This is a genomic window from Faecalibacterium sp. PGM34 (assembly GCF_054456555.1).
In genome coordinates this window covers 1083289-1139855 of sequence record NZ_CM136898.1, presented here as the reverse complement: position 1 = coordinate 1139855, position 56567 = coordinate 1083289, and the positions used below count along the sequence as shown (strand labels likewise).

Annotated in this window: 55 protein-coding genes, 1 tRNA gene and 1 other annotated feature (2 of these 57 only partly in view); of the genes, 16 read left to right on the top strand and 40 right to left on the bottom strand. The window is 56.3% G+C overall.

What is annotated here, in order from left to right; all coding sequences use genetic code 11:
• The 4 genes from ilvD to ilvB form a co-directional block, all read right to left on the bottom strand.
• Positions 1–1383, bottom strand: the 5' portion of a protein-coding gene (gene ilvD, locus ACXPUX_RS05370) for a dihydroxy-acid dehydratase (RefSeq protein ID WP_458830602.1). Its footprint begins 276 nt before the window's first position; the window shows 1383 of its 1659 coding nt (coding positions 1–1383); it begins with the start codon at positions 1381–1383; its stop codon lies off the left edge, out of view.
• 204 nt (positions 1384–1587) lie between these two features.
• Entirely contained in the window at positions 1588–2607 is a 1020-nt protein-coding gene (ilvC, locus tag ACXPUX_RS05365; protein WP_055186968.1) for a ketol-acid reductoisomerase, read from the bottom strand.
• A gap of 99 nt (positions 2608–2706) precedes the next feature.
• Entirely contained in the window at positions 2707–3270 is a 564-nt protein-coding gene (ilvN, locus tag ACXPUX_RS05360) for an acetolactate synthase small subunit (RefSeq protein WP_458830600.1), read from the bottom strand.
• A gap of 15 nt (positions 3271–3285) precedes the next feature.
• Complete coding sequence (gene ilvB, locus ACXPUX_RS05355; protein ID WP_458830598.1) at positions 3286–4950, bottom strand: biosynthetic-type acetolactate synthase large subunit; 1665 nt, start codon at positions 4948–4950, stop codon at positions 3286–3288.
• Between the two features lie 93 nt (positions 4951–5043).
• Positions 5044–5301, bottom strand: a binding site (T-box leader).
• Between the two features lie 181 nt (positions 5302–5482).
• On the opposite strand from ilvB, the gene ACXPUX_RS05350 reads away from it, so the two are divergent.
• Positions 5483–6700 carry an ATP-binding protein gene (locus ACXPUX_RS05350; protein WP_458830596.1) on the top strand — a complete coding sequence of 406 codons (1218 nt, stop codon included), beginning with the start codon at positions 5483–5485 and terminating at the stop codon, positions 6698–6700.
• Between the two features lie 92 nt (positions 6701–6792).
• Here ACXPUX_RS05350 and ACXPUX_RS05345 read toward each other — a convergent pair whose 3' ends face one another.
• The 13 genes from ACXPUX_RS05345 to ACXPUX_RS05285 all read right to left on the bottom strand — a co-directional run bounded on the left by ACXPUX_RS05345 (position 6793) and on the right by ACXPUX_RS05285 (position 19095).
• Positions 6793–7167 (bottom strand): RidA family protein, encoded by a 375-nt coding sequence (locus ACXPUX_RS05345; protein ID WP_055186970.1) that lies wholly within the window; start codon positions 7165–7167, stop codon positions 6793–6795.
• A 187-nt stretch (positions 7168–7354) separates the two neighbouring features.
• The gene (gene ilvA, locus ACXPUX_RS05340; RefSeq protein WP_458830594.1) at positions 7355–8560 is read right to left on the bottom strand and encodes a threonine ammonia-lyase; all 1206 of its coding nucleotides are present in this window, start codon (positions 8558–8560) and stop codon (positions 7355–7357) included.
• A gap of 144 nt (positions 8561–8704) precedes the next feature.
• Positions 8705–9655 (bottom strand): TPM domain-containing protein, encoded by a 951-nt coding sequence (locus ACXPUX_RS05335; protein ID WP_458830592.1) that lies wholly within the window; start codon positions 9653–9655, stop codon positions 8705–8707.
• The gene (locus tag ACXPUX_RS05330; protein WP_458830590.1) at positions 9652–10413 is read right to left on the bottom strand and encodes a LemA; all 762 of its coding nucleotides are present in this window, start codon (positions 10411–10413) and stop codon (positions 9652–9654) included. Before ACXPUX_RS05330 ends, ACXPUX_RS05335 begins: the two co-directional genes overlap by 4 nt.
• Before the next feature lies 1 nt (position 10414).
• Positions 10415–11566, bottom strand: coding sequence for a toxic anion resistance protein (locus ACXPUX_RS05325; RefSeq protein ID WP_458830588.1), 1152 nt, complete (start codon positions 11564–11566; stop codon positions 10415–10417).
• Positions 11567–11609: 43 nt separating this feature from the next.
• Positions 11610–12239: a 5-bromo-4-chloroindolyl phosphate hydrolysis family protein gene (locus ACXPUX_RS05320; RefSeq protein ID WP_458830586.1), complete on the bottom strand. Its 630-nt coding sequence runs from the start codon at positions 12237–12239 to the stop codon at positions 11610–11612.
• A gap of 103 nt (positions 12240–12342) precedes the next feature.
• Entirely contained in the window at positions 12343–12831 is a 489-nt protein-coding gene (locus tag ACXPUX_RS05315; RefSeq protein WP_249240650.1) for a DNA-deoxyinosine glycosylase, read from the bottom strand.
• Positions 12828–13721: an HAD family hydrolase gene (locus tag ACXPUX_RS05310; protein WP_458830584.1), complete on the bottom strand. Its 894-nt coding sequence runs from the start codon at positions 13719–13721 to the stop codon at positions 12828–12830. Before ACXPUX_RS05310 ends, ACXPUX_RS05315 begins: the two co-directional genes overlap by 4 nt.
• A 138-nt stretch (positions 13722–13859) precedes the next feature.
• Positions 13860–14747 carry a putative manganese transporter gene (locus ACXPUX_RS05305; protein ID WP_458830582.1) on the bottom strand — a complete coding sequence of 296 codons (888 nt, stop codon included), beginning with the start codon at positions 14745–14747 and terminating at the stop codon, positions 13860–13862.
• Positions 14748–14959: 212 nt separating this feature from the next.
• Complete coding sequence (locus ACXPUX_RS05300) at positions 14960–15730, bottom strand: tRNA threonylcarbamoyladenosine dehydratase (RefSeq protein ID WP_458830581.1); 771 nt, start codon at positions 15728–15730, stop codon at positions 14960–14962.
• Positions 15731–15740: 10 nt separating this feature from the next.
• Positions 15741–16844 carry a tRNA 2-thiouridine(34) synthase MnmA gene (mnmA, locus tag ACXPUX_RS05295; RefSeq protein WP_458830579.1) on the bottom strand — a complete coding sequence of 368 codons (1104 nt, stop codon included), beginning with the start codon at positions 16842–16844 and terminating at the stop codon, positions 15741–15743.
• 68 nt (positions 16845–16912) lie between these two features.
• Positions 16913–18160, bottom strand: coding sequence for a CCA tRNA nucleotidyltransferase (locus tag ACXPUX_RS05290; RefSeq protein ID WP_458830577.1), 1248 nt, complete (start codon positions 18158–18160; stop codon positions 16913–16915).
• Positions 18157–19095 (bottom strand): ribonuclease Z, encoded by a 939-nt coding sequence (locus tag ACXPUX_RS05285; protein ID WP_458830576.1) that lies wholly within the window; start codon positions 19093–19095, stop codon positions 18157–18159. The genes ACXPUX_RS05290 and ACXPUX_RS05285 overlap by 4 nt, the downstream gene beginning before the upstream one ends.
• A 113-nt stretch (positions 19096–19208) precedes the next feature.
• On the opposite strand from ACXPUX_RS05285, the gene ACXPUX_RS05280 reads away from it, so the two are divergent.
• Complete coding sequence (locus ACXPUX_RS05280; protein ID WP_005920766.1) at positions 19209–19391, top strand: hypothetical protein; 183 nt, start codon at positions 19209–19211, stop codon at positions 19389–19391.
• A gap of 452 nt (positions 19392–19843) precedes the next feature.
• On the opposite strand, the gene pyrB is transcribed toward ACXPUX_RS05280, so the two are convergent.
• Together pyrB and ACXPUX_RS05270 are read right to left on the bottom strand one after the other, a co-directional pair.
• Positions 19844–20794, bottom strand: coding sequence for an aspartate carbamoyltransferase (pyrB, locus tag ACXPUX_RS05275; RefSeq protein ID WP_458830574.1), 951 nt, complete (start codon positions 20792–20794; stop codon positions 19844–19846).
• Complete coding sequence (locus ACXPUX_RS05270) at positions 20791–22101, bottom strand: adenylosuccinate synthase (protein WP_458830572.1); 1311 nt, start codon at positions 22099–22101, stop codon at positions 20791–20793. The genes pyrB and ACXPUX_RS05270 overlap by 4 nt, the downstream gene beginning before the upstream one ends.
• 237 nt (positions 22102–22338) lie before the next feature.
• On the opposite strand from ACXPUX_RS05270, the gene ACXPUX_RS05265 reads away from it, so the two are divergent.
• A complete protein-coding gene (locus tag ACXPUX_RS05265; RefSeq protein WP_458830570.1) occupies positions 22339–23250 on the top strand; it encodes a LysR family transcriptional regulator in 912 nt (303 codons plus the stop codon).
• Between the two features lie 54 nt (positions 23251–23304).
• On the opposite strand, the gene ACXPUX_RS05260 is transcribed toward ACXPUX_RS05265, so the two are convergent.
• Positions 23305–24096, bottom strand: a complete 792-nt coding sequence (locus tag ACXPUX_RS05260; protein WP_458830568.1) for a YoaK family protein — start codon at positions 24094–24096, stop codon at positions 23305–23307.
• 182 nt (positions 24097–24278) lie between these two features.
• On the opposite strand from ACXPUX_RS05260, the gene ACXPUX_RS05255 reads away from it, so the two are divergent.
• Positions 24279–24689 (top strand): NifB/NifX family molybdenum-iron cluster-binding protein, encoded by a 411-nt coding sequence (locus ACXPUX_RS05255; protein WP_458830566.1) that lies wholly within the window; start codon positions 24279–24281, stop codon positions 24687–24689.
• Between the two features lie 294 nt (positions 24690–24983).
• Here the strand turns inward: ACXPUX_RS05255 and ACXPUX_RS05250 are convergent, their stop codons facing one another.
• The 4 genes from ACXPUX_RS05250 to ACXPUX_RS05235 form a co-directional block, all read right to left on the bottom strand.
• On the bottom strand, positions 24984–25865 hold the full coding sequence (locus tag ACXPUX_RS05250) for an aldose epimerase family protein (RefSeq protein ID WP_458830564.1): 882 nt from the start codon (positions 25863–25865) through the stop codon (positions 24984–24986).
• 43 nt (positions 25866–25908) lie between these two features.
• Entirely contained in the window at positions 25909–26061 is a 153-nt protein-coding gene (locus ACXPUX_RS05245) for a hypothetical protein (RefSeq protein ID WP_458830563.1), read from the bottom strand.
• 75 nt (positions 26062–26136) lie between these two features.
• Positions 26137–27627: a UxaA family hydrolase gene (locus tag ACXPUX_RS05240; RefSeq protein WP_458830561.1), complete on the bottom strand. Its 1491-nt coding sequence runs from the start codon at positions 27625–27627 to the stop codon at positions 26137–26139.
• Between the two features lie 84 nt (positions 27628–27711).
• Positions 27712–29226: a tagaturonate reductase gene (locus ACXPUX_RS05235; RefSeq protein WP_458830559.1), complete on the bottom strand. Its 1515-nt coding sequence runs from the start codon at positions 29224–29226 to the stop codon at positions 27712–27714.
• Positions 29227–29547: 321 nt separating this feature from the next.
• Here ACXPUX_RS05235 and uxaC point away from each other — a divergent pair, with 321 nt between their 5' ends.
• The 4 genes from uxaC (at position 29548) to ACXPUX_RS05215 (ending at position 34372) form a co-directional block, all read left to right on the top strand.
• Positions 29548–30981: a glucuronate isomerase gene (uxaC, locus tag ACXPUX_RS05230; protein ID WP_458830557.1), complete on the top strand. Its 1434-nt coding sequence runs from the start codon at positions 29548–29550 to the stop codon at positions 30979–30981.
• A gap of 246 nt (positions 30982–31227) precedes the next feature.
• Positions 31228–32112: a YitT family protein gene (locus ACXPUX_RS05225; protein WP_458830555.1), complete on the top strand. Its 885-nt coding sequence runs from the start codon at positions 31228–31230 to the stop codon at positions 32110–32112.
• A 184-nt stretch (positions 32113–32296) separates the two neighbouring features.
• A complete protein-coding gene (locus ACXPUX_RS05220) occupies positions 32297–33955 on the top strand; it encodes a glutamine--tRNA ligase/YqeY domain fusion protein (RefSeq protein WP_005920796.1) in 1659 nt (552 codons plus the stop codon).
• Between the two features lie 27 nt (positions 33956–33982).
• On the top strand, positions 33983–34372 hold the full coding sequence (locus ACXPUX_RS05215) for an FMN-binding protein (protein WP_458830553.1): 390 nt from the start codon (positions 33983–33985) through the stop codon (positions 34370–34372).
• Positions 34373–35032: 660 nt separating this feature from the next.
• Here the strand turns inward: ACXPUX_RS05215 and ACXPUX_RS05210 are convergent.
• Both ACXPUX_RS05210 and ACXPUX_RS05205 read right to left on the bottom strand, forming a co-directional pair.
• Positions 35033–36025, bottom strand: a complete 993-nt coding sequence (locus ACXPUX_RS05210) for a D-2-hydroxyacid dehydrogenase (RefSeq protein WP_458830551.1) — start codon at positions 36023–36025, stop codon at positions 35033–35035.
• A 140-nt stretch (positions 36026–36165) separates the two neighbouring features.
• On the bottom strand, positions 36166–36513 hold the full coding sequence (locus ACXPUX_RS05205) for an Hpt domain-containing protein (protein ID WP_458830550.1): 348 nt from the start codon (positions 36511–36513) through the stop codon (positions 36166–36168).
• A gap of 357 nt (positions 36514–36870) precedes the next feature.
• On the opposite strand from ACXPUX_RS05205, the gene ACXPUX_RS05200 reads away from it, so the two are divergent.
• The 3 genes from ACXPUX_RS05200 (at position 36871) to ACXPUX_RS05190 (ending at position 40270) form a co-directional block, all read left to right on the top strand.
• Positions 36871–36943 (top strand) — tRNA-Pro (locus ACXPUX_RS05200).
• Between the two features lie 227 nt (positions 36944–37170).
• Complete coding sequence (locus ACXPUX_RS05195; RefSeq protein WP_458830548.1) at positions 37171–37860, top strand: methionine synthase; 690 nt, start codon at positions 37171–37173, stop codon at positions 37858–37860.
• A complete protein-coding gene (locus ACXPUX_RS05190; RefSeq protein ID WP_458830546.1) occupies positions 37847–40270 on the top strand; it encodes a homocysteine S-methyltransferase family protein in 2424 nt (807 codons plus the stop codon). The genes ACXPUX_RS05195 and ACXPUX_RS05190 overlap by 14 nt, the downstream gene beginning before the upstream one ends.
• 567 nt (positions 40271–40837) lie before the next feature.
• Here the strand turns inward: ACXPUX_RS05190 and ACXPUX_RS05185 are convergent.
• From ACXPUX_RS05185 to ACXPUX_RS05160, 6 genes are all read right to left on the bottom strand, one after another.
• Positions 40838–41200: a helix-turn-helix domain-containing protein gene (locus tag ACXPUX_RS05185; protein ID WP_015537470.1), complete on the bottom strand. Its 363-nt coding sequence runs from the start codon at positions 41198–41200 to the stop codon at positions 40838–40840.
• A 105-nt stretch (positions 41201–41305) separates the two neighbouring features.
• On the bottom strand, positions 41306–41632 hold the full coding sequence (locus ACXPUX_RS05180; protein WP_458830543.1) for a hypothetical protein: 327 nt from the start codon (positions 41630–41632) through the stop codon (positions 41306–41308).
• 398 nt (positions 41633–42030) lie between these two features.
• Positions 42031–42882 (bottom strand): hypothetical protein, encoded by an 852-nt coding sequence (locus ACXPUX_RS05175; RefSeq protein WP_129872670.1) that lies wholly within the window; start codon positions 42880–42882, stop codon positions 42031–42033.
• A 162-nt stretch (positions 42883–43044) separates the two neighbouring features.
• Positions 43045–43731, bottom strand: coding sequence for an RloB family protein (locus tag ACXPUX_RS05170; RefSeq protein WP_458830541.1), 687 nt, complete (start codon positions 43729–43731; stop codon positions 43045–43047).
• Entirely contained in the window at positions 43728–44933 is a 1206-nt protein-coding gene (locus tag ACXPUX_RS05165; RefSeq protein ID WP_458830539.1) for an AAA family ATPase, read from the bottom strand. The genes ACXPUX_RS05170 and ACXPUX_RS05165 overlap by 4 nt, the downstream gene beginning before the upstream one ends.
• Before the next feature lie 195 nt (positions 44934–45128).
• On the bottom strand, positions 45129–45293 hold the full coding sequence (locus tag ACXPUX_RS05160; RefSeq protein ID WP_181968227.1) for a hypothetical protein: 165 nt from the start codon (positions 45291–45293) through the stop codon (positions 45129–45131).
• A 401-nt stretch (positions 45294–45694) separates the two neighbouring features.
• On the opposite strand from ACXPUX_RS05160, the gene ACXPUX_RS05155 reads away from it, so the two are divergent.
• Entirely contained in the window at positions 45695–46804 is a 1110-nt protein-coding gene (locus ACXPUX_RS05155; protein WP_458830537.1) for a hypothetical protein, read from the top strand.
• A 71-nt stretch (positions 46805–46875) separates the two neighbouring features.
• Positions 46876–47052, top strand: a complete 177-nt coding sequence (locus ACXPUX_RS05150) for a helix-turn-helix domain-containing protein (RefSeq protein WP_005920908.1) — start codon at positions 46876–46878, stop codon at positions 47050–47052.
• A 130-nt stretch (positions 47053–47182) separates the two neighbouring features.
• Here the strand turns inward: ACXPUX_RS05150 and ACXPUX_RS05145 are convergent, their stop codons facing one another.
• Positions 47183–48169: a hypothetical protein gene (locus ACXPUX_RS05145; RefSeq protein ID WP_458830535.1), complete on the bottom strand. Its 987-nt coding sequence runs from the start codon at positions 48167–48169 to the stop codon at positions 47183–47185.
• Positions 48170–48269: 100 nt separating this feature from the next.
• On the opposite strand from ACXPUX_RS05145, the gene istA reads away from it, so the two are divergent.
• Genes istA through ACXPUX_RS05130 form a run of 3 tightly spaced genes read left to right on the top strand, consistent with a single transcriptional unit; the run spans position 48270 to position 50648 of the window.
• Positions 48270–49679 carry an IS21 family transposase gene (gene istA / locus ACXPUX_RS05140; protein WP_458830533.1) on the top strand — a complete coding sequence of 470 codons (1410 nt, stop codon included), beginning with the start codon at positions 48270–48272 and terminating at the stop codon, positions 49677–49679.
• A complete protein-coding gene (gene istB, locus ACXPUX_RS05135) occupies positions 49676–50449 on the top strand; it encodes an IS21-like element helper ATPase IstB (protein WP_458827911.1) in 774 nt (257 codons plus the stop codon). The genes istA and istB overlap by 4 nt, the downstream gene beginning before the upstream one ends.
• A complete protein-coding gene (locus ACXPUX_RS05130) occupies positions 50442–50648 on the top strand; it encodes a hypothetical protein (protein ID WP_458827912.1) in 207 nt (68 codons plus the stop codon). Before istB ends, ACXPUX_RS05130 begins: the two co-directional genes overlap by 8 nt.
• A gap of 114 nt (positions 50649–50762) precedes the next feature.
• Here the strand turns inward: ACXPUX_RS05130 and ACXPUX_RS05125 are convergent, their stop codons facing one another.
• The 7 genes from ACXPUX_RS05125 to ACXPUX_RS05095 form a co-directional block, all read right to left on the bottom strand.
• Entirely contained in the window at positions 50763–51467 is a 705-nt protein-coding gene (locus tag ACXPUX_RS05125; protein ID WP_458830531.1) for a hypothetical protein, read from the bottom strand.
• Positions 51468–51733: 266 nt separating this feature from the next.
• Positions 51734–52096, bottom strand: a complete 363-nt coding sequence (locus ACXPUX_RS05120) for a helix-turn-helix domain-containing protein (RefSeq protein ID WP_458830529.1) — start codon at positions 52094–52096, stop codon at positions 51734–51736.
• 105 nt (positions 52097–52201) lie between these two features.
• Positions 52202–53236 (bottom strand): hypothetical protein, encoded by a 1035-nt coding sequence (locus ACXPUX_RS05115; protein WP_458830527.1) that lies wholly within the window; start codon positions 53234–53236, stop codon positions 52202–52204.
• A 20-nt stretch (positions 53237–53256) separates the two neighbouring features.
• On the bottom strand, positions 53257–54609 hold the full coding sequence (locus ACXPUX_RS05110) for an OmpH family outer membrane protein (RefSeq protein WP_458830525.1): 1353 nt from the start codon (positions 54607–54609) through the stop codon (positions 53257–53259).
• A 30-nt stretch (positions 54610–54639) separates the two neighbouring features.
• Complete coding sequence (locus tag ACXPUX_RS05105) at positions 54640–55581, bottom strand: helix-turn-helix transcriptional regulator (RefSeq protein ID WP_458830524.1); 942 nt, start codon at positions 55579–55581, stop codon at positions 54640–54642.
• Between the two features lie 49 nt (positions 55582–55630).
• Positions 55631–55948 (bottom strand): hypothetical protein, encoded by a 318-nt coding sequence (locus tag ACXPUX_RS05100; RefSeq protein WP_458830522.1) that lies wholly within the window; start codon positions 55946–55948, stop codon positions 55631–55633.
• Positions 55941–56567 carry the end of a hypothetical protein gene (locus tag ACXPUX_RS05095; RefSeq protein ID WP_458830521.1) on the bottom strand. It continues 777 nt past the right edge of the window, so 627 of the gene's 1404 nt are visible here — the last part of the coding sequence; its start codon lies beyond the right edge, outside the window; its stop codon occupies positions 55941–55943. Before ACXPUX_RS05095 ends, ACXPUX_RS05100 begins: the two co-directional genes overlap by 8 nt.

Here is a 56567-nt window from a genome sequence, read left to right as displayed (position 1 = left end):
GAGGGCCACCGTCTTATCCAGCTTCATGCCTGCCAGCGCAGAGGTGGGGTTGAGCATCTCCCGCATGCCCGGGCCGCCCTTGGGGCCTTCGTAGCGGATGACCACCACATCGCCCGGGACGATCTTGCCCGCGTAGATGGCGGCAATGGCCTCTTCCTCGCTGTTGAACACCCGCGCCGGGCCGGAATGCTGCTGCATCTCCGGGGCTACCGCACTGCGCTTGACAACGCAGCCGTCCGGGGCAATGTTGCCCCACAGGATCTGCAGACCGCCGGTCTCAGAGTAGGGGTTCTCGATGGGACGGATGGCTTTTTCGTTCAGGATATGGGCACCCTTGATGTTCTCGCCAAGGGTCTTGCCGGTGACGGTGGGCACATCCAGATCCAGCAAGCCCTTCTTGGCCAGCTCTGCCTGTACTGCCGGGATACCGCCCGCTGCGTACAGATCCGGCATGTGGGTGGTGCCAGCCGGTGCCAGATGGCACAGGTTGGGGGTCTTGGCGCTGATCTCGTTGAACAGCTTCAGGTCGATGGGCACACCGGCCTCGTAGGCGATGGCAAGCAGGTGCAGCACCGTGTTGGTGGAGCAGCCCAGCGCCATATCGCAGGTCAGCGCGTTGCGGATGGAGCGCTCGTTGATGATCTGGCGCGCGGTGATGCCCTTGCGCACCATCTCCATCACGGCCATACCGGCGTGCTTTGCCAGCTGCAAACGTTTGGAATACACAGCCGGGATGGTACCGTTGCCGGGCAGGGCGATGCCGATGGCCTCGCACAGGCAGTTCATGCTGTTGGCGGTGTACATACCGGAGCAGCTGCCGCAGCTGGGGCAGCAGTTGCAGGTGCAGTCCTCCAGCTGCTCGTCGGTGATCATACCGGCCTTATAGGCACCCACGGCCTCGAACATCTTGGAAAGGCTCACTTCCTCGCCGCCGTAAGTGCCGGCCAGCATGGGGCCGCCGGAGCAGACCACGGCGGGCACATCCATGCGCACCGCTGCCATCACCATGCCGGGCACGATCTTATCGCAGTTGGGCACCAGCACAAGGCCGTCCAGCTGGTGTGCCATCAGCATGGTCTCCACGCTGTCGCAGATCAGTTCGCGGGAGGCCAGAGAGTATTTCATGCCCACATGACCCATGGCGATGCCGTCGCACACGCCGATGGCGGGGATCAGGATGGGCGTACCACCGGCCATCTGCACACCGGCCTTGACCGCCTCGGCGATCTTATCCAGATTCATGTGGCCGGGCACGATCTCGCTGTGAGCGCTCACCACGCCAATGAGGGGGCGCTCCAGTTCCTCCGGGGTGTAGCCCAGCGCATAAAACAGGCTGCGGTTGGGCGCACGCTCCGAGCCTTTGGTCACGTTGTCACTTCTCATGGTTTGTTCCTCTTTTCCTTATAACAAAAGACCCCCTCCCAAAGGAGGGAGCCTTTCTTAGTTTTAAAAGCAGCTTTTGGCTGAACTCCTTCCGTCATCGCTTGCGCGATGCCACCTCCCTCACGGAGGGAGGCTTCACGCTGCGGTCAGACAAAAGGTTCCCTCTTTGAGGGGGCTGGCGCCGCAGGCGACTGGGGGAGTTCATTACTTCTTCAGCCAGCTCATCATGCTGCGCAGTTCAGCACCCACCTTCTCAATGGGCAGCTCAGCCTCCATGCGGCGCTTGGCAAGGAAGTGCACCTTGCGGCCGCCCTTGGGGCTCATCTCGGTCAGGAACTCGGAAGCAAAGGTGCCGTCCTGGATCTCGGTCAGAACCTTCTTCATCTCCTTGCGGGTCTCCTCGGTGATCAGGCGCTTGCCGGTGCGGTAGTCGCCGTACTCAGCGGTGTTGGAGATGGAGTAGCGCATCTTGGAGAAGCCGCCCTCGTTGATCAGGTCAACGATCAGCTTCATCTCGTGGCAGGTCTCAAAGTAGGCCATCTCGGGCTCGTAACCGGCCTCCACCAGCGTATCGAAACCGGCGTGGATCAGCTCGGAAACACCGCCGCACAGCACGGCCTGCTCGCCGAACAGATCGGTCTCGGTCTCCTCCTTGAAGGTGGTCTGCAGGATGCCTGCGCGGCCTGCGCCGATGCCGGAAGCGTATGCCAGAGCGATATCCTTAGCCTTGCCGGTGTAGTCCTGCTCCACGCAGATCAGAGAGGGGCAGCCCTCACCCTCGGTGTACAGGCGGCGGACAATGTGGCCGGGGCCCTTGGGAGCGATCATGATAACGTCCACATTCTTGGGAGCGGTGATGGTCTTGAAGTGGATGTTGAAGCCGTGTGCAAAGGCCAGTGCCTTGCCCTCGGTCATGTAGGGAGCCACCTGCGTGTTGTAGATATCGGCGCACAGCTCGTCGGGCACCAGCATCATAACAACATCGCCGGCCTTGGCAGCCTCTTCCACTTCCATCACCTTGAAGTTTTCGTGGGTGGCAGCGAACTCAGAAGCCTTTGCCCAGTGGGCAGAGCCCTTGCGCAGGCCGACCACAACGTTGACGCCGCTTTCGGCCAGATTCTCAGAGTGTGCATGACCCTGGCTGCCGAAGCCGATGACAGCGACGGTCTTGCCGTCCAGCACGCCGAGGTTGCAGTCGGAATCGTAGTATTTCTTGATAGCCATAATCGTTAGTCTCCTTTTACTTTTTCTGGTTGGTTTATCTTCCGGTCTTGTATGCTCTGTTCTATCTTTCGCTCACCCTGAGCGGAAAAGCAATGTGATTTATGCCCGTCTTGCGCCCGGCGGGGGCAGCTGGACGGAGCGCACCTCCTGCGGCGGCTTCTGGATATGCTGGTGCATCCCGCCGCGCTCCAGTGCGGTAACGCCGGTGCGGCACAGCTCAAGGATGTTGTAGCCCTCGAACATTTTTAAGAATGCGTCCAGCTTGTCCGGCCGGCCGATGAGTTCAAACACCATGCTGTCCGGGGAAAGATCAATGATCTTTGCTTTGTAGATGCAGGCGATCTCCCGCAGCTCGGTGCGGTTGTGCACGTCCGATTCCACCTTGAGCAGCAATAGCTCCCGCTCCAGCGATTTTTCGCTGTCCAGCACGAACACCTGCCGGGTGACTTCCAGACGCTCGGTCTGCAATACCAGCTGCTGCAAAGCCTTTTCGTCACTGGTAATGGTCACCGTGATGCGGCTGACTGCCGGGTCGTTGGTGGCGGACACCGTAAGGCTGTCGATGTTGAAGCCGCGGCGGCAGAACAGGTTGGACACCCGGGCCAGAACGCCGCTCTGGTTGTCCACCAGCAGGCTGATGACCCTGCGCTGATCAGATTCCATGATGCTGTGTCCTCCTTATTCCATGATGATGTCGTTGATATCGCCGCCGCCGGGGATCATGGGCAGCACCTTTTCGTCCTTGTCGATGATGCACTCGATCCAGGTGGGGCCTTTCTGCTGCAGGGCATCTGCAAAGGCTTCCTGAAACTCCGGCAGGTTGGTGCAGCGGTAGCCCTTCAGGCCAAAGCCGTCTGCCAGCTTGACAAAATCGGTCTTGCGGTGGGGGTCGGTCTGGCTGTAACGCTTGCCGTAGAAGCTGGTCTGCCACTGCCGCACCATGCCCAGCACCGAGTTATTGAAGATGACCGTGATGATGGGCAGCTCGTAGCTGACGGCAGTGCAGGCTTCGTTCAGGTTCATGTGGAAGGAGCCGTCGCCGGTAAACATCACCACACGCTGCTGGCGTCCCAGTGCCATCTGGGCACCAATGGCGGCACCGTAGCCAAAGCCCATGGTTCCAAGGCCGCCGCTGGTGATAAAGCCGCGGCTCTTGGTGTGGCGCAGGTACTGCGCCGCCCACATCTGGTGCTGGCCCACGTCGGTAACGTACACGGCCTCGGGACCGCACTGGTTGCACACCTCGCCGATGACCTGATGGGGCATCAGCCGGGTGGGGTCGGACACAGGGTGGTAGTCCTGTGCCTGCCAGCTCTGGATCATCTTCATCCAGTCCGGGTGCTTGGCGGGCTTGATCTGGGGCAGCATGGCGTTCAGCACATAGGCAGCATCGCCCACGATGGAAAGATCCACGTCCACGTTCTTGCCCAGCTCGCTGGCATCAATGTCGATCTGGATAATGGTAGCGTTTTTGGCAAAGGTCTTGGGGTTCAGCGCCACGCGGTCGGAAAAGCGGGTGCCCACCGCGATGAGCACATCGCACTCTGCCACCGCCCGGTTGGAGGTGTAGCAGCCGTGCATCCCCAGCATGCCCAGATTCATCGGGTCACCATAGGGCACAACGCCTGCGGCCATCAGGGTGTAGGTGGCGGGAATCTCCGCCTTGTGCAGCAGATCCCGCAACGGCTGGCAGCTGGCTGCGCTGCGCACGCCGCCGCCAAAGTACACCAGCGGACGCTGGGCGGCGTTGATGAGGTCTGCCGCCCAGTGCACCTGCTCCTCATTATAGGTAGTCACGGTGCGGATGGGCTCCGGCTGCTTGGGGGTGAACTCGCACACTGCTGCGGTCACGTCCTTGGGGATATCCACCAGCACCGGGCCTTTGCGGCCGCTCTGTGCAATGCGGAAGGCTGCCCGCATGGTATCGGCCAGGTCCTCTACCCGGCGCACCGTGAAATTATGCTTTGTGATGGGCACCGTGATGCCCTCAATGTAAGCTTCCTGAAAGCCGTCCTTGCCAATGCTGCTGGTGGGCACGTTGCCGGTAAAGGCCACCATGGGCACCGAGTCCATATAGGCGGTGGCAATGCCGGTGACCAGATTGGTGGCACCCGGGCCGCTGGTGGCCAGCACCACGCCGGTGCGGCCGGTGGCGCGGGCGTAGCCGTCCGCTGCATGGGCTGCGCCCTGCTCGTGGGCGGTAAGCACATGGGTGATGCGGTCGGCATTTTTATACAGCTCGTCGTAAAGGTTCAGCACAGCGCCGCCGGGGTAGCCAAAAAGAGTGTCCACTCCCTGCTCGCACAGGACCTCTACAAAGATCTGAGAACCATTCAACTGCATGGTGTTGCTCCTATTCCTATTCCTGTTCCACTTCTTATCCATTCCCTCAGGGAGAGCTTTTGAAAAAGAAAAAGCCCTTGTCCCCTGCTTTCTTCAAGAGACAAAGACCTTGTAACATCAAGCTCTCTGCGGTACCACTCTCGTTGGCGTGCTGTGCACACCCTCTCACGGGCTTCCAACAAAGCCCTGCACGGTAACGGCTGCAACCGGCGCTGCTTACAAGGGTTTTGCACCCGTTGGGCAGGCTGCTCCGGGATGATTTTCCGCACGAAACGCTGACTGCCTTGCACCAGACGGCAGCTCTCTGAACAGTGGGGATCGTGTGGTACTTTTTCCCATCTGCGCATTTGTTGATGTAAATTATACTATAAACCGGGCTTTTGTCAATCGACAATTTGTAACCTGAATCACCACAAAGATGAAGCGTTTTTAACACCCCTTGCATCCCCGCCCAAACCGCTGTATACTTTTGATATCCGCGTACCTGCGTTTTGTAGGGTATGTGCCAATGGAGAGGAAAAGGGATCGACCTATGAAATTAAGAGAATGGAATGCCCATCTGCATGGGCTTGTTGTGTTCCGCGCCCTGCTGAACGACCCTGTTGTGGCAAGGCTTTTAGACCTGACCGACCGCATGGAGGCCGGCAGTTCTTCCTACAGTCCGGTGTGCGATGCCGTAGCCGCCTTTGAGGCCGCTTTGTTTGAGTACACCACCAACTGGAGCAGCTACCTGAGCAATGCCGTGCTGGAGACCGAGACCATCTGTGTGCGGCAGGCCGCTGCCGGGCAGCTGGACGCGCTGCTGCAGAGCGCCCTGGACAGCGAGCTGCAATTTTTGCAGCAGCTGTGCGGGCTGACGCTGGACGATCTGTTCCAGACCGCCTACTCTGAACAGGCGCAGCGGCCGGAGCTGGCGTTTCTGCCCCGGTGGCAGACCTGTGAGCTTGATCTTGCCGCCGCCTACGCCCAGCGCATGAGCGAGGTGGGCAAAAAGGGCTACGGTATGTTTGCAAAGCACCATGTATTCACGGTGGAGAACGGCCAGCTTGTACCAGTAAAGTACCCCGACCCGCAGCGCCTTTCCGAACTGCCCGGCTACGAAAAGGAGCGGGAAAAGGTGATCGCCAACACAAAGGCACTGCTGGCCGGGATGCCCGCCAACAATGTGCTGCTGTACGGTGACGCCGGTACCGGCAAATCCAGCGCGGTAAAGGCCATTGCCAACGAGTTTGCGCCCGAGGGACTGCGACTGGTGGAGGTGAAAAAGAATCAGCTGTACCAGATCCCCGACCTGATGGACAAGCTGGCGGCAAACCCGCTCAAGTTCATTTTGTTCATCGACGACCTGAGTTTTACCGCCAACGACGACAACTTTGCCGCCCTGAAGGCCATTCTGGAGGGCAGTGTAGGCGGACGCGCCCAGAACATTGCGGTGTACGCCACCTCCAACCGCCGCCACCTCATCAAGGAGACCCTCTCGGACCGCACCGGCGATGACATCCACGAAGCCGATACCCGGCAGGAGCTGATGAGCCTTTCCGCCCGGTTCGGCCTGACGGTCACCTTCCAGCGGCCGGAAAAGGCCCGGTTCGAGACCATTCTGGAGGAACTGGCAAAACAGCACAACATCCAGATGCCCACCGAGCAGCTGCTGCTCAAGGCCGAGGCCTTCGCCCTGCGCGCCGGTGGCCGCAGCCCCCGGGTGGCCAAGCAGTTCATCGAGCAATGCGAGGCCGGTGTGCAGAAGTAAAAACCGGTTTTCCAAATGTAATGCAAAAAGACGGGACACCAAAGCGTCTTAGGATGCTCCGGTGTCCCGCTTTTGTTCTCTTATTTTTTTGCTCAGTCCCGCACGGCGATGCACTCGATCTCCAGCTTTGCGCCCTTGGGGATGGCTGCCACCTGCACGCAGCTGCGGGCGGGGAACGGCTCGGCAAAGGCCTTGGCGTACTCTGCGTTCACTGCGGCAAAATCGTTGATGTCGGCCAAAAAGATCACCGTCTTGACCACGTTGTTCATGGAAAGCCCCGCCTCGGCCAGAATCGCCTTCAGGTTGGCAAGGCTCTGGGCAGCCTGCTGCTCCACGGTATCAGCCATGGTGCCGGTAGCGGGGTCTACCGGGATCTGCCCGGACACAAACACCATGTTGCCCAGATCCAGTGCCTGACTGTAAGGGCCGATGGCGGCAGGTGCGTTGGTGGTAGAAACGACTTTCATGGTATATTTTCTCCTTTATATTACATCAGGTTTAGAACAAATTTGCTTTTTTCTTCGGATAGAGCCGGATGAGGGAGTAATTTCCCGTAAGCTGCTGCTTGCCTGCGCCCTCATCCGTCTGCTCACCACGTTCGCATCCACCTTCCCCCGTCTGGGGGAAGGCTTTCACTCTTGCAAACGATGAAGTTTACACCCGCTCGCTGACCAGCTGGAAACCGGACTTGGTCAGCTCGGTGCGGATCTGCTCGATCTGGGCGGCATCGCGGGTCTCCAGCGTCAGCTTGAGGAAGCAGCTGGAAATGGGCATATTGGGGTCGGAGCCGTCATGCTGCACCGACACCACATTGCTGCCGCAGCGGGATACCACCTCGGCCACCTTTTTCAGCTGGCCGGGCTTGTCCTCCAGTGCGATGGTCAGGTTGGCCTTGCGGCCGCTCATCACAAGACCGCGGGTGATGACGCGGTTCAGGATGTTCACATCAATGTTGCCGCCGGAGATGACGCAGGCCACCTTTTTGCCCTCTACCGGCAGCTTGTGGAACAGCACCGCCGCCACCGGCACAGCGCCTGCACCCTCGGCCACCAGCTTCTGGTTCTCCATCAGGGAGAGAATGGCCGCTGCGGTCTCGTCCTCGGTCACGGTAACAATATCGTCCACATACTGCTCGCACAGCTGGTAGGTCAGCTCGCCCGGGGTCTTGACCTGAATGCCGTCCGCAAAGGTGGAAGCAGCTTTCAGGGTCTGGTACTTGTGCTCGTGCAGGCTGCGGTACATACTGGGAGCACCCTCGGCCTGTACGCCGTACACCTTGACCTCCGGGCGCAGGGTCTTAATGGCAAAAGCGATGCCGGAGATCAGTCCGCCGCCGCCCACCGGCACCACCACAGCGTCCACATCCGGCAGCTGGTCAAGGATCTCCAAGCCAATGGTTCCCTGCCCGGCGATGACCTGCTCGTCATCGTAGGGGTGGATAAAGGTCATGTCGTACTCCTTTTGCAACTGCACGGCCTTATCGTGGGCTTCATCGTAGGTGCCGGGCACAAGGCAGACCTCTGCGCCCAGATTTTTGGTGTTCTCCACCTTCATCAGGGGCGCGCCGTCCGGCATACAGACGATGCTGCGGATGCCGCGCCGGGTAGCCGCCAGCGCCACGCCCTGCGCATGGTTGCCCGCAGAACAGGCAATGACGCCCTTTGCGCTTTCCTCCTCGGAAAGCTGGCTGATTTTATAGTAAGCGCCCCGCACCTTAAAGCTGCCGGTAGCCTGCAGGTTCTCGGTCTTGAGGTACAGCTGGCAGTCCTTGGACAGCTTGGGGGCTTCGATGAGGTCGGTCTTTCTCGCCACGTCCTTCAGCACAAAGGCGGCGTGGTAGATCTTATCCAGAGTCAGCATGACAGATACTTCCTTTATTTTTCGTAATGCCATCTAGTATAAGTTACAAAAATTGTTTTGTCAAATGAATTTCGTTCACGATAAAAGGCGTAAAAAAGAGAAAGGCAGTGGTAAAGCGCCACCGCCTTTCTCTTTTTATTCTCATTACCGCCCACGGCCACCGCCGCCGCCGTGGAAGCTGCCGCCGCCCATGCCCCCGAAGCCGCCGCCAAAGCTGCCGCCGCCGAAACCGCCGCGCCCGGCACCGCCCCCGAAGGAGCCGCCGCCCATGCCGCCAAAGCCGCCGCCGCGCGGAGGCCGGGGGCCGCGGGAGCCGCCGTAGAAGCCGCCCGGTGGGGGCGGCGGCGGGCCGCGCCGTCCGCGGGGAGGACGGGGTCCGCCGAAGCACCACAGCCAGCCGCAGGGGCTGGCAAAAACATAGGCCACCGACCGGATGATGACGATGAGCAGCACAACGCTGACCACAAGGGTCAGGATGTCGGTCAGGGCGCTGCCGCCGCTGCTCTGGCTGCCCTGATGCCCGGGCTGCACGGTGCTGCCGTTGCCGGCGCTGCCGGAAAGGCTGACCCCGTAAATATCTGCGATGGTGTTTGCCACATTCCGGGCACAGGTGGTCACTGCGCCGTCATAATCCTTTGCGGCAAACTGATCTTCCATGGTCTGGGCAATGGCGCTGGCCTGCTTTTCCAAGGTAGTGTTGCGGAAGCCGTCACCTGTGGCAATATAGTAATCGCCGTCGGCGTACTGCTGGGTCTCCATTACCAACAGGATCAGCACACCATTTTTGCCGGTAGAAGAACCAATGCCCCAGGCATTGGCCGCCTGCACAGCGTAATCCTCTGTGGAATCATTACCCGTATATTCTACTGTCAGTACACCGATGGTGGCTCCTTTGCAGTTGGCCTGCAGCTGGTTGTTCAGGTCGATGATGGTCTGCTCTGTGCTGCTGTTAAGGACGTCGGCCTCATCCACCACACACTGGTCCTTGGGCAGCTCCGGCAGGTCGGCTTTCGCTGCATAGGCCGGGCTGAGGGCAGACAGACACACCACCCACACCAGCACCAGTGCGCTGATGCGTTTTGCAAAGTTTTTCATGCGAAGGGCTCAACCTCCTTCACGCCGGCAACTGCGCCCAGCACACTGGCCGGGAAGCCGCCGACTTCCTTCTGATATTCATATACCGCTGTATTATACTGCAAGGTGCCAATGATGGTGGCTGCGCTGTTGAACTGACCGTACTGCCCCTGCACCGCGCCCATCTTCATGGGGTCGGCGGCCTGCTCCTGCAATTTTGCATACAGCTGGTCGATGGCGGTACCCAATGCCTGATCGGCCTGATACAGCGCGTGCATCGTGCTGCCCTGATAATAGGGCAGCGAGGTCAGCGACTGGCTTTTGCCGCCGTTCTGCACCGCTTGCAGACAAGCGGAGAAATCGTTCAGCGCCGTCTGCGCAGCCAGCACCTCGGCGTTGTCTGCGCCAAGGGTGTTGGAGGCGGTGGTCAGGATATTCGCCGCCGTATTCTCCCTGGTGGTCAGCTCCTCGCTCAGGTTATAGCCGTTGTCGGCGGCGACCCCTGCGGTGAACCACTGGCGGGCGGTGTTGTATTTGCCGCGCAGCTTGGCGCTGCCAAAGCCGAAAAAAGCGGCCAGCATCACCACCACGCTCAAAGCCAGCGCCGCCGCCCGGGTGGAAAGCGCTGCGGGCAGCTTTGCTTCCAGTGCAGCCAACTTCTGCTGGCGGGGCGTCAGCGTTACGGCCTGCTCCGGCTTTGCTTTTTCGCGGTAGCTGCCCGCGTCAAAGCCGCCGGGCGCGGCTTGTTTTTTGTTCTGAGAAAAATCAGCGTTTGCCATTTCAGCTCCGGATCTCCATCATTTTGGTTTTCAGCTCGTCCTCGATGCGGGTCAGCTCCTGCTCGGCGGCGGCACGCTTTGCGCGGCCCTCGCTCTGGATCTTATTCAGCTCGTCCAGCGTCTCGATCAGGCTCTTGTTGGTCTGCTGCAGGGTCTCGATATCCACGATGCCGCGCTGGCTCTCCTTGGCGGTCTCGATGGTGCCCAGCTTCAGCGCCTCGGCGTTCTTCTTCAGCAGGTCGTTGGTCATGTTGGTCACAGCGCGCTCAGCCTGCATGGCCTGCTGGCTGTGTGCCAGACCCAGTGCCAGCACCATCTGGTTCTTCCACAGGGGGATGGTGTTCACGATGGTGGACTGGATCTTTTCCGCCATCATGGTGTTGTTGTTTTGCAGCAGACGGATCTGGGGCCCCATCTGCAAACTGATGTTGCGGGTCAGCTCCAGATCATACAGCTTTTTCTCAAAGCGCTCGCACTGGTCGGCAAGGTCGCGGGCGGCCTGCGCGTCCTCCGGCAGACCGGAGACCTTGGCCTTGTCCATGGCCTGCTGCAATTCGTTGGCGCGTACATCGGCCAGCTTTTTCTTGCCTGCAAGGATATACATGCTCAGCTCCTTGAAGTAGGCCATGTTCAGCTCGTACATCTTATCCAGCATGGCGATATCCTTGAGCAGCTGCACCTGATGGGCTTCCAGCATGGACTGGATCTTTTCCACATTGGTCTCGGTCTTGTCGTACTTGGTCTTGAGGGCATCCAGCTGGCTGGTTTTCTTCTTGAAGAAGCCCATAATGCCCTTCTGCTGCTCCTCGTTGGCGTCAAAGCTCTTCAGCTCGCCAATGAGGTCGGTGATCATATCGCCCACCTCGCCCAGATCCTTGGTGGACACCTTGGAGAGGGCTGCTTCGGAGAAATCGCCGATCTTCTTCTGGCAGGCCGAGCCGTACTGCAGCACCTGCTGGCTGTTGGTGATGTCGATCTTCTGGGCAAACTGATCCACCATGGCCTGTTCCTCGGGGGTCAGCTTCACCTGTGCCTCCGGGGCGGGGGCAGCGGCGGGCTTTTCCTCCTGCGGCACAGCAGCGGGGGTGGGGTCCAGCGTCAGGGTGGGCACTGCGGGGGCATCCAGATCAAAGTTCAGGTTATTGTCAGCCATAAGTGATTCCTTCCTTTCAAAATCCCAAGGGGATATTCCAGTTTTACTTGCTCAGACCCTGCCCTTTCAGCATATTCTGCAAAACGGTCAGGTCTGCGGACAGATCCATGCTCTCTGCCGCGTACAGGGCATCCAGCTGGTTTTCAAAAGCCGTGGCAATGGAGGCGGCGTTGTGCTCCACCTCGGCGCGGATGGCGGCGGCATTCTCACCCCGCACACCCTGCTTTGCAAGCTTTGCGTACTGCTGCAAAACGTTTACGGCGTCCGGCAGATAGTAGTTGGCAAACCGGCGCACCTGCTTTGCCTTGGCGGGGTTTGTCTCCACCGCCTCCACGATAGAGCGCCCTGCCTTTTCCATGCGGGTCATGGCGGCGGACAGCTGCGGGTCGGGCAACGCTTCATTCAGCGCATGCAAGGTGTCCAGTTTCTGCTGGATGTCGGTCAGCATCTGGTCCACATCCTCCACACCGGTGTGGAAAGGTACCTCGTGCTCCACCACCCGGGGCGGGCAGGTCTTTTTTGCCACGCCAAAGGCCACGGCGGCACCGCCCAGCGCCACCAGCAGCGCCCATAATTTATACACCGGCAGCACCGCGCACAGCACCACGAACACCAGCGCCATTGCATAAAAGGGCAGCACGCTGGGCTTTTGGGTGCGGATGATCTTGCTCATGGTCATTTCTCCTTGTCCGGGGCAGTGCGCCCCTTATGATATCCATAATACAACGTCCGCAAAAAAACGCAAGTATCCCGCAAAAGAATTTACAGCCTTGTCATCATTTTACGATCCAGTCTGCCAGCGCTGCGCCCCAAAGCGCTTCCAGCCGGGCAGGGCTGCAGGCAGCATTGGCGGGGCTTGTACTGGGCAGACGGACAGCCGGGATGCCGGTAAGCGGCTGCTGATATTTTGTGTAGATGCGGTATGCCGTAGCGCCGTTGCAGAACACCGCCCGGATAGGTGCTTTGCGCAGCAGCCCGGCGATATCGTTGGGCACCACATCCCGGATGGAAGCATCTGATGCGCCGGTGATGGTGCAGCTTTCCAGCGTATCCCACAGCGCCAGCCCGTGGCGCAAAAGCAGCTGCTTTTTGGCGGCGATATCCTCCCGCGCGGGCAGTGGCTCCCCGGTCAGCGCCGCCAGCAGCGGCCAGAACCGGTTTTGCGGGTGGCCGTAGTAAAAGGCCATCTCCCGGCTTTTGGGGCTGGGCCATGTGCCTAAAATCAGCGCCCGGCTGCGGTCATCGTACACCGGTGCAAAGCTCATAAGCTGCCGCCTGCGCTTTCAATATTGCCCCATGCAGAGCCAAGGTCTTTGCCGGAGGGCTCCGCGCGGGGGCCGTCGAACCACAGCTCCTCGATCAGCGCCGCCACGCCGTCCTCCCGCACGTCCCCGATGATCCGGTCGGCAGCGGCCTTGGCGTCCGGGGTGCCGTTTGCCATGCAAGCGCTCAGACCTGCGACCTTCAGCATTCCCACATCATTGGCCGAATCGCCCACGGCCACGGCATCGGCCAGCGTAAGCCCCATCTGTGCACACAGGTCGGCAAGTCCTACGCCCTTATCCATGCCGCCGCGCACGATATCATAGTAGCAGTAGCCGTCCGCGTTCTGCGCGCCCACCTGCATCCAGTGCAGACCAAGGTAGCCGTATTTTTCGTGGAAGCGCTCCACCTCCTGCGGCGGCATGGCGGCAAAGGCGGCGTGGGGCATATCCTCTAAATGCCTGTCCTGATCCTCGCCGTCCACGCAGTCCAGCCCGGGGCTGTTCATCCTCTGATAGCCGGTATGCAGATACTCGTACTCGCAGTAGGCGTAATAGGCATCCCGGAAGTTGAATTGCAGCGGGTAGTTATAATCCTCGCAAAAATCCACCAGCACATACATTTCCTCACTGGTAAGCGGATGCTCGGCTATTACGTTGCCCTGCCTGTCCACCACGCAGGCACCGTTGCAGGTAATTGCGTAGTCGTACCGGATGCCGCCCAGCTGGTTTTTATCCCGGATGCCCGGGTAGGAGCGGCCGGTGCTGAGCACGAATTTACCCCCGGCGGCTTGCAGCTTTTTTACCGCCTTTACCACCGCCGGGCGGGGCTTCGCTTCTCCAAAGGGCATCAGCGTGTTGTCGTAATCGCTTGCCAGAATCTTGTATTGCATGGTCATCTCTCCTGTGTGCATCGTTTTCTTCCAGTATAACACATTTCAAAGTCCAGCGGGAGAGGGGGAAAAGAAAAATGGGACAGCAGAATACCCGCAGGCATTCCACTGTCCCGAAATTCAAAATATCTTTCCTTATCAGGCAAACACTGCCACGACCACCTGCATCGCCACGCCCACAAAGGCACCGGCGGCCCATGTCAGGCCGGTGATAAAGAGGTTCTGCTTCCACGAGGGGTTGGCGCGCCACAGCACAGCCAAGCCCACACCCGCACCGGTGCACAGCCCCGCCACAAGGCTGGAAAAGCGCAGCGCACCTTCCACATACAGCTGGGTCAGCAGCACGCTGGCGGCGCAGTTGGGGATCAGACCCACCAGAGCCGCCACCACCGGCTGGAAGAAGCCCATGCCGCCCAGCACCTCGGCGAATACGTCCTCGCCCACGCCCTCTACGATCATGCCGAACACCAGACCAAAGGCGAAGATGAACACAAAGATCTCCAGCGTGTGGCGCAGCGCCGCCTGCCAGATGGGCTTTTCGTTGCCCTCGGCATCGCTGTGCTCCTCATGGCAGTCCACCTCGTCCGCATGGCCGGTGTAGCCGCCCCGCAGCCCCTTGGGCAGCACGCCCCGCAGCACAAAGTCCAGCACAAAGCCCACCACAATGGCGTACACCACCTTGATGACCATCAGGACGGCCAGCTTATCCCAGTAGGCGGGCATGGACACCAGCAGCGGGATCGCTTCGTCGCTGGTGGCAAGGTACACCGCCATCAGCGTGCCCAGCGTGATGACCCGGGAGGCGTAGAAGTTGGACGCAATGGCGGAGAAGCCGCACTGCGGCACACAGCCCAGCACCGCGCCCGGCACAGCACCCCAGCGCCCGCCGCCCGCCAGCAGCGCCTCGATGCGCTCGCCGTGGCGGTGCTCGATATACTCGATCAGCAGGTAGGCCAAAAACAGAAAGGGCAGCATCTTGGCAGTATCCACCAGAGTTTCGCCCAGAACATCCAGAAACAGTTCCATAAATAATCGCTCCAAAGACCCGCAGGGGGTCGTCTTTCAACAATTTGCAATCAGTTTGCATTTTCATGCAGGGTAGATTATACACGATATCCTTCCCGATTGCAATACCAAATTGCAAATTGGTTGCAATTTTATGTTATGGAACGCTGCAGCGCGTAAAAAAGCCACCGGCATCTGCAAAAATGTGCAGATGCCGGTGGCTTTTGGTATCCTTATTCCTTCAGCGGTACAAAGCCCACAAGGTCCTTGATGACCTCGCCGCCGATGATAAGCCCCGCTACCGAAGGCACAAAGGCGTTGGAGCCCGGCACTGCGCGGCGCACAGTGCACTTGCGCTGGGTGCCCGGGGGGCAGATGCAGTGGTTCTTGCAGCTGATGGAGTCGTCCTCGATGGGGGTCATGGCAGGCTCTTTGGAGTAGACCACCTTCAGGTGCTTGATCTTGCGCTTGCGGCACTCGGTGCGCATCACCTTTGCCAGCGGGCAGACCGAGGTCTTGTAGATGTCGGTCACCTCAAAGCGGGTGGGGTCCATCTTGTTGCCTGCGCCCATGGAGCAGATGATGGGGGTGCCCGCCTCCTTGCACTTCATCACCAGCGCCAGCTTGCCGGTGACAGTGTCGATGGCGTCCACCACATAGTCGTACTGGGTAAAATCGAAATCGTCCTGCGTCTCCGGGCCAAAGAAGCACCGGTGGGTGGTCACCTTGATGTTGGGGTCGATATCGTGGATGCGCTGTTCCGCTACATCCACCTTATACTGTCCTACCGTGCTGCGGGTGGCAATGATCTGACGGTTGAGGTTGGTCAGGCAGACCTTATCGTCGTCGATCAGATCCAGTGCGCCCACGCCGCTGCGTGCCAGCGCCTCCACCGTGTAGCCGCCCACGCCGCCGATGCCAAACACTGCCACCCGGGCGTGGTGCAGCTTTTCCATAGCCTCTGCACCCAGCAGCAGCTGGGTGCGGGAATACTGATCCTGCATTTTGTTCTCCTTACTTTTCTACGCGGGTGATGGTGCCGCCGCCCAGCACCACATCGCCCTGATACAGCACGGCAGCCTGTCCCGGGGTGGGGGCACGCTGGGGCTGGTCAAATTCCAGCCGGAAACCGTTCTCTGCGGGATAAACGGTGGCCTGCTGCTCGGCCTGATGATACCGGGTGCGGGCGGTGACCCGCAGCGGCTCGGTCAGCGCCGGAATGGCGATCCAGTTCACATCCTCTGCGTAAACGATGCGGTCAAACAGCTCGCTTTCCGGCCCGACGGTGACGGTATTGGCCTGCATATCCTTGCCGCAGACGTACACCGGTGCACCCAGCGCAAGGCCAAGCCCCTTGCGCTGCCCCAGCGTGTAGCGCACTGCGCCGCTGTGGGTACCCACCACCCTGCCGCTCTGATCCAGAAAATCTCCGGCGGGGTAGTGCTTGCCGGTAAACTGCTCCATAAAGCGGGCATAGTCGCCATCCGGCACAAAGCAGATATCCTGACTGTCGTGCTTCTGGGCGTTGATAAAGCTGTGCTGCCGGGCGATCTCGCGCACCTCGGTCTTATGCAGCGCACCCAGCGGCAGACGGATATGTGCCAGCTGTTCCTGCGTGAGGTTATACAGCACATAGCTCTGATCCTTGCCCTCGTCCAAGCCCTTTTTCAGCAGCCAGCGGCCGGTGGCTGCGTCCTGCTCCACCCGGGCGTAGTGGCCGGTGACCACATACTCCATGCCGTGTTTCTCCGCCCAGTCCAGCAGGTGGCGGAACTTCATATATTTATTGCAGTCGATGCAGGGGTTGGGGGTGCCGCCCGCCTCGTAGACGCGGATAAATTTTTCAATGATCTGTGCCCGGAAGTCAGCGGTGAAATCCAGCACCTGATACGGCATATCCAGCGCAAAGGCCACCTCGGCGGCGTCCTCGATATCCTTTTCCGAGCAGCAGGTCTGGTAGCCGGACTGTCCCAGCGTTTCGTTGTGGGTAAGCCGCATGGTGATGCCGGTGCAGTCGTAGCCCGCCTGCTGCATCAGGCAGGCCGCCACCGAGCTGTCCACGCCGCCGCTCATGGCAATGAGGGCGCGGGGACGGTTTGCAGGGTTCTGAGTGGTCATAGATTCTCCTTTTATGGGTTCAACACACTAAAGTAGTAGTATAATACTACCGCAGCATAAACCGCTTGTCAAGACGCTATAATTTTCTGCGCCGCAGCCAGCAGCGCCGGCTTTTCGTTGGGGTATTCTGCGCGGATGACGCCATCCAGCAGCGCTTCCAGCACCCGGCGCAGCGCAGGGCCTGCCGGGATGCCCGCCGCCATCAGGTCGCGGCCGTTCACCGCCAGCTGGCTCACCCGGCAGCATACGCCATCGGCTTCCAGCTGCCGCGCCCGCTGCGCCGCAAAGGTGCAAGCCGGGGCATTCTGCGGATGCAGCGCCGCGCACAGCGCACACAGCCGCTCCACGGTGCACAGCCCGTACCGCCCTAAAAGCCGCCGGATGGCAACCTCTCCCGCGTGTACCGGAGCGTGTGCGGGAGCTTTCTCCTCGGACACGCCCTGCCCTGCAGTTTCCCGCACCAGTATTGCGGTCTCCTCGATGCAGGCGTTGGAGCAGCGCAGCCGTTTGAGCACCCGGCGGGTGTCGGTCTCGCCCAGAGCGCCCAGCAGCGCCGCCCAGCGCACCGGCAGGTTTTCCTCCCCCGCCGGGCAGGCATCCACCACCGGCTTTGCGGCTTCAAGCGCCGCCGGGGTCAGTTCCGGCAGCACCACCGCCAGCACGGCGGGTTCCAGATACGCCCCCGGCTGCGGGGCAGCCAGCAGCTTTGCAAGCTCCTCCTGAATGCGCTCGGCAGAGATGCAGTCCAAGTGCGGTGCCAGCTGCCGCGCCGCCCGGGCGGTGGCTGCGTCCAGCGCAAAGCCGAACCTTGCGGCAAAGCGGTACAGCCGCAGGATACGCAGTGCATCCTCGGTAAACCGCTGCTGCGGCTCACCCACCGCCCGCAGCAGACCGTTTTGCAGGTCTTTTTGCCCGCCAAAGGGGTCTACCAGACCCTCGGCCTCATTATAGGCCATGGCGTTGATGGTAAAATCCCGCCGGGCAAGATCCTCCCGCACGTCCGGTACGAACTGCACTTCGTCCGGGTGACGGCCATCGGTATAGCTGCCCTCGGTGCGGAAGGTGGTAGTCTCGTACAGCTGCCCGCCGTATTTGATGGTGACCGTGCCGTGCTGCAAGCCGGTGGGGATGCACTGCGCTGCCCCGAACAGTTCCATCACCTGCTGCGGCAGGGCGCTGGTGCACAGGTCCCAGTCGTGGGCGGTGCGCCCCAAAAGACTGTCCCGCACGCAGCCGCCCACAGCATAGGCTGCGTAGCCCGCCGCGTGCAGGGCGTTCAGCAGGGCAGCCGCCCCGGGGTCAAGTGTCAGCTTCATTCTTCGTTCTCCTCGTAATGCAGGGTGATGCGTTTGCCGTCAAAGCCGCATTCTGCCGCCGGGAAGATGCTTTGCGCCTGTGAAAGCTGCTCCTCCGGGTCGGTGATCATGGGGGAATAGTGCACCAGCCACAGCCGCTTTGCCCCGGCTTTCGCCGCCAGCGCCGCGCTCTGACCAAAGGTGCTGTGCCCCCACTGCGCGGCCTGCTCCTGCTGCTCCGGCAGAGCATAGGTGGCATCGCAGAGCAGAAGGTCTGCCCCCTGCGCCGCCTGCTCCAGCGCCGGACAGGGGGCGCTGTCGCCGGAAAAAACGAACCGCAGCCCCTTGCGGGGTGCGCCCAGCACCTCGGCGGGCTGCACCATGCGCTCTGCCAGCGGGACAGCCTGTCCCCGCTGCAAAAGCCGCCACTGGGTCACCGGTACACCCAGCGCCCGCGCCTTTTCCGGGTCGAACCTGCCCGCCCGGGGCAGTTCCAGCCGGTAGCCCAGACTGCGCACCCGGTGCTTTGTGGCCACCGGCAGCAGCGTTGCCCCGGCGGGCCACCCATCCGAAAGGGCATCCAGCGCCACCGGCTGCCCGGCGCGGCAGACCAGCGGTTTTACCGCGTAGGGCAGCGGCCCGGTCAGAGCATACACTGCCCGCCAGACCTCCAAAAGCCCCTCCGGCCCCAGCAGAGCCAGCGGACGGGTGCGCCCCTGCGCCCCAAGGGTCTGCAAAAGCCCGGGCAGGCCAAAGATATGGTCCCCGTGGTAATGGGTCAGGCAGATGGCATCCGCGCGCATCAGGTTCACCCCGGCGCGGCGGGCGGCGGTCTGGGTACCCTCGCCGCAGTCCAGCAGCAGGCTGTGCCCGCCGCACTCCGCCACAGCGGCGGTCAGGGCGCGCTCCGGCAGCGGCATGGTGGCAGCCGTACCCAGCAGTGTAATGGTCAGCATAAGCAGTTCCTCCGTGGTTCTTCCCTGTTATCTTACCACAAACCCCGCCGGTGCACAATTCTTTCTGCTACGGCATAAGCTGGGCAGAGCCTTGAAAAAGGAGGGCACAGCCTATGCAGCGTGACCGCAGAAAACGCTATTCCCCCGCCCGGCATCCGGTACTTTTGCGCCGGGTGCTCTTGGTGCTGTGCATTCTGGCGGTGCTGTGGCTGGGGTACAGCTGCATGATGCCGCAGCTGCTTTTTTCTGCCCGGGGCACCATGATTTTTGTGCCAGACCCGCCGCTGCGGGGGTAGCGGGACGATTGGGAATGCCCTCCTCGTTGCTCTGGGCATATTCAGCGGAAGAATTATTTAAAATTCGCAATTCTGGAAAATCTGCGGATTTTCCAGAATTGCCTTTTCACGGGAGGGGTTTAGAACGAACTCCCTCAGCCAAAACCTGACGGTTTTGCCAGCTCCCTCGAAGAGGGAGCCCTTGGCATGGTGGGAAAGTTTCTTATTGCTTCTGAAACTTTAGCAACAGGGTTAGCGGCGTGCGCCCTCTCCGTCACCTGCGGTGACACCTCTCCCAAAGGGAGAGGCAAGAGCACCGCCGAAAGCTTTCTTATTGTACCTAATACTTTAGCATCGAGGCTACCAGCTTGGCTCTCCCTTCGGGAGCGCCTGAGAGGGCAAGCCTGCAAAAATACCATACGCAAAAACAGGGCTGCTGCACGTTGCTTTGTGCAGCAGCCCTGTTTTCCAACTTATATACTTTCCAGCACCTTTTTCCCGGTCAGCGGGTCGGGGATGCCCAGAAGTGCCAGTATAATTGCCATGCGAATATACACGCCGTTATGCACCTGATCAAAATAAGCGGCGCGGGGGTCGTTGTCCACGTCCGGCTTGATCTCGTCAATACGGGGAAGCGGATGCAGCACCGGCATGGTGGGCGGTGCCTGCTGCAGCAGCTTTTCGTCCAGCGCATAGCAGCCTTTCAACCGCAGATAGTCCTCTTCGTTGAAAAAGCGCTCCTTCTGGATGCGGGTCATATACAGCACGTCCAGCCCGGGCAGCTCGGCTTCCAAGTCGGCGGTCTCTTTATAGTTCTGGTGAAGCGGGGTCAGGGTCTCATCTTTGACGTACTGCGGGATGCGCAGCTCCTCGGGCGAGATGAACACGAAGCGGTTGCCCTCGAACTGGCTCAGCGCAGCGGTGAGGGAGTGCACCGTCCGGCCGAACTTGAGGTCGCCGCAGAAGCCGATGGTCAGGTGGTTCAGCCGCCCCTTGCGCTGGCGGATGGTCATCAGGTCGATCATGGTCTGGGAGGGATGGGCGTGGCCGCCATCACCTGCATTGATGACCGGCACCCGCGCATACATGGACGCACGCAGCGGTGCGCCCTCCTTGGGGTGGCGCATGGCAATAACGTCCGCATAGTTGCTTACCACGCGGGCGGTATCGGCCACCGTTTCGCCCTTGCTGGCGCTGGAAAGCTGGGCTCCTGCAAAGCCCAGCGTCTTGCCGCCCAGCCGCAGCATGGCAGACTCGAAGGAAAGGCGGGTGCGGGTGCTGGGCTCGTAGAACAGGGTTGCGAGAATGCGGCCGTCGCACAGGTGTGCGTAGGGCGCGGGGTCAGCCTCCATCCGGTCGGCAAGGTCGAGCAGTGCCAGCTGCTCGGCCAGAGAAAAGCTGTTGGGTTCAATAAAGTGTCTCACAGCCATTCTCCCTTCAGCACAAACTTTTCGCGCTCGGCGCCGGTGGAAACGAACTGGATCTCGTGCCCCAGCTGCTTTTCAAGGAACTCCACATAGGCCTTGGCTTCCTTGGGCAGTTCTGCCCAGCTCTTGCAACCGGAGATATCCTTGTTCCAGCCGGGCAGCAGCGTGACCACCGGCTGCACGCGGTCAAGGTCGGACAGGGTGTCGAAGCGGGGGACTTCCACTCCATCCAGCTTGTAGCCGGTGATGACCGGGATCTGCTTCATGCTGCTCAGCACGTCCAGCTTGGTCAGCGCGATCTTATCCGCGCCCTGACATTGCAGGCCGTAGCGGCTGGCAACGCAGTCAAAGGGGCCTACCCGGCGGGGACGGCCGGTAGCCGCGCCGTACTCGCCGCCGGCCTTGCGCAGCTTTTCGTTCCACGCCTCGCCCATTGCGTTCTCTGCCGCAAAGGGGCCAGCGCCCACACAGGTGGAGTAGGCCTTCAGCACACCCACCACATGGTCCAGCTTACAGTTGGGGATGCCCGCACCCAGCGGCGCGTAGGCTGCCAGCGTGTTGGAGCTGGAAGTGAACGGGAAGATGCCGTAGTCGATATCCCGCATTGCGCCCAGCTGCGCTTCCAGTACGATGCGCTTGCCGCTGTCGTGTGCCTGCTGCAAGAAAGCGCCCACATCACAGATGAAGGGCGCAAAGTACGCCGCCTGCTGCCTGCACCAGTTCAGCAAGGCATCGTAACTCATGGGCTCCTGATGGTAGCAGCCCGCCAGTTCCATGTTTTTGGCGTCCAAAATCATGTGCAGGCGGTTCTGGGTGCGCTCCTCGTCCAGATGCAAAAGGTCGCCCAGACGCAGGGTCTTTTTGCGGTACTTGTCGCTGTAAGCGTAGGCAATGCCGCGCCGGGTAGAGCCGAACGCGCTGCCCTTTTTGGCAAGGCGGTCCTCTTCCAGCCCGTCCTGTACCTTGTGCCACGGCATGGAGATGGTAGCTTTATCGGAAAGCTTCAGGTTCTCCGGCTCTACCTTCACCCCGCGCGCCTCGATGGCCTCCATCTCCCCGGCCAGATGCTCAAGGTCGATCACCATACCGGTGCCCAGCACGCAGGTCACCTCCGGGTGCAGGATGCCGGAGGGCAGCAGGTTCAGGATGAACTTGCCCTTCTCGGTCACAACGGTATGGCCGGCATTGTTGCCGCCCTGATAGCGCGCAACGATATCGGCATTTTCGGCCAGCAGGTCGATGACGCGGCCCTTGCCCTCATCGCCCCAGTTGATTCCAGTAACAGCGGTCAGCATAAACTTCATTTACCTTCTTTTTCATTCTTGTTTCCTGTTCGCGGTGTTTATTATACGAGGGTGCAGAGAATATGTAAAAAGTATCCTGTGTATAGCAGCAATATGTTTTTTACATTGCAAAGGGCGTTGGCCGCGCCGTAAAAAGCGCTTGCAATTCCGGCGCGCCGTGCTATGATACAAGAAGAGCATAAAGCCGCTTCTGCCGCTGGCCGCGCCGGAAGCCCGACAGGAAAGAGGGCCGCACTCATGTATGTGGACTGGGAATACTATAAAATCTTCTACTATGTGGCAAAGTATCAGAACTTTACCCGCGCGGCGCGGGTGCTGGGCAACAACCAGCCCAACATCACCCACGCCATGAACCGGCTGGAAAGCCAGCTGAACTGCGTGCTGTTCATCCGCTCCAACCGGGGCGTCACCTTAACGCCGGAGGGAGAGCTGCTGTATTCCCGCATTGCCTCGGCGGCGGTGCAGATACAGGACGCGGAGGAGGAGCTGAGCGCCAGCGCCACGCTGGAACACGGTGCCATCAGCATCAGCACCACCGAGACCGCTTTGAACATCTACCTGTCGGAAAAGCTGCGCGCTTTCCATACCGAGTACCCGGGCATCCGGCTGCGCATCTCCAACCACTCCACTCCGCAGGCGATGCAGGCGGTACGCAACGGCGAGGTGGATTTTGCCATCGTGACCACCCCCGCAGAGGTGGAAAACGGGCTGAAAATGGTGGAGCTGATGCCCTTTTATGAAGTTCTTGTGGGCGGCAGGACCTTTACGGCGCTGGCCAGCCAGACCCTGAACCTGAAGGAACTGGCCAATTATCCCCTGATCTGCCTGAACGAGGAGAGCATGACCCGCAGCTTTTACCGGCAATTCTTTCTGGAACATGACGCGGTGCTGAAGCCGGACACCGAGGCCGCCACCACCGACCAGATGCTCACGCTGGTCAAAAGTGAACTGGGGCTTGCCTTTATGCCGGAGCCCATGGCAGCGCCCCTGCTGGCCAGCGGAGAGCTGGTGCAGCTGCACTTGCAGGAGATCATCCCCTCCCGCTCCATCTGCCTTGTCTACGACCATCACCGCCCACTGAACACCGCCGCCCGCAAGTTCCAGCAGCTGCTGACCAAAGCGGGTGCCCGGGGCACGGAACGCAAATAAAGCCAATACAGAAAGAGGCTGCTGCACCAATGATGTGCAGCAGCCCCTTTTCTGTTATTTCCGGGTGCTCTGTTTCAGCTCCCGCTGCTCCTCCTGCAGCTCCTGTTTCAGGGTTCGGTCGATCTCCCGGGTCTCCTGCCGGATGGCGGTCAGGTCTTTTTCGATGACCGGGTTCTCCTCCAGTTCCTCCCGTATGAACATCAGCGCAAAGCTGACCAGCAAAAGGCCGCAGGATATCCAGATGGCTCTGCCGCCCAGCTGCGCCGCGCTTTTACTGCCCAGCCCAGCCCCCAGCGCGAACAGCAAAATGATGCCAAAGTACCGCACCATCCTGTCCTTTGCGCGGGGCTCGTGGGTCTTGCGCCAGATGCAAAAGGCCTCCACGCCGCTGCGCAGATCGCCGATGCACATGGTACTGGCAAAGGCGTAGCCGTCCACCTTGCGGAAGGCCTGCACCTGCATGGCGCAGGAGAAGGAAACAATGGCGTTGGCCAGCAGATTCTGCGATTGCGGCAGAAAGCCCACCGCAAACAGCAGCAGCACCTCGCCCAGCACCACCAGCTGCCGCCAGTGCAGCCGCTGCATTGTCTGAAAGCGCTCCCGCATTTTTTCCGCAGCCAGCACCCCCAGCGCAAAGGCGCACAACGGCACCAGATAGTGCAGCACCTTGTCCCACTGACCATCCATGATATTGGCGCTCAGCAGCACGATATTGCCGGTCTGAGCATTGGCAAACACCTTGCCCCGGAACAGATAGGTGTAGGCATCCTGCAAGCCGCCGGACAGCGAAAGGAACACCGCCGTAAGAAAGGACTCGGACATTTGCCCGTGATGCTTTGTTTTCATACTCGTACCCTCTTTTCGGGCTCTATTATAATACATTTTGGGGCAGTTTCTGATATCATTTTTACATACCAGCCATGTTTCCCGCTCCAAAAGGCGCAAAAAGTGCGGGCACCCTTCCCTATTTCAGCGCAATCTGTTAGAATAGGGAGAGAAAGTCTCGTACACAGGAAGGAGTTTTTAGTATGAAGATCGCAATTCCTTATGAAAATGGTCAGGTGTTCCAGCACTTTGGTCACTCCGCACAGTTCAAGCTGTACACCGCCGAGGATGGCCGCATCACCGGCGCCGAGGTCGTTTCCACCGATGGGCAGGGGCACGGCGCACTGGTGGGCTTTCTGGTGCGCAATGGCGTGAACGTGCTGCTGTGCGGCGGCATTGGCGGCGGTGCGCAGATGGCACTGGCACAGGCCGGTATCCGACTGTGCGGCGGCATTACCGGCGATGCTGACAGCGCTGCGGCGGCTTATCTTGCCGGCACGCTGGTCTTTGACCCCAACGCCCGCTGCACCCACCACGACCACGAGGAGAGCCACAGCTGCAGCGCTCACGCCTGCCACGCCGACAAGGGCGGCTGCGCCGGCAGCTGCCACTAAAGGCCGTTGCCCTTTCCGGGTGGGACGATTTTAAATGCCCTCCGCTTGCGCTCTGGGCATTTTCAGCGGAAAAATATTTAAAATTCGGGGTTCTGAAAAGCCTGCGGAGCTTGTCGGGGCAAAGCCCCTCCATCTGCTTACGCAGACCGCTCTGCCGCTTAAAAGCCCCACTGGGGCTTTTTTGCTTCGCAAACGCGGGCTTTTCAGAACCCCTTTTTTCACGGAAGGGATAAGCAAAAACGGGCAGCCCGCAGGCTGCCCGTTTTTGCGAAAAAATGCTATTCAGAAAAGTTCTCAGACCTTCTCGATGGTGATGCTCCACTCGCTGGTCATGGCCTCGTCCGGCTCCAGCACCTCGTGCTTGCCTTCCTCGTTCACGCTGTTGGCCCAGCCGTTCCAAGGCTCCATGCAGACAAAGCTCTCGGCATCCTGCTGCCACAGCACGCCGTTTTCAAAGGTCTCGTCGGCGTCCACGGTCACCTTATGGCCGTTGCCCTTGTCGGTCAGGGTCATGGGGAACTGCACGCCGGTCAGCAGACGGACAGAGTTGTCTACGCCCTCCTTGCGGGTGAGGGTGATCTTTTCCGGGGCGGCGGGCTGCTCGCCCTTGGCGTTTTCGGAGCAGGTGGCGCACTTGATGTCGAACTCCACGTTCTCCAGCTTGGAGGCGGTAAAGTAGGGATGGTAGCCAAAGCTGAAGGGCATATCGGTGCTGCCCTCGTTGATGACGGTCAGACTGACCAGTGCCTTGTTGCCCTCCAGATTATAATTGAGCAGCAGAGTGAAATCGAACGGGTAGAGGAACTTGGTCAGCGGGGTGGACTCCAGTGCCAGCGTCACGCCGTCCGGGCCAACGCTGTCCACTTCCCATGCGCACAGGTCGGCAAAGCCGTGGGTCTCCATGGGGTAGGCCTTGCCGTCAAAGATGTGCACGCCGTTATCCGGGTTGCCGCAGCTGGGGAACAGCACCGGCACGCCAAAGCGGGGGCGGTTGCACTCGGAGAAATTGGGGCGGCGGGTCCAGACGAACTCCTCGCCGTCCAGCGTAAAGCTGGTGATCATACCGCCGCGCTCGGGGGTGATGGTGAGGGCAGTCTTTGCCTCGGGGTCGGTGATGACGTACTGCTCGTAGCAGGCGCCGTTCTCGGTGATGTACCGGGTGGTGATCTGATTCATAAGTAAAAGCCTCCTATTATTGCCGCCGGGTCACCCCGGTGGTTCATTCCTTGTGCTCGGTCTGCCGTGCATCCAGCTTTTTGAAGTAGTAGTCGATGCCGTAGCGGATAAAATATTTGATCAAGCGTACTACACCATAAATGATAGCCGCATAAAGCAGCAGTGTCAACAGCAGCACTCCATTTGCGCCCAACATTTTATACACTTCCCTTCTTTTTATGCACAAAAAGGCCGCCGTACCGCATTTTGCCGTACAGCAGCCCTTTTTCAGTTACAGAACCACGCCGTCCTTGAAGATGGAGATCTCGCGGAAGCCGTGCTTTTCCGCCTTGGTCTGCTCGCCGCTGGCCACGCGGATGACCAGATCCAGCAGATCCTTTGCAGCCTCGTCGATGGTTTTTTCGCCGTCGGCGATGACACCGGTGTTGAAATCGATCCAGCCGCCCTTCTTCTCTGCCAGCGGGGTGTTGGTGGAGATCTTCAGGGTGGGAGCCGGTGCGGAGAACGGGGTGCCGCGGCCGGTGGAGAACAAAATCAGGTGTGCGCCTGCTGCCGTCATGGCGGTGGCGGAGACCAGATCGTTACCGGGGCCGTAGAGCATATTCAGACCCTTGGTCACCACGGGGTCGCCGTAGCCGATGACGTCCATGATGGGGGCAGTACCGCCCTTCTGCACGCAGCCGCAGCTCTTATCTTCCAGCGTAGTGATGCCGCCGGCCTTGTTGCCCGGAGAGGGGTTATCGTACACCACCTCGTTGTGGCTGATGAAGTAATCCTTGAAGCCGTTGATCATGTGCTCGGCCTTGACGAATACCTCCTTGTTGATGCAGCGGTCCATCAGGAAGCCCTCTGCACCGAACATCTCGGGCACCTCGGTCAGCACGGTAGAGCCGCCGCGCTGGCCCATCATGTCGGAGAAGCGGCCGATGGTGGGGTTGGCGGTGATACCGGACAGGCCGTCCGAGCCGCCGCACTTCATGCCCACCACCAGCTCAGACACGGGGATGGGCTCGCGCTTGAACTGCCCGGCGTAGGCAGCCAGTTCCTTCAGGATATCGCGGGCGGCGGCAAACTCGTCCTCCACGTCCTGACAGGTGAGGAACCTGACGCGGTCGTGGTCGTACTCGCCCAGCTCCTCCACGAACTGATCGTGCTGCAGGTTCTCGCAGCCCAGATGCAGCACCAGAACGGCGGCGGCATTGGGGTGGCGCACCAGCGCAGCCAGCAGCTTGCGGGTCTGTGCATGGTCGTGGCCGGTCTGGCTGCAGCCGAAGGGATGGGTGAAGGTGTACAGACCCTCGATGGAGCCGGTGACCAGATCCTGATTGTCGGCTACCATCTTCTTGGCGATATCGTTCACGCAGCCCACGGTGGGGATGATCCAGATCTCGTTGCGGATGGCGGCGCGGCCGTCCTTGCGGCGGAAGCCCATAAAGGTCTCCGGCTCGACCTTAGGCAGCGGAGCCAGATCCGGGGCGGGGTTATAGCTGTACTCCACCTCGCCGGACAGGTTGGTGTGCACGTTGTGGGTGTGCATCCAGGTGCCGGGGGCGGCGTCTGCGGTGGCGTGACCGATGGGGAAGCCGTACTTGATGACGTTTTCGCCGTTCTTAATGGGCTTGACTGCCATCTTGTGACCCTGCGGGATATCCTCCAGTGCGGTGACGGCAAGGCCGTCCACCTCCACCAGCGTGCCCTTGGCAATGGGGTGCAGGGCGACGACCACATTGTCGATGGGGCTGATATGAATTGCCTGCGGCATAGTTGTTCTCCTTATCGTATCGCACAAAAGGGCTGCTGCCCAAAGCAGCAGCCCTTTGTTGTGCGGGTAGGTTGATTTTTCAGCTTACAGGCAGCTCTTATAAGCAGCCTCGGCACCCTGAGTGCGGATCATTTCCAGATCTGCCAGCACAGCAGCCTCCAGACCCTCGATCTTGGTCAGATCCTGATCCCACATCTGGGTATTGGTCAGCACAGCGTGCACCAGCTGAGCAGCGGTGTCATCCTTGTGTGCATAGTAGAAATCCAGAGCCCATGCGTCGTCCTGAATCTTGTAGGTGTTGCCTGCGGGGCGCTTGCAGATCAGGCCGTCAGCGGTGCGCTCCTGAATGTCGTTGGAGTAGAAGGCGATGTAGGCAGCCAGAGACATGGTCAGGCACTTGGGCAGCTGCTTCTGCTCCTCGATGTAAGCCAGGAAGGAGGGCATATTGCGGGCCTTCCACTTGGAGGTGGAGTTCAGGGAGATGCTCATCAGCTCGTGGTTGACGAAGGGGTTGTTGAAGCGGTCCTCAACAGCAGAGGCAAAGTCCTCCAGATCCTTCTTGTCCAGCGGCAGGGTGGGGATGATCTCCTCGTGCAGCATCTTGTTCATAAAGCCGCGCACGGTATCGTTGTGCATGCAGTCGCGGACGATATCAAAGCCTGCCAGATAAGCGCCCAGCACAAAGCCGGTGTGTGCGCCGTTCAGGATGCGGACCTTGCGCTTTTTGTAGGGGGTAACGTCGGGCACGACCATGACGTTGACGCCGGCCTTCTTGAACGGCAGCTTGTCCTCCAGACCTGCGGGACCCTCGATGACCCAGACGCCGAACACTTCGCCCACGTCCAGCACGGTATCGTGGTAACCGTTGGCCTCTTCCAGAGCTGCCAGCTCCTGCGGGTCACGGATGCGGCCCGGAACGATGCGGTCCACCAGCGTGGAGCAGAAGGTGTTGGCAGTGTTCATCCAGTCGATGAAGGCGGGCTCCAGATCCCAATCCTTAGCGTAGTTGTTGCAGCACTTCTGCAGCTCCTTGCCGTTGTTGTCGATCAGCTCGCAGCTCAGGATGACCAGACCCTTATCGGCAGCGCCGTTGAAGGCCTTGTAGCGCTCGAACAGCACACGGGTCAGCTTTGCGGGGAAGCTGTTGGGGGGAACCTGATCGAACTGGCTGTCGCCCTTGGTGTAGGCAATGCCGGCCTCGGTGGTGTTGGATACAACAGTTTCCAGATCCTCGGAGCGAGCCAGAGCCAGAACCTCGTCCCACTTGCCATCAATGTAGGGGCACACGCAGTCAGACACGCAGGAGATCACCCGCTTTGCGTCCACCTTCTGGCCCTTTTCGCTGCCGCGCAGGTACAGGGTGTACAGGCCCTCCTGCTCGTTGATCCAGTCTGCCATCTGGGGGAAGTTGCCGATGGGCTGCACCAGCTTGACCTTGCCGTTATAGCCGGCCTTCTCGTTTGCAATATCGTAGAAATAGTCCACGAAAGCGCGCAGGAAGTTGCCTTCGCCGAACTGCATCACCTTAACGGGAGCATCCTTCAGGATGTAGCCGTTGTAGCCAGTGCCTTCCAGAACCTTGTAGTTCAAAGTTTCCATCTTATTGATCTCCTTTATAAACTTGCTTTGCATGGCAGGCTCTCGTTTTCCCTGCCATCTTCTGCTCCTATTTTATGCTGTTGTATACAAAGAAGTCAAGTGTTTTGTGCAAGGTTTTTAGTCCAAAAATGGCTATTTAGCGCATTTCCAGCGGTTTATACAATTCCGAGGGTGAAATTTTGGCAGTTTTTCAGTTGTATACATCGGCGTTTTCCGGTATACTAAGGATAAGGCAGCCTGCCCGTCCAAAGCAGGTGCAATTTCATGCCCGTTTTTGTCTAAATTTTAACAAATTCATCAGAGAAAAGGAGTTAAAATCCCATGAAAGCATTTATGGATAAGGACTTCATGCTCCAGTCTGCTACCGCACAGCATCTGTATCACGACTATGCAGCTACTATGCCCATCTGCGACTATCACTGCCACATCCCTCCCCGCGAGATCTACGAGAACCGCCGCTTTGAGAACATCACGCAGGTGTGGCTGGGCGGCCGCAACCCGGACGGCAGCTACTTCGGCGATCATTATAAGTGGCGCGTGATGCGTTCCAACGGCGTACCCGAGGAGTACATCACCGGCGACAAGCCCGACCGCGAGCGCTTCCAGAAGTTTGCCGAGGCTCTGCCCATGGCCATTGGCAACCCCATGTACCACTGGACCAATCTGGAGCTGCACGTTTTCTTCGGCTACGACGGCGTGCTGAACGGCGACACCGCTGAGGAAGTGTGGAACCTGTGCAATGACAAGCTGCAGCACGACCCTAAGCTGACCGTCCGCGGCCTGATCGAGCAGAGCAACGTGGCCTTTATCGGCACCACCGATGACCCCATTGATGACCTGTACTGGCACAAGAAGATCAAGGAAGATCCCACCATCAAGTTCACCGTGGCTCCCTCCTTCCGTCCTGATAAGGCCGTCAACATCAGCAAGCCCGGCTTTGCTGAGTACATGGCTAAGCTGGCTGCCGTTGTGGGCAAGGAAAAGCTGGCCTGCATCGACTGCGTGACCGATGCCCTGACTAAGCGCATCGAGTTCTTTGCCGAGATGGGCTGCCGCGCTTCCGACCACGGTCTGGACTACGTTCCCTACCGTGAGGCCACCAAGGACGAGGTGAACGCCATCTACCAGAAGGTGATGAACGGCGAGAGCTGCACCGTGGAAGAGGCCGAGAAGTACCAGACCTACATCCTGATCCATCTGGGCAAGCAGTACCATCGTCTGGGCATTGCCATGCAGATCCACTACAACTGCCTGCGCGGCATGAACCGCAAGATGAACAGCCTGCTGGGCCCCGACACCGGCTTTGACATGATCAACACCGCCACCTGCGGCGGCCAGATCGCACAGCTGCTCAGCGCCCTGAACGACACCGATGAGTGCCCCAAGACCATCATTTACAGCCTGAACCCCGCCGACGACGCACAGATCGGCACCATTCTGGGCTGCTTCCAGAACAGCGAGATTCCGGGCAAGATCCAGCACGGCTCCGCATGGTGGTTCAATGACCACAAGATCGGCATGGAGGATCAGATGATCCGTCTGGCAAGCCTTGGCCTGCTGGGCAACTTTGTGGGTATGCTGACCGACAGCCGCAGCTTCCTGAGCTACACCCGCCACGAATACTTCCGCCGCATCCTGTGCAACATCATCGGCCAGTGGGTCGAGGACGGCGAGTATCCCAACGACGAGAAGGCTCTGGAGAAGATCATCAAGGGCATCTGCTTCGACAACGCAAAGCGTTACTTCAACCTGTAAGCGCTTTCCCCTTTTCCTGAACTGAATCTCCGCGCCGCCCGCAGACAATGCCGTCTGCGGGCGGCGCTTTATTTTGCCTTTTTACGCCCAAAACGCACCGGATGTGCCTGTTTTTTCACCTTTTATCGGCTGTTTTCCGTCTTTTTCTACAACTTCTCTTTTATCCCTTGACTTCCTTGTACAAGGGGAGTATATTTTTGCATGGCATTCAGGCCAAATTGCTGTATTTTCTGATGGAGGAAACCCATGAACGGTTTAAAAGAAGCCTTCAGCCGCGAAAATCTGCTGAAGAATCTAAATTTCTTCGTCCTGCTGAACCTCGGCCTTGTACTTACGGCAGTGGGCATCGTATATTTTAAAAATCCCAACCACTTCGCCTTCGGCGGCACCTCCGGCCTGTCCATCCTGCTGGCAGACCTGTTCCCCCGCATCAATGTGGGCGGATTTATGTGGATCATCAACATCGTGCTGGTGGTACTGGGCTTTCTCTTTTTGGGCATCAAGTGCATGGGCTGGACGATCTACTCCTCCTTTGCGCTCTCTTTTTTCGTGTCCGGCTGCGAGTGGCTGTACCCCTCTGGCGTGTCCCTGAGCGGCGATGCCATGCTGGATCTGGTGTTCGCGGTGTTCCTGCCTGCGCTGGGCGCTGCCATCGTGTTTGACATCGGCGCCTCCACCGGCGGCACCGACATCGTGGCGCTGATCCTTGCCAAGTACACCTCCATGGAGATCGGCAAGGCGCTGATGGTCAGCGATATCCTCATCGTGCTGGCAGCCGCCGTACGGTTCGGCATGGGCACGGGCCTATACTGTATTCTTGGCCTCATCGGAAAATCCTTCGTGGTGGACGGTGCCATTGAAAACATCCGTCTGCGCAAGGTGTGCACCATCATGACCGCGAACCCGCAGCCCATTCTGGACTTCATCATCCACGACATGAACCGCTCTGCCACGGTGGAAAAGGCTTACGGTGCCTACACCCACCATGAGCTCAGCGTGCTGGTGACCGTGCTCACCCGCCGTCAGGCTTTGCAGCTGCGCAACTTCCTGCGGGAGAACGACCCCCACAGCTTTATCACCATCGTCAACTCCAGCGAGATCATCGGCAAGGGCTTCCGCTCCTTTAACTAAGACTGTTTTGCATCCTTTTTATCAATTTTCCGCTAAAGGCTTCCCCCGGCTGGGGGAAGCCTTTATTCAGAGGAGTATCCCCATCTGCCGTGCAAGTCCGTACTTGAAGAAAAACGCAAAATAGTGTATTATATAGTATTATGAGTAAAAGGGGGCACGCTGTGCCCTGACAGGGGGAACCTATATGGCTGATAAAAACTTTCTGACAGATATCATCGACGCCGACCTTGCCGAGGGCAAGGTGCAGCAGATCCACACCCGCTTCCCGCCGGAGCCCAACGGCTATCTGCACATCGGCAGCGCCAAGGCCATTTATATCAACTGGTCCATTGCCAACCAGTACGGCGGTAAATTCAACCTGCGTCTGGACGACACCAACCCCGCCCGCGAAGGCGAGGAATACGTCAACAGCATCATCGAGGACCTGCACTGGCTGGGTGCCGACCCCAACGGCGGCATCTTCTACGGCAGCGATTACTTTGATAAGTGCTACGAGTACGCCGAGAAGCTCATCACCGAGGGCAAGGCCTATGTGGATGACCTGACCCGCGAGGAGATGCGCGAGTACCGCGGCTCCGATGCCGGCAAGCCCTCCCGTCCCTCTCCGTGGCGCGACCGCAGCCCGGAAGAAAACCTCGACCTGTTCCGCCGGATGCGTGCCGGTGAGTTCAAGGAGGGCGAAAAGACCCTGCGTGCCAAGATCGATCTGGCAAGCCCCAACATGAATATGCGTGACCCGGCCATCTACCGCATCAAGTACGCCGAGCATCACCGTCAGGGCAACAAGTGGTGCATCTACCCCATGTACGACTTCGCCCACCCCATTCAGGACGCCATCGAGGGTATCACCCACAGCATGTGCAGTCTGGAGTTCGAGAACCATCGCCCGCTGTACAACTGGGTCATTGAAAACATCTTCGGTGCCGAGTTCCCCAAGCAGCGCGAGTTCGCCCGCCTGAACATGACCAATACGGTCATGAGCAAGCGCTACCTGCGTGAGCTGGTGGAGATGGGCATCGTGGACGGCTGGGACGATCCCCGTATGCCCACCCTGTGCGGTCTGCGCCGCCGCGGCTACACCCCCACCTCCATCTTCACCTTTGTGCGGGAGGCCGGTATCTCCAAGTCTGACAACCTGATCGATATGCGTCAGCTGGAGGCCTGCATCCGCAGCGAGCTGGACCTGACCGCACAGCGCCGCATTGCCGTGCTGGAGCCGGTCAAGCTGGTGGTGGACAACTACCCCGCCGACAAGACCGAGTACTTTGACGTAGCCAACAACCCCAACCGCGAGGCCAACGATACCACCACCCGCAAGGTAGCCTTTACCCGCGAGCTGTGGATCGACGCCGAGGACTTTGCCGAGGTGCCGCCTCCCAAGTTCAAGCGCCTGACCGTGGACGGCGAGGTGCGTCTGATGGGTGCTTATATCGTCAAGTGCACCGGCGTAGATAAGAACGCCGACGGCAGCATTGCCGCCATCCACTGCACCGCCGACCTCGAGACCGGCAACGGCAACCCCGCCGACGGCCGCAAGGTCAAAGGCACCATCCACTGGGTAAGCGCCGCACACTGCGTGGACGCCGAGGTGCGCCTGTACGACAAGCTGTTCACCGAAGCCAACATGAACGGCATCCCCGAGGGCAGCGACTACAAGGACTACCTGAACCCGGAAAGCGTCACCGTGCGCACCGGCTGCAAGCTGGAAGAGAGCCTGAAGGACGCAAAGCCCGGCGAAAAGTTCCAGTTTGTGCGCACCGGCTTCTTTACCCCGGACAGCAAGAACCCCGGCGTGTACAACCGGGTGGTCACCCTGCGCGACAGCTTCAAGCCCGCAAAATAATCACCCCCAAGGAGAAGATACCATACCATGACCGCAAAAATGACCCGTAATATCCTGCTCATGCTGGCAGCCACCGTGCTGATGGGCATTGTGCTGAACCTGTATATCCACAACACCGGCACCGTACCCGCCGCCGACAACGCCGCCCCCCTGACCGATGGCAGCTACACTTCCTCTGCACAGGGCTGCCTGAGTGAAGTGACCGTCACGGTCACCGTGACCGGCGGCAAGGTGACCGCCGTACAGGTGGACGCCTCCGCCGAGACCCCGGAGCTGGGCGGCAAAGCCGCCGAGACGCTGTCTGCGCAGCTGACACAGACCGGCTCCACCGCCGGTGTGGACGCCATCACCGGTTCCACCATGACCAGCGAGGCCATCTTTACCGCCATGGACGCCTGCCTTGCACAGGCGCAGTGATGCTGTAAACCACAAAAAACTGCCGCACAGTTGTGCGGCAGTTTTTTTGTTTCTAATCCTCCGCTCTTCCGCGCTGAACGATTTAGAATGCGCTCCGCGTTTGCTCTGCGCATGATCAGCGGAAATGCTTTTTATAATTTCGTAGTGCCGGAGCGTCTGCGGACGCTCCGGCACTACATTTTCACGGCTGGGGTCGCAAGGGCAAGCTGCATATTGCGTTCCCCTACAAGCACTGTGCCGCAGGTCGTTTTTCATTGCAGAACACGTTGGATTATGCTATACTTGGTCTGCCGCAGCAAAAGCGGCAGGTGCTGTCTGCACAAAAGGTGGTCTAGCTTCCTCCGGCAAGCTTCCGGGGGCTGTGAAACCTTATTGTCTGGTTCCCCCGGACGCAAACGCGAAAGGGGGGATGCCACATGACACTGGATAACGTTCTGCAGCTGTTCGTCATTATTGGCGGCACAGTCGGGATCACGTTCAAGATTTCGTGGGCGATCTTTCAGGAGATCCATAACAATAAGAAATGACCGCCCCAGCGTTCCAATTCTGAGCGGTCATTCTTATTGACATACTTAGCTAAAGGAAGCTGACCATTGCAGGCAGCACCTTTTCTATTTGTAGTATAACGCTCCCACGCCGTTTTGTCAAGCAGTGCAGATTTTACAGCGTGCTTTGCAGCCGTGCGCCGCTGGCGTACTGGGTGCGGCGGTCCATCTGGTTATCCAGCGGCTGACCGGCGGCATAGCGCTTGAGGTTATGTGCAAAGATATCCACAATGTTGTCCAGCGTCTTGGGCAGGCTGAAGCCGCCGGTGACATGGGGTGTGATGATCACGTTCGGCTCTGCCCACAGGGGATGCTCCGGCGGCAGCGGCTCGGGGTCGGTCACGTCCAGCCCTGCGCCGGAAAGCCGCCCGCTGTGGACGGCGGCTGCCAGTGCCTCGCCGTCCACGGCAGTGCCACGCCCCACGTTGAGCAGGATAGCACCGGGCTTACAGAGCGCCAGCCGCTCGGCATTGAACAAGTGCAGTGTCTCCGGCGTGCCGGGCAGGCTCAGCGCCACAAGGTCGGCCTGCGGCAGTTCTGCGTCCAATGCGCTCTGCGCCACCACCCGGGTGCAGTAGTCCGGGCAGGGGGTATCCGGGTGCACGGTGCGGCGCACGCCCACTACCTCAGCGCCCAGCGCATACGCCCGCCGGGCAAAGTTAGAGCCGATATCGCCCATGCCCACACACAGCACCCGGCTGCCCGCAATGCTGCCCACAGAGTGGCCGGTGGGTGCCCAGCGGTGCTCCCGCTGGTTGTCCCGGTAGGTAGGCAGCTCCTTGAGCAGGCTGAGCCACATTGCCAGCATACACTCACTGATGGCCAGCCCATAAGCGCCGGTGGCGTTGGTCACGATGCACTTCTCCGGCAGCACCCCCGGCTCCAGATAGTTATTGGGGCCGGCTGCGTTGGACTGGAACCATTCCAGATGATCGTTCTGCCGGATCAGCGGCACCGGCAAGTTGCCCAGCACCGCATCGGCCCACAGGGCATCCTCCACCGTGGCAGTATCCGGGGTGGTAAAGCGATATGCAAAGCCCTGCACCGCCTCAATGCGGGCTCTCTGCTCCGCGCTGATAGGCAGGCAGACAAGGATATGTTTGGACATAACAGTTTCTCCTTTCCTCTTTTTGTTTATCATACCGCAAACTGTGCGGCGGCACAAGGGGGCGGTTCTGTGCTTTCGGGCATATCCTGTAAAAGAACAATGCCGGTCAGCCCGAAAGCCGCCCGGCACCGTATTGATTTTTAGTCCAGCGCACGAATGGCGTCCAGCGTGCATTGATACTGCTCCGCCACCTTTGCAAACTGCTTCTGCGTGCCCTCCAGCTGCCCGGCACGCAGGGTCTCGGTCAGGGTATAGGTAGGCGCGTACAGATTAGAAAATCCCAGATTCTGGCAGACGCCCTTGAGGGTATGCGCTCCGCGGAACGCCTCCTTCACGTCTCCCCTGCGCAGCGCTTCCTCCAGAATCTGAAAGCTGTCGTCCTGCAAGAACATCCGCACAAATTTGCAGATCATGGCTTCGTTATACAGCCGCCCAAGCACCTCCTGATAGTCTGCGTCCATCTTTTTATAGCATTCCTGTATCGTCATCGCTTACGCCGTGCCCTTCTTTTTTGCTATCGTTTGCTTTCCCATCGCCGCGTCTTACTACGCTTCATGGCGATATAGTGTTATGATAGCACCTTTCCGGCCAGCTTGCAACTAGAGTGCAACAAGTTTTGCACTCTGTCTAGTTTTTGCATCCGCTTTTTGTCAGTTGCGCCAAACCCGCACCCAGTTGCCATAAAAAGTGCATGCTACCGCGCCCTTTTCCGCTGTTGCCAGCTGCCGCTTCTGCCGGCTGAAAAAAGCAGGCCGCGCAGCGCTGTCAACTACGGATTCCATATTGACGAACCGCACAAAAAACGATATACTATATTTTGGCGGTGCAGCCGTGCCGCCAGATGCCGGGGTGTTGCGCAGTTGGTAGCGCGCCTGCTTTGGGAGCAGGAGGCCGCGAGTTCGAGTCTCGCCACTCCGATACTGCAAACGCACGTTGATTCGATGAGGATCAGCGTGCGTTTTTGTTTTGCCGGTAAACCTGCCGGTGCTCTCCGAAAGTGTGCAAAAGCCGCGCGCACTGCAAGGCCGCTTTCAAAAAACAGAGCAGCCTTTTTTATTTCCTCCTCTTTTGCGGGATTGATAAAAGCCCACAAGTGCGGTATACTGAATAGTACTTTATTCGAGCAAAGTAAGGAGGTGCGGCCCATGGCGATCGGTGTTCCCCGCCCGCTGGCGTTGGAAAAGCCGCAGAGTGTAGATTTGGCACAGGCGGCGCGGTATTTCGGCGCACACGGCGAGCCGGACGCCGCCACGCTGGCACTGCTGCAAAAGTGCGCGGTGCCGCTACTGGCGGCGGCGACGCCCCGGGCGGTGTGGCTGCTGGCAGACACTTCCGCCCTGACCGAGGCCGGGCTTCTGCCCGGCGAGGACGTGCACAAGCATCTGGCAGGCTGCGGGCAGGCCATTCTGCTGGCGGTGACGCTGGGCCCCGGGGTGGATGCCCAGATCCGCCGGGCAGGCGTGGGCGATATCGCCGCCGGGGTAGCCGCCGATGCCTTGGGCAGCGCACTGGCCGAGCAGGCCGCCGATGCCGCCGAGGCGCAGCTGCGCCAGTGGGCGGCCACGGAGGGAAAGTATCTGACCGGGCGCTTTTCGCCCGGCTACGGCGATTGGGACATCGCGGTGCAGCCGCTGGTGGCGGCGGCGCTGGACACCGTGCGCAAGGCTGGACTGTGCGTCACCGATACCAACCTGATGACCCCGCGCAAGAGCGTGACCGCCCTGCTGGGGGTCAGCGACCACCCGGTAAAGGGACAACTGGCCGGGTGCGGCCATTGTGTGCTGCGCACCCGCTGCGAATACAGAAAGAGGGGAAAGACCTGTGCAAGTGAATGAACTTTTCAAGCAGAGCAATACCATCCTGCTGGACGGCGGCATGGGCACCATGCTGCAAGCTGCCGGGCTCAAGCTGGGCGCACGCCCGGAGGAGCTGAACATCACCGACCCGGCACTCATCGAGGGCATCCATGGGCAGTACGCTGCGGCAGGCAGCCGCATCGTCAACGCCAATACCTTCGGCGCTTCTGCCCACAAGCTGACGGGCAGCGCCTACACGCTAGAGCAGATCATCACCGCAGGCATTGCCAACTGCAAGCGCGCCTGCGCGCCCTACGGTGCGCTGACCGCGCTGGACGTGGGCCCGCTGGGCGAGCTGCTGGAGCCCAGCGGAACACTGGCCTTTGAGGATGCCGTGGCCGAGTATGCCCGCATCGTGAAGGCAGGCGAAGCCGCCGGGGCAGACCTGATCTTTTTTGAGACCTATACCGACCTGTATGAGCTGAAAGCCGCCCTGCTGGCTGCCAAGGAGAATACTCACCTGCCCATTCTGGCCAGCATGAGCTTTGAAGCGGGCGGGCGCACCTTTACCGGCTGCACAGTGGAAAGCTTTGCCGCCACCGCCCGGGGCTTGGGGGCAGACGCCGTGGGCATCAACTGCTCTCTGGGGCCCAAGGAGATCTTCCCCATGGCAAAACGGCTGGCAGAAGCCGTGCCCGGTAACTTCCCGGTGTTCGTCAAGCCCAACGCCGGTCTGCCCCGGGCGGACGGCAGCGGCTACGACATCACCCCGCAGCTGTTCGCCTTGCAGATGAAGCCCTACCGGGAACTGCACCTGTTTGCTGCCGGCGGCTGCTGCGGTACCACCCCGGAGTTCATCAAGCTGCTCAACGGCACCTTTGCAGGCTGCACCCCGGGGCGTCCCGCGCACCGGATGCCCTCGGTGCTGTGCACCCCGGTGGATGCGGTCACGGTGGACGGCATCACGGTGGTGGGCGAGCGCATCAACCCCACCGGCAAAAAGCGCTTCCAGCAGGCATTGCGGGAGGGCGACATGAACTATGTGCTGGAGCAGGCCGTCAGTCAGGCAGAGGCCGGGGCGCAGATCCTGGACGTGAACGTGGGTGCGCCCGGCGTGGACGAGCCGGTGCTGATGGAGCAGGTGGTCAAGGCGCTGCAAAGCGTGACCAGCCTGCCCTTGCAGCTGGATTCCTCCAATGTGGAAGCGCTGGCGCGGGGTCTGCGGGTGTACAACGGCAAGCCCATCGTCAACTCCACCAACGGCGAGCCGGAAAAGCTTGCCGCCATCCTGCCGCTGTGCAAAAAGTACGGCGCAGCCATCGTGGGGCTGGCCATTGACGAAAAGGGCATCCAGCCCAAGGCCGAGGACCGCGTGGCCATTGCCCGCCGCATCACCGAGGCCGCGCTGGCAGCGGGCATCCCCCGGGAGGATATCTACATCGACTGCCTTACCCTGACCGCCAGCGCCCAGCAGGAGGATGTGCTGGCCACGGTGCAGGCACTGGAAGCCTGCAAAAAGGAGCTGGGAGTGCGCACCGTGCTGGGCGTGTCCAACATCAGCTTTGGTCTGCCCTGCCGCACCTACCTGAACACCACCTTCCTGACCATGGCGATGTACGCCGGGCTGGACCTTGCCATCATGAACCCTTCCAGTGAAGAGATGATGGCGGCGGTGTACGCCTACAACGTGCTGACCAACCGGGATAAGCAGAGCACAAAGTACATTGAACGCTTTGCCGACCGTGTACCCGCCAGCACTGCGCTGGCGCAGGCTGCAAAGGCCGCGCCTGCCGCCAGTGCCGCCGAAGCAGAACTTACCGGCCCCTACGCCGCCCTGATGAAAGCGGTGGAAAAGGGCTTGAAGGGTGACGCCGCCGCCCATACCCGTGCCCTGCTGGCGGAAAAGCAGCCGCTGGAGGTGGTGGATGAGGCATTGATCCCCGCTTTGGACATCGTGGGTGCCAAGTACGAAAAAGGCACCCTGTTCCTGCCGCAGCTGCTGCAGGCCGCCAGCGCCGCCCAGAGCGCCTTTGAGGAGATCAAGACTGCCATTGCCCAAAAGGGCGAAGGCAGCGCCAGCAAGGGGCGCATCGTCCTTGCCACTGTCAAGGGCGATGTGCACGACATCGGCAAGAACATCGTCCGGGTCATTCTGGAAAACTACGGCTTTGAGGTGCTGGACCTTGGCCGGGATGTGCCGGTGGAGACGGTGGTGGACACCGTGCGAGAAAAGGATGTGCATCTGGTAGGCCTTTCGGCCCTGATGACCACCACCCTGAAAAGCATGGAGGAGACCATCGCCGCCCTGCACGCCGCGCAGCTGGACTGCAAGATCATGGTGGGCGGTGCCGTGCTGACCCCGGAATACGCCGAGAAGATCGGCGCGGACTGGTACGCCAAGGACGCCAAGCGCAGCGCCGACATCGCCAAGGAGTTCTTTGGGGTGTAACGCAAAAATTTCAGATTCAGACTGCTGAGAGGCGCGGACTTTTCAGCAGTCTTTTTTCATGGGCAGAGCATTTATTTGCAAACTGTTCAAATTTACCACAAAGAATTGCCACGATTGTCTGGCATAATAAGGGTGCACTCAGGGAGAACGGAACGGACATCCCCCATAACCTCCGAAAGGTTCTCCCCGCAAAGCCCATGCAGGCACATTTCCCTGCGGGTGCGGCCGCAGCAGCGGCGCACAGCAGGCCCATAAAAAACTGTCTCCCGTTTCTATGCGAGGCAATAGCCAGAACGGCGGACAGACTACCAAATCCCTCCTGACCAAGCCGCAATGTTCAGGGGTTCCTATACAGCAGGCAGTGTCGCTTTCCTCCTCCTTTCCACGGCACTGCCTGCTTTTTGTTTGCGCATTTTTCCGTGAAAAGCAAGAAAGCGCAAAGTCGGAAGAACCGCCCTTGCCCTCGTCCCTGCATACAAAAACCGCCCCGGCTTCCTGCTGCGGAAACCGGGGCGGTTCATTTGCTTTATGGGTGCTTTTTCAGGCGCTCAATACCTTTTTGAAGTTTTAGTCATATCTGTATTTAGAGGATTTTCCGTACACTTTTCGGAGCGACTTTTTCAGGCTGACCACTGTTTCTTTGATGATCTTTGCCTCGTCGGCAGAGCAATCCGCAAGCTGTTCGGTCATCCAGCTGTCAAACACCGGCTTTGCTTTTTTGATCTCGATGCACAGCAGCTCGTCTGCGGAGCAGTCCAGTGCGTTGATGATGTCGATCAGCGTTTTCAGGCTTGGCACGGAGTTGCCCGTCTCAATATGGCTGATGTGCGTGACCACCACGCCGACCTCATTGGCCAGCTGCTCCTGCGTCATGCCCTTTGCAAGGCGGCAGGCACGGATGCGTTTTCCGATGTCGGCGTAGTCCACCATAGTACAACTACCCTCCGTTTTGTGAAGTGATACTTGTATTGTATGTGCAATCGACCTGGATTGTAATAATCTGAAAGTGCAGTGGACTTTTTAAAGCATATTCCGTTAGGATACTAAGCTTTTGCTTTTCTTCAACTGCTTATCGAACTCTTGCTTCATTGCCTTCTGGCCTTTCTTTGTGGACAGATCCGACATCTTCAGTTCTCCCTTTGCGATCTTGGACAGAATGATGATGTAGGCCTCGCCCAGCGCTGCCGTCAGGGTCGCTGTCGTCACGGCAGAAACCGCGCCGCCGATGACCGTTCCTGCACCGGGAATCAATTTGAGAACATTCGCCACCATCGTCTTGCCAATACCGGTCGCACCCGTTATTCCCACAAGAACAGTCACCAGACTCACGATTTCTTCCCTCTTAAAATTTCTGGTATTCATTGTCGATTTTGTCTCCCATCTCGTCTATGAGCCCAAAGATATTGCCAGAATCAAGTGCTGCCATCGTTCTTTTGCTCCTCCGTCTCATCCACTTCGATATACTCAGGCTTCCATTCTTTGTCAAAGTGCGGCGGTTTTATCAAATCCTTCTGCGACAGCTTTGTCATAAGCATGGGTAACGATCCTGTTGGACAGCCTGCTTGTCCTTCCATGCAGGATATTTTTGCTATTTCCGCTTTTCCCTGCAAGTTGCACCGCAAAAAACCGCCCCGGCTTCCTGTTACGGAAAACGGGGCGGTTCGTTTGCTTTATTTGTGCTTTCTCAAGCGCTCACGCAATTACTTGCGGGGGTTCTTGATAGCAGCCTGAGCGGGTGCCAAAATTACAGAGCGTTCGAGTCAATCCACCTTCACTCGCCCTGTCTGCTTGAGGGGTTCTCCATAGTTGATATGGTAATGGCCGTTATTCTGCATTCCGAATTCAATATATTCCGAAAATGTTGTCCCAGAAATCGTAGTATTAGTCAAATGCATCACAACAGCCACTCCAGCCAAATCGTCATCCCAAAGTTCCTTATAAATAGCATTATTGGAATACAATTTCAGACTCACATCCACAGAATCGCCCGTTGCGAGTAGCGTTCCTATTCCGCCTTGTCCAAAATTTCGACACGCCACTAACTCTGTTTTGCCTTGGAATCCAACAATATCAACGCTATCCACTTGAATATGCCGAATAATTGATTCAGAAATATTTTGCAAGGAAAATTCTATTGTTTTAATATACTTTATTTCTTCAACCAAGGAATCAATATTCACTCGAATCTCACTGGTTTCATGTTGTACGGAATCTCCATAATAAGACCGAATAATTCTGAACTGTTTGGACTGTGGCACATAGGACAGTGCTCCGCGATGAAGCATTGTCGGTTTGCATGATGGATTTGTCAGCTTCACAGCTGGTAAAAGTTTTTGTGACATTATTTTTTGGAGTCTATTATTTTCTTCGCTTAAGCGCCTATTAACTTCTTGTGCGTCTTGTCCCTGCTCAACAGTGATAATGCCAAGTATAATGGTACCCAGCAAAGCTTGCAATCCAGAAACATAGGAAAGTGCATCTCCTGCCGACCATTCAGCCGGAAAAGCACTGGAAAACTTAAAGAGGATATTAACCACCATTGGAATAGCGATTATTGAAATCATAAGCAGCGCAATCAGCAGCCATTTATATTTTACGAATATCTTCTTCACAAAAGTCCTGCCTTTCATATTCATAGCTGTAACTTAATTATACCGTCCCGCCACTCATAAAACAAGAAGCTTCCATCTTTTACAGAAAAAATGCCTATGGATTCCAATGGAATCCATAGGCATTTAGGAACTTACTTTTGAGAAGGCATAATCACCCTTCTACTATAATAATGTGTCCGAAAGATAAGGCTTCAGCATCTCAACCAGTTCGTAGACTTTCGTTCCGGGTGCTGACTCAGAGGGTTTCCGTCCTTCATTTTGTTTGTCCAACCGCTTTGCATTGGCAATCGCAATGTCCATGTAAGGTCGCAGCACTTCATACATATCCGGGCGGTTCTTCTCGTAACTCCCTGCGCCAATGTTTTTCAGCCAATCGCTTAGCTTCGGCCAGTAACGAGATCTATCAATATCAGTATCCATATACATAAAATGCAGCAAATACCACAGTTCTACGCACTGGTTCGACCATACAGCATGGTAAATCGTCTCACCTTGTGCATTGTATTCTTCGCACAGCTGTGCTACCATGTCGATATTTTCTGCCGGAAAATCATCTGTGTCATAGACAATCCAGACGTGCTTAAACACAATGCCGTTATTCTGAACGTATTGACGAGCTTTCATCAACAGATTCACCGTATTGTCGCTAATGCCCTCTACCTTTAGCTGGATTCTATCACGGTACTTAGAATTGATAATCCGTTGAATTGCGCCAAAATACTGCGGCTCGGTTTCTGTACCTTCAGATGCAATCAAGTGGTATTCCGGCTGAATCATCCTCGCCTTATCACGGCGATTCTTCATCCAGCTTTTTCCAAGGTCACTCTTTTTCGGAGGTTTCAGACTCATGCCCAATCCCTCCCTGTCAGCATATTAGAAAGGTAGGGGTCTGCACCATATCGGCCTTCCAGATACTGCTTGTCAAAGGCTGCCGTACTCTTGACGCGGGTGTTGTCCTCCTGTCGGAACTCATAAAGCGAATAAATTTCGCTCTCATGATTATCATTCATTGCTGCAAACCAGATTTCATCGCGGCGGAAAACAGTATTCTTCATCGTAGTCAGGTCGTGAGAACTGAACAGCAACTGTGCGCCCTTCTTGTTCAGTTCCGGGTTCTTGAACATCTGAATCACATACCGGAGCAGCTTCGGATGCAGCTTGGCATCCAGCTCGTCCACAACGACTGTGCGGCCTTCCTGCAATGCTACCATCAGAACCGGCAAAGCCGCTATCATCTTCTTGGTTCCATCCGACTCTGCTTCAAAGGGAAGCTCGTAGACCTTGCCTTTGATCGTTCTTTGCGTGAACAGGTGCTTGCTATCTTCATCATAGCGATAACCGGACAAATCAATGCCTACATCATTTAGTGCATGAATCAAGCTTTCCTTGGTCGCTTCATTCTTGGACACCAGCACAATGTTTTCCGCTCTAGGGTTTGCGTAGCTCTGCGTAATGCAAGATTCAAACCAATTCTGCACTTCTGCAATCACAGGGATATTATAGTTGATTGCCAAAAAAGAAAGATACGGCATCTTCGGGTTGACGTCCAGATTGATGCTCGCCTTACTGATGCTTGCACCCAATTCAATTTTCTGACCATCTCGCTCAAAAATCAAACCTGTCTTCTTGCCGCCCAGTGTGCGCCACAAGAGGGACTCAAAGACAATTTCTTCCTTGAGCGAAATGTAATACTGGTATTCCTTCTCGCCTACACGGAAGAACACCTGAAAAATCGTAGGCTCATTTGCAGAGCTTTCATCCAGCATAAAGGGAGCCACACTGCTGCCCTGCTGGAAAATCATTGGCTGCCGATTCTTCTCCAATGCATGAATCGGCTTCACAACAAGGTTAATCAGGCAAAAGAATGCCTGAAGCAGATTCGTCTTACCGCCACCATTGGGGCCGTAGACTGCACTGATCGGAAGCAAATCTTCCGCTTTCTCCTGCCGAATCAAGGCATCCTGAAACTCCGGAATTGCCATTGCACGGAAATCAAATGTCGTTTCATCCTTATAAGACTTAAAATTCTGAAAAGAAAATTGGCAAAGCATTCTTTCAACTCCTTCCTGTTATTAGTATACCTCATTTTCAATTTTTATTCTAGCATTTTAGAAAATTTCATTCTTATATAAGTTTTATAGAGCGAAACCGAAGAGTAAAAAGTTTTTATTTATACAAAAAACGGAGCTTCCCGCAGCATTTTATCTGCGCAAAAGCTCCGCCTCATGGTCGCTTATGATTATCTTTTAGTAGAACTGAGTTTCGGCGCCGCTTTCCTCTGCAATCTGAATCACTTCATCCACGCATTGGCCCGCTTCTTCCTCTGTATCGGGGTCGTATGCGTAAATATCATTCATCTGCGGACCAAACGCCGCACCGTCTGCAATTATCAGAACCTTCTCGGATTTCATCGGGAAGATCTTTTGTTTGATGTTATTATTTGTACCTTCTGTCTGCTCACAAAACAAGATACAAAATGCCCACTGGCCCTTGATAAAGAAAACCAGACCTGTCTGATCGGACGAAAACCATCCCAAATGTCGAAACTGGATTTATTGCAGTCTGTAATGATTTTTCCATTCGACATAATGAATTTGAAGGGCAGAGATAGGAAATACGTTGCCTCTGATCAAATCGCCCTATAAGAAATCCCAAAAAGCAGTTTATTATCATTCTATTAGATTTCGATCTATGGATAACAGTGTCATAAATCACCAGATAGAATGCTATGCGTTTTTATAGTAGTTGTTCCTCCCGATCAATTTCTATTTGATTCATAACATCCTGATAAATCACAAAAAGAGGTGTTTTTATGACAATGGCAAAGAAGCTTCCACTTTTAGCACCTTCCATTCATACTTTTGAAGTGAATGGAACGTATACCGATTGCGAAGCGAAGCGCACTATATTTATGGCAATTCAAAAAATGGTATCCGCCGAAAAATACTATCGGGTTCCGTATCATGGCTCCTCGAAAAAAGGCTACTGTTATAAAAGAAAAGATGGCGGTTTGACCATCACACTGGCAGAATACCCAGATTTCAGGAAGAGATACATAACGTTATCAGGTGTGAACCTCGCTCGGATCGCAGGTGATCCATCTCGTTTAAGTTTAACAGATTTATCGCCAGAAGGTTTGGCCATGCAAGAGCAGGCATTTCTGAATGAATTGAAGCAGCTTGGACTCCTTGAAATCGAGGATTCTGTTAAATGGAAAATGCACCGGTTGGATATTACGCAAGACTTCTATGTGAAATGTGATCCCTCGCTGATAGTAAAGATCATTCGTTATGCAGGAAGCGTTGACCCGTACAGGAAAGGTCGCGCACTACACTATAACCAGCACAATGAGATCCGAAGCTGTAAATTTGAAAAAACGTGGTACGATTTTGCACTCTATGACAAGCATCAGCAGCTCTTGAATTGTGAAAAGGAGAACTATCCGATTTCTCCAGATGATCTGGAACGATCAAAAAATCTGGTTCGATATGAAATTCAATTAAAGCGCCCCAGTCTGAAAGAATTTGAGCACGATAAGTTGGAATCGAAATCTTCAAAGTTCCGGTTTGAAAATCATGCGCTGTTTCATTATTTTGATAAAATCAGTGATGATATTCCGCTCTTTCTATATCGGTATGCCGTCGATTATTTTGGCAAGCATTCGTGGTATAACGTTCCAACCGCCCTGAAAGCCGTACAAATGAGCAATCTTGATGACGATACCAAAGAACTTGTCGCTGCGTATATCGAAGCGCAGGATGAGCCGGAACTGACTGATAAGATACATCATAAAAAGAAAATCGCAAAGGCTTTGGAAAAATTAGAGATCAACGATGTAATCATCCCTTGCCGCATCCTGAACGATCGTCAATGCGGCAGATTTCCATGTGCGCCCTTATGCACAAGGGTACAAGGGCTTTGAGCGAACAAAAAATGATCCATGCAATGAAGCGCAAAAATTCATCAAGATCACAAGAATGGAGTTGATTTTCAATGCTAGACAACTATCCCGATGTCCTGAGCTTCCGGCAGGTCATGGAAATTACGCATGTTGGCAGAAATCTACTGCTTCGTCTTCTGAACAGCGGCGAAATTCCCGCCTTCAAGATGGGAAAACTCTGGAAGGTTTACAAGCAAGACCTGATTCAGTATATGAGCCAATGTCAGTAAGCCGTATCTTTCGTTTGGGGCAAAAAGAATCCCGTTGGACTCCGCAGCAGGAATCCAGCGGGATTCGATTCTATCGATCTTTTAATATGCTCGTCTCAAATTTCAAGAAGGATTTTACACTCTTGTACTTTTACCAAATCTGTATTTCAGCACCGCTCTCTTCCGCAATTTGGATCACATCATCCACACACAGGGCTGCTTCTTCCTCTGTAGCGGGGTCGTATGCGTAATATACGTCATAGAGCGCCGGTGCCGGAGCCAGCTCATTGTTATAATCCACCACCTCGTCATAAAATACCATATACTCCGTAAAACGCTCCCACGCAACCTGATTGCTATACTTTCCGCTGTACTCATATACGTCCGTATACAATGCGTTCAGCCATGCAGTATCAAAATCACTCCCATAGCTGAGATAGTATTCTTTTACGTTTTCTTGCATTTCTCCGATTTCATAGTGGCTCACGTCCACAGAGATCTCGCCAGAAAGTTCCGAATAGGTATCCATTCCATTCGTGCTAACAACTTTACGGTCTGATCTGGTAGCCGTCTGGGCAGAATTGTCGGAATCCGTGTCCTCTGTGTAGGTTTCGCTCTCAGGTTCTGCCATGCTGACGCTGGAGGATGAATCTACAAGCGCATCATCCAAAGCATTTTCCAGCTCATCGAGACTGCCCTCCAGCGCATTGCTGCTGGCAATTCCATGATCGTTGCAATAGCTGTTACTGATTTCGGAAAGCGCAGTGTTCTGCATTAACAGATTCATCGTTTCGCCGTCCATGGTCATCCGGTCGATTTCAAAAGAGCCGTCATCATTCAACTTGAAATAGATGCCAACTGTAGCTTTTTCTCCCGTTTGTGTGCTGACGCACTCACCGCTGTAGTGGACAAAAGTCACTCCGTCCTGTTCATAGTTTTCCCACGTTCCGTTTTCAAAGAAATCGTCCAACACCTCACCAACCGTTGCCCCTGCTGGGAAAGTACTCAAATATCCGTCCGAAACTCCTTTGGAGCGGGCATTGTCTGAGTAAAGCACAGGATATAACATATATACCGCAAACGCGACAAACGCCGCCGTAATCGCCAGCTTGTGAATGCTAATATATACTTGAGCCACTTTTCAGCAAAATGACAGCGAATATTTGAGCCACCTAATGGCTTCCCGTATAATAGATGTAGACTACTATGCGGGAGGCGATAGAAAGGTGGTCACATCGGTGGATGTCTACAAATCAATCCGCGCGCTGCGACTTGAAGGAGTAACCAGTCAGCGTGCAGCAGCTAAAATTCTGGGAATTTCCAGAAACACAGTCAAGAAATATTGGATGGGCGACGCAGTTCCATGGGATCGGAAAGCCTACCAGCGAGAAGCCTCTGTCATAACGCCAGAAGTAAAGCAGTTCATTGAGCACTGCCTCGATACAGATGCTGCGGAGGGTGTAAAGAAGCAGCGTCACACAGCACGGCGGATTTACAACCGGCTCGTAGAAGAATTTGGTTACACGGGCAGCGAGTCTGCCATCCGAGCGGCAGTTCATGAAGCCAAGGCAGAGCGCAAGGAAAATGAAGTTTTTATTCCATTGAGGTTTGCTCCTGGTCAGGCACTCCAAATCGACTGGGGAGAAGCTACGGTAAAACTGGCCGGCAAGAAAGTAAAGGTAAATCTGTTTTGTGCGCGTATGAGTTATAGCTGCGCACCCTATGTTATTGCTTACAGGCGGCAAAACTTGGAAAGCTTTCTCGATGCCATTATCCATACGCTTAATTATTTTGGGGGCGTTCCTCGATCCATGATTTTTGACAACGCTCGTGTGGCTGTAAAGAGTGGTTTTGGTGCCCATGCAGCAGCACAGGACGATTATTCCAAACTGGCCGCACACTACGGATTCCAGCCTGTATTTTGTAATCCGGCATCCGGAAATGAAAAGGGTCTTGTAGAGAATCTGGTAGGATATATCCGGCGCAATGTATGTGTGCCGCTGCCTCAAGTGGATTCTTTGGAAGATCTCAATACAAAGCTGTTAGAGCAATGCGCCAAATACATGAACCACAAAATCGACGGACGTTCTCAGAAAGTGGGACAGATGCTGGCCGAAGACCAGGCGCATCTCCACCCGCTTCCCAAATATGTTCTCGATATTTCAAAGAAAGCCTACCCGAAAGTCAATCGCTATTCAACGGTTCTCTTTGATACCAATTACTATTCTGTTCCTTGCAAATACAGGGGAAAAGGCACCACTGTAAAGGCCTATCCCAATAGAGTTGAGATTTGGATCAATGGCCTTCTGGTGGCCACCCATGACCGCTGCATGGGTCGAAAGCAAGAATCTCTGGATTTACGGCACTATTTGCCAATCTTAGAGAGGAAAGGGCGTGCAATTCGTTACGCTCGTCCGGTTTTGAATGCAGTGCCTGCTGAATTCCTGAATTGGATGGAAAAGCAGCATTTGAACTCCAAGCAGATGGTTGAATTGCTGGAGCAGTGTTTGACAGATGGCTACTTGGCTGTTATGCAACGTGATCTGCCGAACCCGGATACGTCGATTGCAAAAAACGATGTTCCGGTTTTGTCCGTTGATCTGAGCCAGTATGACAAGCTGTACGAGCGGAAAGGGGCGGCCTCATGATTGACGTAAAAGAAGAACAGATTCGACTTCTTGCAAAACAGCTGAAGATCCCCACTTTTGCTGAATACAAAAATGTTCTTAACAATTGCGCGCCGGATATGGATTTTAGTGATTTACTTCTGACGCTTATGGCATCTGAAACAGCGGCCAGACAGGAAAACCAAACCAGAAGAAGATTGAAAGCTGCCGGATTTCCTGTACAAAAATCACTGGACGATTTCGATACCAGCCAGCTGAATCCCTCTGTATCTCCGGTGTTCCTTAATGAACTTGCATCCTGCCAGTTCATTGAACAGAAGAAAAACATTGTTATGATTGGAAACCCGGGACGCGGAAAGACGCATATTGCAATTGCTCTTGGAATTAAAGCCTGCCTGCAAGGCTACCATGTTCTATTTAAAAATGCATCTACTCTCTCGACTGAACTTACTGAGGCACGAGATACATACCAGCTTGGCAAATTGGAACGGCAGCTGGCAAAAGCTGATCTTCTGATTTTAGACGAGCTCAGTTATTTGAGTTTTAACCGTTACGAATCCGATTTGCTATTCAAGGTCATTTCTGACCGCAGTGAGCAGTCCAGCACTATTGTGACAACCAATCTTCCTTTTGCAAGATGGACCGAATTATTCGAGAACACAACAATGGTTTCGGCTCTGGTGGATCGATTGACATACAAATCTGCCGTGCTGGATATGAATGGTCCGTCTTACAGACTGCTTAGTTCTCAGAGTAAAGTTGACACTGACAAGGAGAATGAAAATGACTAACATGCAGCCCAATTTTACAGTTGAGGAAGAAAACAAAGCCCTGATTAGCTTCCTTCGTGCTGATTACGATGACGCTCTTGAGCAGATTCGAGTCCTAAAAAGCGATGTAAACGAACTGATTGATATTTTGCGCAAGCATTCCATTGAGGTTCCGGTTCACATTCAGGAACGGATTCAACTGGACACTCCACTTGAATAAAGACATATCCACCAGGGCTATTTACTGGCCCTGGTATTAACAGACGAGCAGTGGCTCAAATATTCGATGTCACAAATGCTACAAATGGCTCAAGTATTCGTTAGCAAAAGTGGCTCAAATATTGGCTGTCACGTGGCTCAAATATTCATTGACATTCACAGCCAGCTCAATCAACAACGGCATCTTATGTGAGCCGAACAGCTTCCGGACTGCCGCCTTTTCTTCTTCCACCTGCTCCGCAGAAATTTTTTCAGGGTACAGGATGGCGATCACCTGCGACAGCAGAACGCTGCTGAAAACTGCATACAGATATTCTTTCTTGCTACTCTTGGATGGCTTGGTCAGGATGGTCATTTTCAGACCATCGGCTGTGTTTTTCAGCTGATAGGTACCACGCTTTTTGCTGTAAAAGGTCATGGCATCCGCAGTATCCGTAACCTGTTCAACGTCCGGGTTGGCAAATCCACGGCGGATGCGGTCTACGGCTTCTTCCCAGCTCATTCCTTCCGGCAAAGACAGCTGGCCTCTGTCATGCTCCGGGCCATAGACTTTTTTATAGACATCATCCCGGAAACCAAAATAGATCACTGCGGCGATCAGAAGCCCCAAAAAGACGGATACCGCTCCGGCACCGGTTGCAACACCTGTCACCACGCCCAAAACGAACCCCAGCAGCAGCCAGATCTTTAAGGCATCCAATGCAATGCTTCTGCGGGCAGCTGCGGTAAACAGCGGATGAAAGCCGCTCAGATTTTTGGATTTTCCTTTGGCTTTTTTAGCCTCTGCACTGCCATCATAGATTTCAAACCGTTCTTTCATGATGTTTCCTCCTATCTCACTGGATGCGTAACCTTCTTCCGTTCGGAATGATTCAAATGAATCATTTTGATGCTTTTATTATAAAGCGTTGATTGGACACCAATATTGTCCATCCGGCAAACTTCCATTCGAATTTTTCTATAATATAGCTTTGCATAGAAAAACCGCCCCGGCTTCCTGCTATGGAAACCGGGGCGGTTCGTTTACTTTATGGATGCTTTTTCAGGCACTCAATGCCTACCAACTGGCATTCAGTTTTTGAAGTTTTAGTCATATCTGTATTTAGAGGACTTTCCGTACACTTTTCGGAGTGATTTTTTCAGGCTGACCACCGTTTCTTTGATGATTTTTGCTTCATCGGCAGAGCAATCTGCAAGCTGTTCAGTCATCCAGCTGTCAAACACCGGCTTTGCCTTTTTGATCTCGATACACAGCAACTCATCCGCCGAGCAGTCCAGCGCGTTGATGATGTCGATCAGCGTTTTCACGCTGGGCACGGAGTTGCCCGTTTCGATATGACTGATATGCGTGACCACCACGCCGACCTCATTGGCCAGCTGCTCCTGCGTCATGCCTTTTGCCAGGCGGCAGGCACGGATGCGTTTTCCGATGTCGGCGTAGTCCACCATAGTACAAGTACCCTCCGTTTTGTGAAGTGATACTTGTATTGTATGTGCAATCGACCGTGATTGTAATAACCTGAAAGTGCAGTGGACTCAAAAGGGAAACCCCACTCAAAAATTTGCGTTCAGACTTTCTGTAACTTGCTCCACCTTCTGATACTGTTCTTTGAGTCCTGTTGTGTTGATCGTATTCATTGCATCTTCCTCTTCGCTCTTCTGGACCAGTTCCACCTTGCACATATCATATAGGAGTTTCACGAGCAGCGCCGTATTGTTCACCAGCTGCTTTTCCGGTTCTGTATACCAGTCCCAATCTGCACGTCCCTGCATGACCACCATCCATTTCAACTTTTCCATGTGCTCATGGTACATGCTGCCTACTTCGTCCAGTTTTCGCCCGTAACGGTTTGCTGTTCCCTGCAAGTCTAACAGATAATTGCAGATTTCCTCTGTCTGCTGCGTTTCTTTTTCGATTTCCTTCTGTGCCTTCTTGGCGTCTGAAGAGATTTTACCTCCAGTGATACCAAAAATCACACCGCCGATCAGCAGACCAACACCCAGGGTTGCCGCTCCCAGAACGGTTGTTCCCAGGGCCATTCCTCCGCCGCCTGCCGCCAGCGAGCCGCCGCCCAATGCTGCCAGCGTTGCATTTGTCGCCGCTGCACCGCTCAGCGAAGCAATTGGAACACCCGTTGAAGCCGTTCCCAGAGCCATCACGACCGCCGTCGCCGCGCCGGATGCTGCAAACCCGCCTGCCGTGCCTGCGGCTGCGCCGCCAAGGCCGCCCAGAAGGGTATTCGCACCCACCGAGGCTTTTTTCAATTCTTCGCCATCATACTGAGGCAGACAGATACCCTGCTTCTGAATTTTAGCAAACTCCGGACGATTTTTGATTTTTTCAAACACAGTCGAAAATTCCTGAAAGCTTTTCAGAATCTCCAGCTCTTTCCGGCCAAGCTTATCCATGTCCCGGACGCACTCTTTATTGCGCTTTTCCAGCCTTGCAAGATTCTGTTGATGCTGTACCTGCAGCTCTTTCATGGTCGAATTGGCTTTCAATACCTGCGAGCCGCCTTTTGCAATTCCTCCAACACCTGCCGCTCCTGCCAAAGCAGATGCACCGAGCAATAAAATCGAAATCGACATCTTCCCGTCCTCCTGGCATTTCAACGAAACTGCAAAACCGCATTCGGGTCCTGCATAAAATCCTCAAAATTTCCCTGATATGGTTTCTCACTTCCCATCTGGACCAGTTCACGCTCCAGAACGCGGGTCAGCTCCCTTTCTGTACGAGCATTCTGCATTCCGGCGAGTGCTGCCTGATACCGCTCGGTTTCCTGATGGAACCGCTCTGTATCCAACTGTTTCAGCTGCGTCAGCTCTCTTTCCAGTTCCGCATTGACCTGCCTGTATGCTTCAAGCTGCTCTGCCACCGTGTTTCCGACCCCAAGGCGAATACATATTTCCCGAATCACCAGTGTCACGAACCGATACCATGCGATCAGGTTCAAATGCAGGCAGAACGTCAAGGCGTCACCGCCGCTACGAATTGCGGCGTCTGCGCCATCCATCAGGCAGAGCGTTGCATCGCCTACAATCAGCATGACCCGGAGATCATCATGCTTTCTGGTGGGGATGCAGGCCGTCAACGGCCATTGATCGCAGAAATAATGTCGTATCGCCCAGATCAGTTTGATGCTCAGGTCACATAGAACCACTGGAATCGCCATGGTCAGGCCCCAACGGGCATCGTAGCCCTGCTCAAACACTTTTGTTGCAAGAGTTGCCACGGTGTTTTCATATACCTTTTTATCTGGCCCTTTCACACGGAAACGTCCAAAATTGCACAAACCAAACAACTCGTAAAACGGAATAACGATGCCGCTGCCCCTGCCGCTGGTACTATTTCTGCCGCCAGAGCTGCCTGCAAAATCCGACACAAGATGGCCGAACCAGTTTGCCGTTCCGTAGAACAGCTTTTCGATGAATGTCCGCCCCTGCAGTTTCTGTGTGCCGGCCGGATAAAAAACAAGCTTTCCGGTTTCCGAGTCCAGAAAGACCGATGCCCCGGTGAATTGACTCAGCAGGGAGAAAAACAGCCCCACAATATCCGGTGAATGCCCCAGCGACTTCATATGGTGGTTCTGCGTTCTCATTTTGAGCAGATTTCCCGCATCTTTCCCTTTGCCCTGATCGTAGTTAACAGGAAAGCGTCTTTCCAAAAAGCCGATGGCACTGCCGGTTCCATTTCCTTTCCAACCCAGCGACTTTGCAAATGCTTCTACTGCCTTATCCGCCTGTGCATCTGTCCAGTTACCAAGAATGCTGTTGGTCTTTGTCGTTTTTACGTTCGGCATTCCCACCAGAAAAATATCCACAAGACCGCTCATCACACCGCAGCCGACTGCTGCAAGGTAATCGTACCTGTCACACTTATCTTTGCAGAACGCGGCTTTTGTTTCAGGTTCCATGCGGACGGATGAGATATTCATCAAGGTATTTGTACTGCAGTCTTCCATCTATTCTTCTCCCTCTTTTGCTACCTATGTTCACGGAATTTCCGAAATGACATTCACATAGTCTCCCTGACTCCGTATCCACATCTGGATACCCGTGCCGAACACTTCCGCTTCCACGATCCAGCCTTTTTCCGTCACCTGAAGGACCTTGGCGGTCGGCAGTCGGTCCAGCACCGATTCCAGACTCGGCCCGGTGTACTCGAAACAGATGGTCTGCAACTCGCCGCCATACATGAACTGGATGCGCTTGCGCATTTCACCTTCCTGAAAACGGTTGGCATACCGCTGAGCAAAATGACGGTCAAGCGTCTTACAATTTTGGATACGGTCGATGCGGTAGATGGTCGGGGAGTTATCCTGCGGATTTTTGAAATGCTCCTTTTTGTCGATACCTTCGATGAATGCCGCCAGATAGAAATAATATTCGCTGAACAGGATGCCCACCGGCTCGATGGTGCGTACACGGGTCTCACCGTCGTGGGTGCGGCAGTAGGTAATCTCTATGACATTATGGTTTTCCACCGCCGTCCCGATTTCCCACAGGCTCTCAATAAATCTTCGGCCATGCTGCGGCTCGACATAGTGGAAGCGTTCGTTGCCGATGAGATCTTTTACTTGATTCAGCCGGTCCAGCGGCGTACAGGCCCGGATCAGCTTGTCAAGGATAGGGAACATCTCTTCCTTAACCATCGAGCGGCTCCCCAAAAGAATTTTGCAGACGGCCAAGATCTCGCTACTGGTCAAAAAGCGGGCTAGCGTATCATCCAGAAGATAACCGCCCTTGGCCGAGTTATACAAAATCTCCCGCCGCGGCTCACTGTCGGCAAAATGATTGCGCAGGGTATCCAGATCGCGCTGAATGGTCTTCTCGCTGACGCCAAAGTGGTCAGCCGTCTGCTGTTTGTTCAGCACACCGCCCTGTACAAGCACCTGCTGGATATAGAGTATACGGTCTAATCTACTCTTGTGCACAGTCCGTTCTCCTCTTTGTTTTTCCTGACATATAGCAGCAGGCAGCGGTTCAGCATTCGATCCAACCTGCAATCATTTTGCGGGCATTTTCCAGCACAGACGACGAAAAGAGATTCTGACACAGCCGCTGGTATGCCGTCAGATACCACACCGCCCGCCGATACTGATTGAAGCGGAGTGACATCTCCACGCTGCGATACAGTGCGTCTGCCCGTTCCAGTTTCCGGTACTGTTCGGGCGTACCTGCCAGCTCGATCAGAAACAGGTTTTCTTCGGTATTCCAGTGTTTTTGACAATTCCGCGCAAGTTCTTCCAGCTGGCTTTTCTGCTCCGTCTGCTGTTTTGTCACAAAATGGCCTTCATCCATGACGAACCTCCTCGCCAAGTGCGGTAAGTACCTTCACATCCTGTTCCGTCACATCCGAATAGTTTTTCATGATTTGTTCCATCGACTTGCGGTTCGCTTCGTTTTCCGCTTTCAGGAAGGTCTGCAGTTCTGTTTGCTGACTGCTCAGCTTCTCGCAAATATCTTTTGCTGCGTCATCCAGCTTTTTACATACGTCTTGGATATCCTTGCACTGGTCTTCTTCCTTATTGTCCAACGCCCGCATGGTATTTTCTACACCTTCCAGTGCTTCCTCGCAGACATCCTTCGCGGCGTCGTGCAGATCGGCGATTTCATTGTACATAGCTCCTAGATGCTTTTTCTCCGAGGCACACAGCTCATCTAGTGCCGTTTGCAGTTTTTCAAGCTGCTTTGCCGTCTGTTCTCTTTCTTCCGTGTGGCGAGTCTGCAGCTCCTGAATGGTATCCTCTACCGCATTCTTCGCTTTCTCACAGACATTCTTCGCGTCATCATGCAGGTCAGCAACTTCATTGCATACTGCTTCCAGACCCTTTTTTTCTGAGGCTTGCAGCTCATCCAGTGCCGTTTGCAGCTTTTCAAGCTGCTTTGTCATCTGCTCTCTTTCTTCCGTGCGGCAAGC

Bases quoted from the DNA above. Each gene is read 5' to 3' on its own strand.
- ACXPUX_RS05210 (WP_458830551.1), bottom strand. From the start codon at position 36,025: ATGTCCAAACATATCCTTGTCTGCCTGCCTATCAGCGCGGAGCAGAGA.
- ACXPUX_RS05205 (WP_458830550.1), bottom strand. From the start codon at position 36,513: ATGACGATACAGGAATGCTATAAAAAGATGGACGCAGACTATCAGGAG.
- mnmA (WP_458830579.1), bottom strand. From the start codon at position 16,844: ATGACCACTCAGAACCCTGCAAACCGTCCCCGCGCCCTCATTGCCATG.
- ACXPUX_RS05255 (WP_458830566.1), top strand. From the start codon at position 24,279: ATGAAGATCGCAATTCCTTATGAAAATGGTCAGGTGTTCCAGCACTTT.
- ACXPUX_RS05315 (WP_249240650.1), bottom strand. From the start codon at position 12,831: ATGAGCTTTGCACCGGTGTACGATGACCGCAGCCGGGCGCTGATTTTA.
- istB (WP_458827911.1), top strand. From the start codon at position 49,676: ATGATTGACGTAAAAGAAGAACAGATTCGACTTCTTGCAAAACAGCTG.
- ACXPUX_RS05220 (WP_005920796.1), top strand. From the start codon at position 32,297: ATGGCTGATAAAAACTTTCTGACAGATATCATCGACGCCGACCTTGCC.
- ACXPUX_RS05285 (WP_458830576.1), bottom strand. From the start codon at position 19,095: ATGCTGACCATTACACTGCTGGGTACGGCTGCCACCATGCCGCTGCCG.
- ACXPUX_RS05250 (WP_458830564.1), bottom strand. From the start codon at position 25,865: ATGAATCAGATCACCACCCGGTACATCACCGAGAACGGCGCCTGCTAC.
- ACXPUX_RS05100 (WP_458830522.1), bottom strand. From the start codon at position 55,948: ATGGATGAAGGCCATTTTGTGACAAAACAGCAGACGGAGCAGAAAAGC.
- ACXPUX_RS05215 (WP_458830553.1), top strand. From the start codon at position 33,983: ATGACCGCAAAAATGACCCGTAATATCCTGCTCATGCTGGCAGCCACC.
- ilvA (WP_458830594.1), bottom strand. From the start codon at position 8,560: ATGCTGACTCTGGATAAGATCTACCACGCCGCCTTTGTGCTGAAGGAC.
- ACXPUX_RS05350 (WP_458830596.1), top strand. From the start codon at position 5,483: ATGAAATTAAGAGAATGGAATGCCCATCTGCATGGGCTTGTTGTGTTC.
- ACXPUX_RS05185 (WP_015537470.1), bottom strand. From the start codon at position 41,200: ATGGTGGACTACGCCGACATCGGAAAACGCATCCGTGCCTGCCGCCTT.
- ACXPUX_RS05155 (WP_458830537.1), top strand. From the start codon at position 45,695: ATGACAATGGCAAAGAAGCTTCCACTTTTAGCACCTTCCATTCATACT.
- ACXPUX_RS05280 (WP_005920766.1), top strand. From the start codon at position 19,209: ATGCAGCGTGACCGCAGAAAACGCTATTCCCCCGCCCGGCATCCGGTA.
- ACXPUX_RS05265 (WP_458830570.1), top strand. From the start codon at position 22,339: ATGTATGTGGACTGGGAATACTATAAAATCTTCTACTATGTGGCAAAG.
- ACXPUX_RS05260 (WP_458830568.1), bottom strand. From the start codon at position 24,096: ATGAAAACAAAGCATCACGGGCAAATGTCCGAGTCCTTTCTTACGGCG.
- ACXPUX_RS05125 (WP_458830531.1), bottom strand. From the start codon at position 51,467: ATGAAAGAACGGTTTGAAATCTATGATGGCAGTGCAGAGGCTAAAAAA.
- ACXPUX_RS05165 (WP_458830539.1), bottom strand. From the start codon at position 44,933: ATGCTTTGCCAATTTTCTTTTCAGAATTTTAAGTCTTATAAGGATGAA.
- ACXPUX_RS05325 (WP_458830588.1), bottom strand. From the start codon at position 11,566: ATGGCTGACAATAACCTGAACTTTGATCTGGATGCCCCCGCAGTGCCC.
- ACXPUX_RS05110 (WP_458830525.1), bottom strand. From the start codon at position 54,609: ATGGAAGACTGCAGTACAAATACCTTGATGAATATCTCATCCGTCCGC.
- ACXPUX_RS05310 (WP_458830584.1), bottom strand. From the start codon at position 13,721: ATGCAATACAAGATTCTGGCAAGCGATTACGACAACACGCTGATGCCC.
- ACXPUX_RS05195 (WP_458830548.1), top strand. From the start codon at position 37,171: ATGGCGATCGGTGTTCCCCGCCCGCTGGCGTTGGAAAAGCCGCAGAGT.
- uxaC (WP_458830557.1), top strand. From the start codon at position 29,548: ATGAAAGCATTTATGGATAAGGACTTCATGCTCCAGTCTGCTACCGCA.
- ACXPUX_RS05320 (WP_458830586.1), bottom strand. From the start codon at position 12,239: ATGAGCAAGATCATCCGCACCCAAAAGCCCAGCGTGCTGCCCTTTTAT.
- ACXPUX_RS05115 (WP_458830527.1), bottom strand. From the start codon at position 53,236: ATGTCGATTTCGATTTTATTGCTCGGTGCATCTGCTTTGGCAGGAGCG.
- ACXPUX_RS05305 (WP_458830582.1), bottom strand. From the start codon at position 14,747: ATGGAACTGTTTCTGGATGTTCTGGGCGAAACTCTGGTGGATACTGCC.
- ACXPUX_RS05170 (WP_458830541.1), bottom strand. From the start codon at position 43,731: ATGAGTCTGAAACCTCCGAAAAAGAGTGACCTTGGAAAAAGCTGGATG.
- ACXPUX_RS05330 (WP_458830590.1), bottom strand. From the start codon at position 10,413: ATGGCAAACGCTGATTTTTCTCAGAACAAAAAACAAGCCGCGCCCGGC.
- ACXPUX_RS05235 (WP_458830559.1), bottom strand. From the start codon at position 29,226: ATGGAAACTTTGAACTACAAGGTTCTGGAAGGCACTGGCTACAACGGC.
- ACXPUX_RS05150 (WP_005920908.1), top strand. From the start codon at position 46,876: ATGCTAGACAACTATCCCGATGTCCTGAGCTTCCGGCAGGTCATGGAA.
- ACXPUX_RS05290 (WP_458830577.1), bottom strand. From the start codon at position 18,160: ATGAAGCTGACACTTGACCCCGGGGCGGCTGCCCTGCTGAACGCCCTG.
- ACXPUX_RS05345 (WP_055186970.1), bottom strand. From the start codon at position 7,167: ATGAAAGTCGTTTCTACCACCAACGCACCTGCCGCCATCGGCCCTTAC.
- ACXPUX_RS05130 (WP_458827912.1), top strand. From the start codon at position 50,442: ATGACTAACATGCAGCCCAATTTTACAGTTGAGGAAGAAAACAAAGCC.
- ilvC (WP_055186968.1), bottom strand. From the start codon at position 2,607: ATGGCTATCAAGAAATACTACGATTCCGACTGCAACCTCGGCGTGCTG.
- ACXPUX_RS05225 (WP_458830555.1), top strand. From the start codon at position 31,228: ATGAACGGTTTAAAAGAAGCCTTCAGCCGCGAAAATCTGCTGAAGAAT.
- ACXPUX_RS05335 (WP_458830592.1), bottom strand. From the start codon at position 9,655: ATGAAAAACTTTGCAAAACGCATCAGCGCACTGGTGCTGGTGTGGGTG.
- ACXPUX_RS05160 (WP_181968227.1), bottom strand. From the start codon at position 45,293: ATGAAATCCGAGAAGGTTCTGATAATTGCAGACGGTGCGGCGTTTGGT.
- ilvN (WP_458830600.1), bottom strand. From the start codon at position 3,270: ATGGAATCTGATCAGCGCAGGGTCATCAGCCTGCTGGTGGACAACCAG.
- ACXPUX_RS05300 (WP_458830581.1), bottom strand. From the start codon at position 15,730: ATGCAGGATCAGTATTCCCGCACCCAGCTGCTGCTGGGTGCAGAGGCT.
- ACXPUX_RS05245 (WP_458830563.1), bottom strand. From the start codon at position 26,061: ATGTTGGGCGCAAATGGAGTGCTGCTGTTGACACTGCTGCTTTATGCG.
- ACXPUX_RS05270 (WP_458830572.1), bottom strand. From the start codon at position 22,101: ATGAAGTTTATGCTGACCGCTGTTACTGGAATCAACTGGGGCGATGAG.
- ACXPUX_RS05240 (WP_458830561.1), bottom strand. From the start codon at position 27,627: ATGCCGCAGGCAATTCATATCAGCCCCATCGACAATGTGGTCGTCGCC.
- ACXPUX_RS05120 (WP_458830529.1), bottom strand. From the start codon at position 52,096: ATGGTGGACTACGCCGACATCGGAAAACGCATCCGTGCCTGCCGCCTG.
- ilvB (WP_458830598.1), bottom strand. From the start codon at position 4,950: ATGCAGTTGAATGGTTCTCAGATCTTTGTAGAGGTCCTGTGCGAGCAG.
- ACXPUX_RS05180 (WP_458830543.1), bottom strand. From the start codon at position 41,632: ATGAATACCAGAAATTTTAAGAGGGAAGAAATCGTGAGTCTGGTGACT.